Here is a 57,671-nt window from a genome sequence, read left to right as displayed (position 1 = left end):
GGGAAGTCCCTACCATAAATGAATCTTGACGCTCCTCCTATTTTCTGATAGAATAAGAAGACATCTGGTCTCATAGCTCAGCTGGATAGAGCATTCGCCTTCTAAGCGAACGGTCGCAGGTTCGAATCCTGCTGGGATCAAAATAAAAAACGTGATTTTTATACAAATCACGTTTTTTTATTACTTAGTTTTTTTAAAAACTAGAGTTTTTCTAAATAAATGGGATAAAAAAATTGCAAAAACTAGATTTTTTGTTCCAAATAGCTGTAAAAATGAACCAAATAGCGGAAATGTTAAAAAAGTCTTTGATTTTTTACTAAAATTTATGTATATTAAATTTAATAATTTAATGATCAAATAAATTATAAGGAGATTTTTTTTATGAAAAACAATCCATCAACAGTTTCTAAGGCATTTAAAGTTCTTACAGAAAAAGAATTGCAGCAAATCTGTGGAGGGGATAAACGCAAGAAGAACAACTTTTCTGAACTTATTGGGCTTATTTTTGGTAGGGGAGGAAACTGATGTTTCTAAATACCCTATTTTCAATTTTAACTATTTTTACAATTATTTTATCCTTTTTAAAAATTGATCAAAAACTTAATAAGTACAGTCATAGTTTCATTTTAGGATTAGGCATTGTTGTTGTATTTGTGATTACAATGTTTTTAGATTATTTTGATTTAAATATTGATTATCTAATGTTATGTCTATGGCCACTATTTCTGTATCTTTATTACTATTTTATTTGTAATATTCAACGTCAGATAGCTATTTTATATTCATTCGTCATTTATTTAGCAGTTGAAAGTACAGATACATTTTTATCTGTAATCACTTCTTCTGTTTTTGGTGATAGTATAATTCATCAATGCTCTGACTATTATTTTTTGACTATCCGAATTATCTCACTTGTTTTAATCATGAAGATATTAACCATTCTCGAAGTGAATCTTCTCTATTTTAAAGAGCGGGTTTTTAAGAAATTTGTCCAGGAATTGATTGTTAGTTATCTTATTTTAACCTTAGTATTGAATGCTTCTCATTGGATAAGTGATATTGGTCATTTCAATAGTTTTGGTAGTATGGTAGCAACGATTTGTTTCTTGATCTTTATCGGAACCATGGTTCAAATGAAGACGGTTCGAGATCGTTATGAAAAGAAAATGGAGTTGAAGCAAAAGAGGTTTGAACAGCGCCAAATGGAGCAGTATATGAATAAAATTCAAGGCCTATATTTAGAATTAAAAGGTTTTCGTCATGATTTTGGCAATATTATCACTTCCTTAAATTTAGCGATTGAGGAAGAAAATATTGAGGATATTAAACGAATCCAAAGAAATGTTCTTGAAGAATGCTACGGCCAACTCCAAAAAGAAGAATATACAGGATTTGACCTAGGAAATATTCGAGATTCTGCTTTGAGAAGCATCCTAAGTAGGGGATGGATCTATGCAGAGGAAATGGGTGTCAAACTAACTTTTGAAACAGAAGACGTTATTGAAAAGGTTCCCATGAGATTATTGGATCTTGTACGAACCGTCGGAATTTTAGTCAATAATGCTATTGAAGCAGCTAAGATGAGTCAAGAAAAAGAAGTTCAAATAGCGGTTTTTAATATGCCAAATGGAGTGCATCTGATCATAAAAAATTCTATTTCTGATGAACCGATTAATTGGAACAAGCTCTATGAAAAGGGATTTTCAACTAAAGGGGATCGTAGAGGAATGGGCCTTGCGATTGTAAAAGAGCTTATTGGAGAATATGCTGCTATTTTTCTAGAGACAGAATTGATCAATGGAAGATTTACGCAGAGCTTAGTTATTGGAGAGAAAGGAAGATAGATGAATATTGTATTACTAGAGGACGAAATTTCTCAACAAGTTCGAGTAGAGAAACATGTGAAAGCTATCGCTGAGGAGGAAGGACTACGATTAAATATTGTTTCCACCAGTAAAATAACTGAATTAAAGGAATACCTAACCAATGGTGATTTTCATCAGCTTTTCTTCCTTGATATTGATATCAAAGGGGATGAAAAAGCTGGCATCAAGGCAGCTCAAATGATTCGCGAGGTCAATCCTTTTGCAATCATTGCTTTTATTACGACGAAATCGGAATTTGCTACCATTACCTATCGTTACAAGGTATCAGCTCTCGAATTTATTGAAAAAACCTTGAATGAAAACTTGTTTAAAGAAAAAATTCGAGAATGTATTCTCTATTTGAAGAAGAATGTGATTGAAAATAAAAATATCATTGATTTCTTTGAATATAGTTTCAAAAATATGGAAATTCGAGTTCCATATCGAGATATATTGTACATTGAGACAACTGGAGTTTCTCATAAGCTACGACTTGTTGGAAAGAATTTTCAAAAGGAATTTTTAGGGACTATCAAGGATATACTTGAAAAAGATGTAGACAATCATTTCTTTAGTCCCAATCAATCCTATCTAGTGAATCAAAGAATGATTGTCAATTTTGATCGTCGCAAGAGACTCTTGATGTTAGAAGAGGAGACAACTTGCCCCGTCTCTCGTACACAGGTTAAAAGGGTCGAAGAATTATTAAATAAAATACAGAAAAAGGCTTGACAATTTTTGAATCGATGGTATAATGGGATATGTTCTGTTAATGACATGGTCCGTTGGTCAAGGGGTTAAGACACCGCCTTTTCACGGCGGTAACACGGGTTCGAATCCCGTACGGACTATATCTCATTCCGCCATAGCTCAGTTGGTAGTAGCGCATGACTGTTAATCATGATGTCGTAGGTTCGAGTCCTACTGGCGGAGCTAAACTAGCATCCTAAGGGATGCTTTTTTTTGTTTAAAATAAGAGCCCCTTTCAACTGAATGGGCTCTTTATGATGCAAATTTACTGATTTTTTGAGGACTGAGATTTATTTCGAATAGCATTGTAGCCAGCGAAGGACAGAATTCCGAGTAGGAAAGCGATGGTTCCTTCTTTTAACCCATGTGGAATGAACTGTAGAACAACCTGTCCTTTTCCTTTAGGGACATCAACAGCCATAAATCCTTTTTGAGCTCTTCGAATAGGGACAGGTTGTTCATCCATCGTCGCTGTCCACCCTTTATCATAAGGAAGTGTAAAAAAGAGACTTGTATGGTGGTCTGTTGTAAAATCTGCAGTGACGGTATTTCCTTTGGTTTGCACATGAACTTCTTGTTGGTGTAACGTTTCAAAGGCTTCCTGGTAGGCCTGAAGGTCCAAAGCAAAAAATTCTGGATTTTGGAAGGTGACTGACGAATTTTCAGGGAAGGCAATTCGAATCTTAACAGTTTCTCCTGCTGTAAAGTGACCAATGGTGAAGAATGGAAATACATTGTCTGTTGTATAGCGGTTGACTTGGCCATTCGTAATGATCTCAACATCGGTATAATCTTCATTCTCAAATTCTAAAGAAGGAAGATTCACATAAAGTTGACTATCGTTTTGAACGTAGAGCTCATATTCGATACTGGCATAAGTTAGAAAACTATCTGCTTCAACTTTAGCTTTCTGAGGACCTTGAGAAGGATCATCTGTACCAGTTTTCAGTGGATGTAATCGCTGATAGAAAGTCAAGGATTGGCCCGTTAGATGATTGAGAAAATTCTTTTGATTATCCAAGGTTAGATTAGAAAATGGGATATCCTTGTAGGGACTTGCTGTTAGAAATGCTAGTGAAAGAGCCTTTTCATTTTGATATAAGGTCTGATTTCCTTGCGTTTCCAATTTATGAAAAGCAAACTTTTGAGGATTCCTATCTGAAAAATTGTATTTGATTCCGAACAGACTGTCCATTAGTAATGTATTGTTTTGATAGCGCAGGTTCAAGTTGGTTCCATCTGATTTAAAACCGAGTTTGTCCAGGGTTGAACTGGTATCTGTATTTCTGACAGATGAAAATTGGGATATCCCTCTAAAATTGTATTTCATACTGTCATTACCAGTTTGAGGTTGGAGAATCTCTGTTCGGTAAAAATTATGATCATCCTGTAAACTTCTTGTCAACTTATTAATTGCTGGAATCTTCCCTTGATAAGAAGAACGAGCTGCAAATACCCATTCAGTTGCAATCCCATCCATCTGATAATAGCTATTTATACTGATTTCAAATAGACAGAAGAAAAGAATAACAGCAGAAAAAATTGGATAAGAAAGTTTACGAACTGTAAAGGCAAGTGTCACAGTGAAAAATACAAGAAGAAATTCTAGTGTCAATACATAATGACTGCTTGTCAAGAAAGGATAGTGTTTGCGATAGAGAAAAGTGAGAACAAACCCAATACTAAGCAAACTAACAGCTAGGCAGAGTCGTTGCCAATTGATTTCTTTTATCCGATTGAGAACTTCTGCTGCCATGAACAAAATTGTCAATGAAAAAAGCCAGGCATAACGGTGAAGAAACATATTGGGAGCATGCATCCCCTGCCAAAATAAATCTAAAGCCTGTAAATAGAAGCTTGCAATAAGAATGACTAATAAAGTCAAATAGGCTAGTTTCACGTGAAACTGGATCGATTTGACAAAGAAAAATAGAAAGGCAAGTAAAAATGGGAACAGGCCAACATAAATCATAGGGATGGCCCCATACTTTGTTGTGTCGAAGCTACCGATTAAGTTTTTTGCAAAAACGTCTAAGTACCAACTATTTTCTGTAAAGGTTCTTGTAATCTTGGTAAAGTTTTCCCCATGAGTTCGTAAATCTAAAATGGTAGGGTAAATCATGATCAAGCTAGTGACCCCTGCTAGAATTGACACGATTGTAAAGTCAAAGAAAGAAGATATTCTTTTTTTAAAGTCCCAGGAAAGCTGAGTACAATACCATAATGTCAAGAAGAGAGCCATCATAAATCCAAAATAATAATTCTGGATGAAAAGGATAGTCAAGCTTGTAAAGTAGAGAACCCGTTTCTTTTGAGTCATTAAACGGTGTAGACCTAAGAGAATGAGTGGAGCCAAAATGAAGACATCGAGCCAGGTTTTGATTTCAATCTGACTGATTGAGAAACTCATTAAAGCAAATGAAGTTGACAGTGAAAGAATCAAGAATTTTTGTAGTTGAGGATAGATTCCCTTAATGGAATGATAGGTTGACAACCCTATCAACCCTATCTTTATCAGTGTAAAAAGATAGACGGAATCAACCATAGATAAACTGTCAAAGAAGAAGACAAAGGGAGATAAAAAACTGCCCAAATAATAGCTAGAAAGGGCGTAAAAGTTTAAGCCTAGTCCACTTGTAAAGCTGTAAAAGAGACTGTCTGTTCCGTGTAAAATATTTCGTAAGGTAACGTCGAAAATAACGTATTGATGGAAACCATCGCCTAATAAAGGAGACGTTTCACTCCCCCAATAAATCCCTTGACTGAGGTAGACAAAAAATAAGATTGTAAAGGGAAGTAAAAAAGCTGTAAAGTAAAATATGATAGGGTGTGATAAAAATTTTTTAAATTTCATATAGTCTATTGAAAGACCCTGAAACAAAGGTTCCAGGGTTTTTGATCATTTAGAGTGATTTCTTAGTCTTTCCAAACTTCTTTGACTTTTGCTTGAACTTCTTGGTTTTCTAAGAATTCGTCATAGGTTTCATCGATCCGGTCAATGACACCATTTTTTGAAAGAACAATGATATGGTTGGCAAGAGTTTGAATAAACTCATGGTCGTGACTGGCAAAGATGATGGATTCTTTGAAGTTTTTCAATCCATCGTTCAAGCTTGAAATAGATTCTAAATCTAAGTGATTTGTAGGGTCGTCAAGTACAAGAACGTTTGACTTCAAAAGCATGAGTTTTGAAAGCATCACGCGCACCTTTTCTCCCCCTGACAAGACGTTTACAGGCTTGTTAACCTCGTCTCCAGAGAAGAGCATTCGTCCCAAGAAACCTCTCAGGAAAGTATTGTCGTCTTCTTCTTTACTTGCGAATTGACGGAGCCAGTCAAGAATAGATTCACCTCCGGCAAAGTCAGCTGAATTATCTTTTGGTAAGTAAGAGCGACTAGTTGTAACTCCCCACTTGACAGTTCCTTCATATTCGATTTCACCCATAATGGCGCGGATCAAGGCAGTTGTTTGGATGTCGTTTTGTCCGATAAGAGCTGTCTTGTCACCTGGACGCAAGATGAAGCTGATGTTGTCAAGAATAGTTTCACCATCAATCTTTACAGATAAGTTCTCTACTGTCAACAAATCATTCCCGATTTCTCGTTCCGCTTTAAAGCTGATAAATGGGTATTTTCGGCTAGATGGGACAATTTCTTCTAACTGAATCTTGTCAAGCATCTTTTTACGCGAAGTTGCCTGTTTAGATTTTGAAGCATTGGCAGAGAAACGAGCCACAAATTCTTGTAATTGTTTGATTTTTTCTTCTGCTTTGGCATTCCGATCTGCTAACAACTTGGCGGCCAGTTCAGATGATTCTTTCCAGAAATCGTAGTTACCGACATAGAGTTTGATTTTTCCAAAGTCCAGGTCGGCCATGTGAGTACAGACTTTATTCAAAAAGTGACGGTCGTGGGATACGACGATAACGGTATTCTCAAAATCAATCAAGAAATCTTCTAACCAGGTAATGGATTGAATATCAAGACCGTTTGTCGGCTCGTCCAAAAGAAGGACGTCTGGTTTACCAAAGAGAGCTTTGGCTAGGAGGACTTTCACTTTATCTCCATTTGCTAGTTCACTCATATTTTGGTAGTGGAGCTCTTCGGGAATATTCAGATTTTGGAGGAGTTGTGAAGCTTCACTTTCTGCTTCCCAACCACCTAGTTCAGCGAATTCTCCTTCAAGCTCTGCTGCTCGGACTCCGTCTTCATCTGAAAAATCTTCCTTCATATAGATAGCATCTTTTTCCTTCATGATGCTATAAAGTTTTTCATTTCCCATGATAACGACGTCAATGGCACGCTCATCTTCGTAGTCAAAGTGATTTTGACGAAGAACAGAAAGACGTTCGTCTGGTCCAAGAGAAATGTGACCAGTTGTCGGTTCAATATCCCCTGCTAAGATTTTTAAAAAGGTTGATTTTCCAGCACCATTGGCCCCAATCAAACCATAGGTATTTCCTTCTGTAAATTTGATGTTGACATCATCAAAAAGTTTACGATCACTAAAACGTAGTGAGACGTCTGTAACTGTTAACACGTATATTTCTCCTCTTTTTCTGTCTATATAAGCCTATTTTACTAGAAAACGCTTGATTTTTCAATGAATACCCTTAAGCATTTGAGGGAGATGATAATGGATGATAAAAGAGGGAAGAACTTGACTTTCCCTTGATGTCATTATATAATGAAAAGCAATCAGAAGAGTAATTTGTATTCGTTTTTTAGAGAGCTTATGGTTGCTGAAAATAAGCAACGAAACAGAATGAAATGGACTGATGTTCAAATAGAATCTTAACCAATAGAGATTCGGCTAGCAGGCCTTATGTGCAGCTCATTTGTGATGAGTCAGAGGGAACAGCACATGTTGTTCTAAGTGAGGTGGCACCGTGTCTCAGACGCCCTCGCATAGTTTTTGCTATGCGTGGGCTTTTATTTTGTACTTCAGGGAGGAAGAAAAATGACCAAGCCGATTATTTTAACTGGAGATCGCCCGACTGGGAAACTCCATATTGGACACTATGTCGGTTCATTGAAGAATCGAGTTCTTATGCAAAACGAAGACAAGTATCAAATGTTTGTCTTTTTAGCTGATCAACAAGCCCTAACGGATCATGCTAAAGACCCACAAACTATTGTGGAATCCATCGGAAACGTTGCTCTAGACTATTTAGCAGCTGGATTAGATCCAAATAAATCAACCATTTTTATTCAGAGTCAGATCCCTGAGCTAGCGGAATTGACCATGTATTACATGAATTTGGTCTCTGTTTCACGTTTGGAACGCAACCCAACGGTTAAGACAGAAATTGCCCAAAAAGGGTTCGGTGAGTCTATTCCATCTGGTTTCTTGGTGTATCCTGTTTCTCAAGCTGCAGATATTACTGCCTTTAAAGCCAATCTGGTACCTGTTGGGACAGACCAAAAGCCCATGATTGAGCAAACACGTGAAATCGTCCGTTCTTTTAATCATGCTTATCATTGTGATGTCTTGGTTGAACCAGAGGGAATTTTTCCAGAAAATGAGGCAGCGGGTCGTTTGCCTGGTCTGGATGGGAATGCCAAAATGTCCAAATCTCTTGGCAATGGTATCTATTTAGCGGATGATATGGACACCTTGAAGAAAAAGGTGATGAGTATGTATACAGATCCTGAGCATATTCGTGTCGAAGATCCAGGAAAAATTGAAGGAAATATGGTTTTCCATTATTTGGATGTTTTTGGAAAAGAAGAAGATCAGGCGATCATTCAAGACATGAAAGACCATTACCAACGGGGTGGTTTAGGAGATGTTAAAACCAAACGTTATCTTCTAGAGATTCTAGAGAGAGAGCTGGGACCTATTCGCGAACGCCGAATTGAATTTGCTAAAGATATGGGACAAGTCTATGATATGCTTCAAAAGGGTAGTGAAGTGGCCCGTTCGGTTGCAGCAGAAACGCTTGATCAAGTCAAGTCTGCTATGGGCTTAAACTATTTCAAATAAGCTCTTGATGGTAAGATAATCTAATAAAATAAATGATTCAAAAGAGGTTCCAACACCTCTTTTTGAAATATTCTACAAATGATTGACAAATTATCATAGAATGGTATGATATTATCAACTAAAAAAGACGAGCTTGGCTCAAAAAGAAAGAAAAGAGGAAAATGGGAATGTCAAATTGGGACACTAAATTTTTGAAAAAAGGTTATACCTTCGATGATGTATTGCTCATTCCAGCTGAAAGTCATGTATTACCAAACGATGCAGATCTTCGTACAAAATTGGCGGATAACCTTGTGTTGAATATCCCAATCATCACAGCTGCGATGGATACAGTCACTGAAAGCCAAATGGCTATTGCCATTGCCCGTGCTGGAGGACTTGGGGTTATTCACAAAAATATGTCCATTGCCCAACAAGCAGATGAAGTTCGTAAAGTAAAACGCTCTGAAAACGGCGTTATCATTGACCCATTTTTCCTAACACCTGAACATACCATTGCTGAGGCAGATGAACTTATGGGACGTTACCGTATCAGTGGTGTTCCTGTGGTTGAAACCATGGAAAATCGTAAACTAGTTGGAATTTTGACAAACCGTGACCTACGTTTTATTTCTGATTATGATCAACCAATTTCAAATCAGATGACTAGTGAAAATCTAGTAACTGCACCAGTCGGTACTGATTTAGAAACCGCTGAACGGATTCTCCAAGAACACCGCATTGAAAAATTGCCGTTGGTAGATGAGAATGGTCGTTTGTCAGGTTTGATTACCATTAAGGATATTGAAAAAGTTATTGAGTTTCCAAATGCAGCTAAAGATGAATTTGGTCGTCTTTTAGTAGCAGGTGCTGTTGGAGTTACATCTGATACTTTTGAGCGTGCAGAAGCATTGTTTGAAGCTGGTGCGGATGCCATTGTCATCGATACGGCCCATGGTCATTCTGCAGGGGTTCTTCGTAAGATTGCTGAAATTCGAGCTCATTTCCCAGATCGCACTTTGATTGCAGGTAATATTGCTACAGCTGAGGGAGCGCGTGCTCTCTATGATGCAGGTGTTGACGTGGTTAAGGTTGGGATTGGACCTGGTTCAATCTGTACAACTCGTGTAATTGCTGGTGTTGGGGTTCCTCAAGTTACAGCTATTTATGATGCAGCTGCTGTTGCGCGTGAATATGGAAAAACTATCATTGCTGACGGTGGAATCAAGTATTCTGGAGATATTGTAAAAGCCCTTGCTGCTGGTGGTCATGCAGTCATGCTTGGATCTATGTTTGCAGGAACAGATGAAGCACCAGGTGAAACTGAAATCTTCCAAGGACGTAAATTTAAGACCTATCGTGGTATGGGATCCATTGCAGCAATGAAGAAAGGTTCAAGCGACCGCTACTTCCAAGGTTCTGTTAATGAAGCCAACAAATTGGTTCCAGAAGGAATCGAAGGTCGAGTGGCTTATAAGGGTTCTGCAGCCGATATCGTCTTCCAAATGATTGGTGGTATTCGTTCTGGTATGGGATATGTTGGAGCTGCCAATCTTCAAGAATTGCACGAAAATGCACAATTTGTTGAAATGTCTGGGGCAGGTTTAAAAGAAAGCCACCCACACGATGTTCAAATTACCAATGAAGCACCAAACTACTCTGTTCAATAAAAAATAAAAGTGTGAAATCTTATGATTTCACACTTTTATTGTGTCAAAAAGTTGTCAATAAAAATTGACAACTTTGTTAATTATTCGTCAACTTGACCTGATTGAATATTGAAGATTTTTAAGTCTTCTGGCAAGTCTTTTAGGTGATCTAGGGTTGTAGTTGTAATAAATGTTTGGATGTCACGGGAGATAACTTCTAGTAAATGTAGTTGACGATTGTTGTCAAGTTCACTCATGACATCGTCTAAGAGTAAAATAGGCTTTTCCTTCGTCAAGGATTCAATCAGTGAAATCTCTGCTAGTTTTATTGAAAGAACAACACTGCGGTGCTGCCCCTGGCTACCAAAAGTAGCATTCATATCATTGATGTAAAAACTAATGTCATCTCGGTGAGGACCGACACTGGTTGTTTTTTTGATGAGATCCTTTGTCCGATTTTCTCGAAGTAATTTGATAAAGGTTGGACGAAGCGTTTGTTCATCTTGAAAAGGAATGGAGGAATCATACCGAATGGTGAGTTTTTCGGCTTGATTGGAAATTTCAAAATGTTTTTCCTGTCCAAAGTACTCTAATTTTTTAAGAAAATCTTTCCGATGGATGCAGACCCGGCTACCATAATCTGCTAATTGCTCATCTAGAACATCTAAAAAGGTTGGATCTACTGTGTTCGTTGTTTTTAAGTAACTATTTCGCTGCTTTAAAACATGATGATAGGCTGTTAAATCGGATAGATAAACGGGCTTCATCTGTCCTAAATCAATATCAATAAACTTGCGACGAAGAGCGGGTGAGCCTTTTACGAGTTGTAAATCCTCTGGTGCAAAGAGAACGACATTCATATTCCCTATATATGTTGATAATTTGCTTTGTTTCAGGTGGTTTACTTTTGTAACTCTACCTTTTGAGGATAAAGAAATTTCTAATGGGATAGAGCCAGTCTTTTTTTCTAAAATTCCAGAAACGGTAAATTGTTCCTCTTGAAAATGAATTAAATCTTTATCGGAACGAGTCCGATGGCTACGGGTCAAGGCTAAAAAGTAGATAGATTCAAGGAGATTGGTTTTGCCTTGAGCATTTTGGCCTAAGAAAATATTCAAACCAGAGTGGAATTGGAGATCTACGTCTTTATAATTTCGAAATTTTTGAATATGTATGGATTTAAGCCACATATTATGTTCCTGGGAAACGAACAGGCTTCCGCTTATTCTCTTCTTTTTTTTTGGTTTTAGAATGTTTTTTTTGTTCTTGGTTTAATTTCTTCACCAATTGAGTAACACGTTCTTTTTTTATCTTGTCAGCTTGGTAGTCTTCAATTTCTTCTGGACTAGGTTGTGTTATCGTTATGATTTCCTTCTCACCAATCACTTCGATTGTATCTCCGACTCGTAACTTACGTCCTCTTCTGGTTTCCACTTCTTCATTAACCTCTACTTGATTTTCAAGTAAAAAGGCCTTGATAGCTCCACCGCTTTGGATGATTCCTAGTTCTTTAAAAAGGGCTTGTAGTGTGATAAATTCATCAAAAAGTTTATAGTTCATAGTTCACCTCAATGATAGTTATTATACCACAAAAGGATGAAAAACCTAAAATAGGGCGAGTCGGTGTAAACGATTTTTAATCTGTCTGGGAAAGATTTTACAGGGATTTCATGATATAATGAAGAGTAATATTTGTTAGAACGAGGATGACGATGGAATTAGTTACTGGTGTTCGAATCCATTTTATGAAATCAGAAAAATTTAAGACCAATGAGATTAAAGTGCGATTCTCTGCCCCCCTTTCTGAAGAAACAATAGCAGGACGGGTTCTAGCCTCGCGCATGATCGAAACAGCTAATCAACTTTATCCAACTTCCCAGCAATTTAGAGGGCAGTTGGCGAACTTGTATGGAGCCAATTTTTCTACTTCTGTTTCAAAACGCGGCCAAATGCACTACATTGATATTAATTTATCCTATGTCCGTGATGCTTTTTTGAGTAAGAAAAATGTCCTGACAGATCAGATGTTGGATTTATTAAAGGTATCTCTGAATGCTCCTCTTGCAGAAAATGGATGCTTTCATTCAGAAACTTTTTCAGTAGAGAAAAAAAATCTCGTTACAGAACTAGAAGCAGAAATTGAAAATCATTTTTATTATGCTCACCAACAATTAAATCGTTTGTTTTATGATCAAGCTGATATGAAACTAAGTAAGTATGGAAGCGTCCAGCAGATTCAGAATGAGGATGAAGGGTCAGCTTATCAAGCATTTCAAGAAATGCTTCAAACAAACCTGATTGACTTTTTCTTTATGGGTGATTTCAATGAACTAGCAGTCATTGAAAAGATTAGTGAATTTAGTTTACAACCTCGTAAATCTCATGTCAATATTTTTTATGCACAATCCTTCTCAAATGTTGTCAGAGAAGGACTCGAGCAAAGAGATACTCATCAATCTATTTTAGAGTTAGGATATCACTTTCCTGTGCAGTATGGAGCGAAAGAGCATTTTGCTTTAATTGTTTTAAATGGTTTACTGGGTGCTTTCTCTCACTCAAAATTGTTTACAGTCATACGAGAAAAAGAAGGATTGGCTTATACTATCTCTAGCAATTTTGATATTTTTTCTCATTTTATGCGTATCTATGCAGGAATCGACAGAAAAAATAGAACCCGGACGATGACTCTGATGAGTCGTCAAGTGAGTGACTTGAAGAGAGGTAAGTTTACAAGTGAAGAGTTACGCTTGACAAAAGAAATGATTATAAATGCTGCAAAATTGTCGCAGGATCGACCTGGAACCTTGATTGAAAGAGCTTATCTACAATCCGCTTTAGGAAAACAGTTCTTGTCAATTGATGATTGGATTCAAGCCATTCAACTGGTGACAAAAGAAGAAATTATGGCTGTTGCTAAATCACTCAAATTACAAGCGGTCTATTTTATGGAAGGAAGAGAATGATAAAAAAAGATTTGGAGAAAATAGATTATCCAGCTGTTGGAGAATGTGTTTATCATACAACTCTCCATAATGGATTGAAGTTATATTTAATTCCAAAAGCGGATTTTAATGAAAGCTATGCAATTATTTCTACTAAATTCGGTTCTATTGACACAAGATTTACAGTCGATGGAGTAGAAGAAATAAAAGAATTTCCAGCAGGGATTGCTCATTTTCTTGAACATAAATTATTTGAAGATCAAGATGGTCAAGATTATTTACAACATTTTGTAAAGCTGGGAGCTGAAAGCAATGCTTTTACTAGCTTTACACAAACCAGTTATCTTTTTTCGACTACTTCGAATGTCAATGAAAATCTGAGATTGTTACTGGAGATGACACAATCTCTTCATCTCTCAAAGGATTCTCTAAAGAAGGAACAATTGATTATTCAGCAAGAAATTGAAATGTACCAAGATAGTCCTGACTACCAATTATTTTTTAGAGCGCTGGCAAATCTCTATCCTGATACACCTTTGGCCCAAGATATTGCAGGTACTGGATCTTCTCTCTCTCAAATTGATGAAGAAAGTTTACAGGATAATTTCGATTATTTCTACCAACCATCCAATATGCAGCTAGTGGTTGTCGGAAATTTTGATCTTGACAGTCTTGTTAACCTTGTTTCTGAATTCGAGATGAAGACCTCTTCAAATCCTCTTCCTCATATTTCACCCGTGGACTTGAATCCGGTTGTTCAAAATGAGACAAGTCGGATGGAAGTTGCTTCACCGAAATTAGCAATTGGAATTCGTGGAAGAAATCAGATTTCTCCTCTTTACCAGTATCGCTATAAGATTATCCTCAAATTATTGTTTGCAATGATGTTTGGGTGGACATCCAAGCGATTTCAGTCGCTTTATGAAGTTGGTAAACTTGACAACTCCTTGACACTAGAAATTGAAGTAGAGTCTTCCTTTCACTTTGTGATGTTAACGATGGACACTTCGGAACCTGTGAGTATATCCCATCAGTTCAGAACGGCCATTAAGAATTTTGAGAAAGATCCTGATGTGACCCAAGAGCATTTGGATACGATTAAAAGTGAAATGTTTGGAGATTTTTTACACGGTTTGAATTCCTTGGATTATATTGCTACTCAATTTAATCCAATTGAGACAGGTGAAAATCTATTTGATCTTCCAAAAATTTTACAGAGTATTTCTTTACAAGATGTTGTAAAGGTTGGGCGAGATTTTGTCAACGCTTGTGATATGACGGATTTTATCATTTTCCCTAAATAACGGGAAAAGAGTGGAATGATGCTTTTGTCGAATTAAATCGACGTCAATTTTGTCAATTAGATGTAAACTATCATGTAAACTAATAAGGAGACTAGAATGAAAAAAGAAAATATCCCAAATGCCTTAACACTGATTCGAATTGTGTTTATTCCTATTTTTATTTTGATGCTAATATTTGGTAAAGGTTATGGTTGGCATGTGGCAGCAGCAATCGTATTTGCAGTTGCAAGTATCACTGATTATTTAGACGGTTATCTGGCTCGTAAATGGAAAGTTGTTAGTAACTTTGGAAAATTTGCAGATCCTATGGCTGATAAGCTTCTTGTCATGTCTGCTTTTATCATGATGATTGAATTAAAGATGGTTCCGGCTTGGATAACTGCAATTATTATTTGCCGTGAATTAGCCGTTACTGGTCTCCGCTTGTTATTGGTTGAAACAGGAGGAGTTGTTTTACCTGCAGCTATGCCTGGTAAAATTAAAACCTTCTCACAGATGTTTGCCATTATTTTCCTTCTCTTCCATTGGGACTTATTGGGTCAAATTACGCTTTATGTCGCGCTAATCTTTACAGTCTACTCTGGATATGAATACTTTAAAGGTAGTGCCTACCTCTTTAAAGATACCTTTAGATAAATGAATAATATTATAGAAGTTCGAAATCTTACATTTAAATACCAAAAAACAGATGAGAACCATCAGTTAAATGATATTTCGTTTCACGTGAAACATGGTGAATGGTTATCCATTATTGGACATAACGGAAGTGGGAAATCAACAGTAGTCCGTTTGATTGATGGCTTGTTGGAACCCGAATCTGGTCAAATCTATATTTCTGGAGATTTGTTAACTCCTGAAAATGTTTGGGATAAACGTAGTGAAATTGGCATGGTTTTTCAGAATCCGGATAACCAGTTTGTTGGAGCTACAGTAGAAGATGATGTGGCGTTTGGATTGGAGAACCAAGGAATTCCAAGAGATGAAATGGTGCAACGAGTAGACGAAGCTTTGAAGATGGTCCGCATGGATGAGTTCAAAGATCGCGAACCCGCTAGGTTGTCCGGTGGACAAAAGCAACGGGTGGCCATTGCCGGAATTATTGCTTTACGACCTAAAATCATCATTTTAGATGAAGCGACCAGCATGTTGGATCCTGAAGGGCGTCTAGAACTAATTCGTACGGTTCGAGAAGTTAAAGAACGATATGGGTTAACGGTTATTTCTATTACCCATGATTTAGAGGAAGTTTCCCTAAGTGATCGGGTTATTCTCTTTGAAAAAGGGAAGGCGACCTTGGATCTGACTCCAAGAGAACTCTTTTCTCGAGATGATCTAGATGAAATTGGATTAGAAGAACCATTCGCCAATCGATTGCGTAGCATGTTACATCAAAAAGGTTTTCCAGTTGGAGAAACCTATCAGACTGAAGGAGAGCTAGAAAAACTATTATGGGAATTGCTTTAAAACAGCTTAGTTATACCTATCAAGAAGGTACTCCTTTTGAAGGAGCGGCTCTTTTTGATGTGAATATAGAAATCCCAAGCGGTTCTTATACAGCTCTAATTGGGCATACTGGAAGTGGAAAATCGACCATCCTCCAATTATTAAATGGTTTGCTTTTGCCCAGTCAAGGGGAAGTGCAAATGAATGATATGCGCATTAGTTCTGAGTCTTCTCAAAAAGAGCTAAAGGATCTTCGGAAAAAAGTGGGTCTTGTATTTCAATTTCCAGAAAGTCAACTCTTTGCTGAGACTGTAGTAAAAGATGTCGCATTTGGGCCTCAAAATTTTGGAGTAGACCAAGAGTCAGCTGAGAGCATTGCCAAGGAGAAATTACGCTTAGTCGGTCTTTCTGAAGAGTTGTTTGAACGGAGTCCCTTTGAATTGTCTGGAGGACAAATGAGACGGGTCGCTATTGCAGGCATTTTAGCGATGGAACCTGAAATTTTGGTTCTGGATGAGCCAACAGCTGGTTTGGATCCGTCAGGCAGAAGGGAATTAATGAAGCTATTTTGGTCACTTCATCAAGCTGGAATGACCATCGTTCTTGTAAGTCATTCTATGGAAGATGTGGCAGAATACGCAAATCTTGTTTATGTTTTGGAAAAAGGACGAATTGTTAGGTCTGGGCATCCAACGGAGGTATTTCAGGATGTAGAAGGATTAGAAAACATACAATTAGGCGTACCTAAAGTGACGAAATTTGCTTGGCGCTTGCGCCAAAAAGGACTGTCTTTGCCAACTTTACCAATCACTTTACAGGAGTTTAAGGAGTTAATTGGACATGAATAGTATGATTTTAGGACGATATGTACCGGGTAATTCCATTCTCCATCGTATGGATCCAAGAGCAAAGTTACTGGGACTTTTCTTATTAATTGTTATTTTGTTTTGGGCCAATAATGTGATGACGAATGCCCTGTTATTTTTATTGGCCTTTGCGTTGATTTTGAGTGCCAAGATACCCTTCCGTTTTTTTATTAATGGCCTGAAATCGATGGTCTTTATCATTGCTTTCACTACACTCTTTCAGTTGTTTGCGACGACTGGCGGTAAGACCTTATTTCAATTTTATTTTTTGACTGTAACGGATAAAGGTCTTGCGCAAGCTGGTGTGATCTTTTGTCGTTTTATTCTCATTGTTGTATTTTCAACGATTTTAACACTGACAACCACACCCTTAAGCTTAGCAGATGCAGTAGAAAAGTTGTTAACTCCATTTAAAATCATCAAAGTTCCTGCCCATGAAATTGGACTCATGTTGTCTATGAGCCTTCGTTTTGTCCCAACCTTGATGGATGATACGATTCGCATTATGAATGCTCAGAGAGCCCGAGGGGTTGATTTTGGAGAAGGGAATCTCCTTCAGAAGATTCGCTCTTTTATACCGATTTTAATTCCCTTGTTTGCATCAAGTTTTAAACGTGCAGATGCTCTTGCAATTGCCATGGAGGCAAGAGGTTATAAAAGTGGAGAGGGAAGAAGCCGATATCGGCAGTTAAAATGGCAAGCCTTAGATAGTGTGGCTATTCTATCTATAGTAGCAGTTGGTGCTATCATTTTTTGTTTGAAATATTAGAATACCACCACTACATATAGGGGATTTTTTCTAAAAAAATGGAGAAAAACGCTATTTATAGCGTTTTTAGCATGAAAAATACATGATTTTGTAACCTTTGTAACATAAAATATAACTAACTGTAACATTTAATGTGTAAGATAGTATTATGTTCGAAAGGAGAATGTATTGATGAACACAAAAAAAGTCCAATGGACATTAACTTCTATTATCTCAGCTCTTTCACTTTTTGTTACTGGTGTGGTAGTGAATGCTGAAACATACGAAGTGAAAAATGGTGATACTTTATCAGAAATTGCGATTAAGAATAACACTACTATCGAAAAGCTTGTTGAATTGAATCAAATCAGCAATCAAGATTTGATCCACGCTGGTCAAATTATTGAGTTGGGTGAACGTTCAAACTCATTGATCAACAAAGTGAATACTGTTACAGCCAGTCAGGAACCAGGAGTCGAAGCTTCGACAAATCGAGTGGCGACTGAAGCAACAACAACTCCTGCTAATGCTACTTATAATGCAGCACCAGTTGTTACAAATTCTGGAAATGGGATTGTACTTGCTAATGGGAATACTGCTGGAGAAACTGGATCATATGCAGCGGCTCGAATGGCTGAAATGACAGGTGTTCCTGCATCAACTTGGGAAGCCATTATTGCTCGCGAATCAAACGGTCAAGTGAACGCAGCAAATCCATCTGGAGCTAGTGGTCTTTTCCAAACAATGCCAGGTTGGGGTTCAACTGCTACAGTTGATGATCAAATCCAATCAGCTTATAATGCTTATTCAAACCAGGGACTTTCAGCTTGGGGATACTAAAAAAGAGGGGAACCCCTCTTTTTATTTTGTTTCTTACCTTGACAAGCATGGGAAAGACTTGTAAAGAAAAATAACTGTGTTCGTCAACTTTGCTGAAGCATGGCTACTCTTATCCATGCGTGATTTCATACGTAAAAAAGGTTTACAAATTTGTAACCTTTTTTATTAACTTAAATGACTGAGTAAATCTAGGGGAGAGTCTATGATGATGTCAGGAGTCTCCTCTTTTAATTGATCTAGAGGTGCAAACCCCCAACTGACTGCAATTGTGTGAATGCCAACGGATTTTCCTCCAATGATATCAAATTTAGTATCCCCAACGATGCAAGCTTCCTCTTTTGGGATTTGATGGTCCAATAGTACACGATGAATGATATCAGCTTTGTGCATAGATCCTGGGATAGAACCATAAATCCCCTCAAAGTAATCACTAATTCCTAATGAATGGGCTATTTCGAGACTCACTTCCTGATTCTTAGAGGTGGTAATGAATAAGTGATAACCCAATCCCTTCAATTGATGAAGGAGTTCTTTGATAGTTGGGTAGAGATAGGTTTGTTGTTGGCCAGTTTCTTTGTAATAAGTACGATAGATTTCTACAGCTTTTGTGACAAGTTCTTTTGGAACATGATTTGTAAATGTAACCTCGAGTGGAGGGCCCATAAAGGTTCGAATCGTTTTTTTATCAGGTGCAGGAACACCCAGTTCGTTAAAAGTATGTAAAAAAGTTGTCTCAATACCTTCGGAACTATCGACTAAGGTTCCATCTAAGTCGAAAAATATGTACTTCATAGCTTATTCTCCAAATATTTCTTGCTGTAGCCGTTTCCCAGTTGGAGTCGCTGCCAGACCACCTTCGGCCGTTTCTCTAAAGGCAGTTGGTAGGCTTGATCCTACCTGATACATGGCGTCAATGACTTCATCAACAGGGATTTTGGATTCAATTCCTGCCAAGGCCATATCTGCAGCGATATATGCATAACTCGCTCCCATTGCATTTCGCTTAACGCAAGGAACCTCCACCAGTCCTGCAACGGGATCACAAATTAAGCCTAGCATATTTTTAATGACGAAACAGATGGCTTGGCTAGCTTGATAAGGGCTTCCCCCAGCAGCTAACGTCAAGGCAGCCGCACTCATGGCTGCCGCGGAACCCACTTCGGCTTGACAGCCTCCCTCAGCTCCTGAAATCGATGCATTGTTGGCAATAACCAGTCCAAAAGCTCCTGCTGCTAATAAGAATTCCAATTGTTTGTGTTCATCTAAATGGAGTTTCTCGATGGCTGAAGTAAGAACAGCAGGTAAGCAACCAGCTGATCCAGCAGTGGGAGTAGCACAGACCAAGCCCATTTTTGCATTGTGTTCGTTGACAGCAATAGCATTTTTGGCAGCGGTTAGGACAGTATAGTCAGAGAGGGCTTTTCCAGATCGAATATAGCGATCTAGTTTTGCAGCATCTCCTCCAGTCAAGCCACTTCGAGAAAGTTGGTCATTGAGTCCAAGATGAACGGATTCTTTCATGACTTCGAGGTTTCGAGTCATAAGAGTCAGAACTTCTTCGCGCTCGCGACCAGTTAGTTCAAACTCAGTTGCAATCATTAATTCTGCGACATTTCCTTCATAGTGGAGGGTCGCTTGCTCAACTAGTTCGGTAATTGAATAAAACATGGGGTCTCCTTATTGAAAGAAATTCACATTGTGTAAATGGGGAATTTGACGGATTAACTCAATCGCTTCGTCACAATTTCGAGAATCTACTTCAATGATCATAATAGCCTTTTCTCCGGCTTTTTCGCGGGTAACGTTCATTTGGGCGATATTGATATCATAGCGGGAAAGCGCCTCTGTAACATGGGCGATCATCCCAGGAACGTCTTGGTGAACGATAATAATTGTTGGGGTATTCATGTTTAGAGAAATTGCAAAGCCATTTAACTCAGTAACTTGTATGTTTCCCCCACCAATGGAAATTCCTGTGACGGAGATGGTTTTGTGATCATTTTTCACCGTGATGGTCGTCGTATTTGGATGAGGAGCATTGCTCTCCTTTTGAATGGACCAGACGATTCGAATTCCTCTTTCATGTGCAATTTCAAGACTATTGGGGATTTTTGGATCATCTGTATCCATGCCTAAAATTCCAGCTACAAGGGCCAAGTCTGTCCCGTGACCACGATAGGTTTTGGCAAAGGAATTAAACAACTGAAATTCAACTTCTGTTGGATCCTCTCCAAAAATTGAAGAGACAATTTTCCCAATACGAACAGCTCCAGCAGTGTGGCTACTAGAAGGTCCAATCATAACCGGTCCAATAATATCAAATACGGATTGGAATTTAAGCGAATTCATCAGTCAGCTCCTTAGGGTTTCTTTTCTTTCATTATAACAAATCTAGGGCATGTTTTCTTCTATTTAAGAGGGAAATTTTGTTTTAAACTTAAAAGATACTTAAAACTAGTTTATTTGAGGTATTTTTATTCTTACTAACATATTGTTGAAACATTTGACGTGATTTCATAAAGTTTCTGAAACATTTCTTCTGTAAGATAAAGAACATACAGAAAAGGAGTGTAAAACCATGAATAAAAAAATGTTTGTAAAACGTGTTATCGGACTGAGCTTATTATCAGGAATGTTTATTCCCGTCCTCGCCAGTGCAGAATCTTATACTGTAAAGTCAGGTGATACCTTATCAGCTATTGCTAAAGAGAAGAATACAACGGTTGATGCGATTGCTAAGAAAAATAAGATTAGCAATGTAAATCTCATTACAGTTGGTCAGGTTTTAGAGATTGAAGATGAGAAGGCAACAACTAATACTACAGAGCAAGCTGCCACTAGTAAAGCTAACACTACACAAGTAACAACTACGGTATCTGCTTCAGATGGCTTGAGTGCCGAAGATGCAGCGGCTAAAGAATGGATTGCCCAGAAAGAATCAAGTGGCAGTTACACAGCGCAAAATGGCCAATATTATGGTCGTTACCAGTTATCCCTTTCTTATTTAAACGGTGATTTATCCGAAGCATATCAGGAAAAAGTAGCCAATCAATATGTTGTCAACCGCTATGGTTCGTGGTCGGCAGCTAAAAACTTCTGGCTGGCCAATGGTTGGTATTAAAGTAGATGAAAGAGTTCAGCAATTGGACTCTTTTTGATTTACAGACTTGTAAACGTCTAGATACAATAGTCAATAAGTAGAATAGCAAGATGCTTGTTTTCTACTATAAAGCGTGTTACAATTGATAATGCTCAAAACGACCTTCAATCGTTGAAGCAAACCACGACCTTCAATCGTGAGAAACGAAAAGATGGGAGAAACCTATGAGTGATAACTCGAAAACACGTGTTGTTGTTGGTATGAGTGGCGGTGTCGATTCATCTGTAACGGCTTTGTTGTTAAAACAACAGGGTTACGATGTTATTGGCATCTTCATGAAAAACTGGGATGACACAGACGAAAATGGCGTCTGTACAGCTACAGAAGATTACAAGGATGTAGCAGCAGTTGCAGACCAAATTGGCATCCCTTACTATTCTGTCAACTTTGAAAAAGAATACTGGGATCGTGTCTTTGAATACTTCCTTGCTGAATACCGTGCAGGCCGGACACCAAATCCGGATGTCATGTGTAATAAGGAAATCAAATTTAAGGCCTTCTTAGATTATGCCATGACACTTGGTGCCGATTATGTAGCAACAGGGCACTATGCGCGCGTGGCGCGTGATGAGGATGGTATTGTCCATATGCTACGTGGCGTTGACAATGGAAAGGATCAAACGTATTTCTTAAGCCAATTGTCACAAGAACAACTTCAAAAAACTATGTTCCCATTGGGACATTTGGAAAAACCTGAGGTTCGCCGTTTAGCAGAAGAGGCTGGATTAGCTACAGCTAAAAAGAAAGATTCCACCGGGATCTGCTTTATCGGAGAAAAGAATTTCAAAGAGTTTCTCAGTAACTACCTCCCTGCCCAGCCAGGCCGAATGATGACCGTAGATGGACGGGATATGGGTGAGCATGCCGGTTTGATGTATTACACAATTGGTCAACGGGGTGGTCTCGGAATTGGTGGTCAACAAGGTGGGGACAATGCCCCATGGTTTGTCGTTGGTAAAGATCTGAGTCAAAATATTCTGTATGTCGGTCAAGGCTTCTATCATGAAGCACTGATGTCAACAAGTTTACAAGCTAGTCAAGTTCACTTTACACGAGATATGCCAGAGGAGTTTACACTTGAATGTACAGCCAAGTTCCGTTATCGCCAGCCAGATTCCAAAGTGACGGTTCATGTCAAGGGAGACAAGGCTGAGGTCGTTTTTTCAGAACCTCAACGGGCCATTACACCAGGTCAGGCTGTTGTCTTTTACGATGGTGAAGAGTGTCTCGGTGGCGGCTTGATTGACAATGCTTATCGAGATGGAGAAGTTTGTCAGTATATTTAGGATTTTCTGGGAGGAACGAGGATGTTTCAGTTCTTTAAGAAAAGAACAGATAAAAAAGAGAGCGAAATGACTCCCTCTGACTATAAGAATCGGTACTTGAGGGAGAAAACGACAGAGTCTATTGAAGCCTTGTTCAAGGAATTGAAGCGATCTAAAGTTTGGGTTCCCTTTGATGCTTCTTTAATGGATGGGAGTGACGAACAAGAAGGTGTCCGTCTAACACCAGATATTCTACGAAAGGGAGACGACTACTTTTATCCTTGTTTCTTGACGGAACAGGATATTCCTAAAAATTATTACGATCGTTTTTCTTGGTTGCAAATACCTTTTACGGACTGTTTATTTACTGCAGAAAGTATAAGAAAGTTTCCAGTGAGAGGGATTGTTCTAGATGCATTCTCTGATCCAGTTGATATTGACAAAGGAGCTTTTGAAGCAATTCGCCAATCTTAGGAAATTTAAATTGACAAATGTTCTCAATTTGCTACAATAATAAAAGCAATAGAAATGATGGTCAAAGCTCATGGATGTTGCAGGCTTTTTTGTCCTGCACTTCTCAGAGTTTTGACTATTTTTGTGTCGTTTCGAAAGGAAGTAAAATGCAAAAACGGGATTTTCGGACCAAGTTGAATCAGACGGTTTTTGGTGTGAGAGCCACTGCTTTGATTGTAAAAGATAATCGTTTGTTAGTCGTAGAAGATGAGGATGGTTTTTATACGATTGGAGGTGCCATTCAAGTGGATGAAGCTACTGAAGATGCTGTGGTTCGAGAAGTAAAAGAAGAACTTGGCGTTGCATCTAGAGCAGGTCAGCTAGCTTTCATTGTTGAAAATCGCTTTGAACAAGATGGGATTCACTACCATAACATTGAATTTCATTATTTGGTGGACTTGCTGGAAGAAGCACCTTTGGTTATGCAGGAAGATACAAAGTCCTTACCTTGCCAGTGGCTTGCTTTAGAGGGCTTATCGACTGTTGACCTGAAACCGGCATTTTTAAAAACGGCCTTACCAGATTGGAACGGACAATTACAACATATTCAGCTGGAGGAATAAAAAAGATGACTTATAATTTTATAGAAGAATACGATATTATTGTAATCGGAGCGGGACATGCGGGTGTAGAAGCTTCGCTTGCTGCGAGCCGGATGGGTTGTAAAGTTTTACTTGCAACCATCAATATAGAAATGTTGGCGTTTTTGCCATGTAATCCTTCAATTGGTGGTTCGGCAAAAGGGATTGTGGTCCGTGAGGTAGATGCCCTCGGCGGCGAGATGGCCAAGAATATTGACAAGTCCTACATTCAAATGAAGATGTTGAATACAGGAAAGGGTCCAGCAGTCCGTGCACTTCGTGCCCAAGCGGATAAGGAACTTTATTCTAAGGAAATGCGCAAGACGGTTGAGAACCAAGAAAACTTGACTCTTCGCCAAACCATGATTGATGAAATTTTGGTAGAAGATGGGAAGGTTATTGGTGTTCGAACTGCGACTCACCAAGAATATGGGGCCAAGGCTGTTATTGTCACGACTGGAACAGCTTTACGTGGAGAAATCATCATTGGGGATCTCAAGTATTCATCTGGCCCTAACCATAGCCTTGCTTCTATTAATTTGGCTGACAATCTCAAAAATCTAGGACTAGAAATTGGTCGTTTCAAAACGGGTACGCCACCACGTGTAAAGGCATCGTCAATCAATTATGAAGAAACGGAAATTCAACCTGGTGATGAGAATCCAAATCACTTTTCTTACAATTCGCGTGACGAGGATTATTTAAAGGATCAAATCCCTTGTTGGCTAACCTATACCAATAGTCAAAGTCACGAGATCATCAACAGCAATTTACACCGGGCCCCTATGTTTACAGGTGTTGTAAAGGGTGTTGGCCCTCGTTATTGTCCATCTATTGAAGATAAGATTGTTCGCTTTGCTGATAAGGAACGTCATCAACTTTTCCTTGAACCAGAAGGACGCAATACAGAAGAAGTCTATGTCCAAGGCTTGTCAACCAGTTTACCAGAGGATGTGCAACGAGATCTTGTCCATTCTATTAAGGGATTGGAAAATGCTGAGATGATGCGAACGGGTTATGCGATTGAGTATGATATGGTTCTTCCACATCAATTGCGGGCAACTTTAGAAACCAAGAAAATTTCAGGTCTCTTTACAGCAGGCCAAACCAATGGAACATCTGGCTATGAGGAAGCAGCTGGCCAAGGAATTGTGGCAGGGATTAATGCTGCCCTAAAAATTCAAGGAAAACCAGAGCTCATCTTGAAACGTAGTGATGGTTATATTGGAGTCATGATTGATGACTTGGTAACCAAAGGGACAGTTGAGCCCTATCGTTTGTTAACAAGTCGTGCTGAATATCGTTTGATTCTTCGTCATGATAATGCAGATATGCGCTTGACAGAAATCGGTCGCGAGGTTGGTCTAGTTGACGACGAACGTTGGGCACGTTTTGAAACCAAGAAGTATCAGTTTGAAAATGAAATGAAGCGTCTTGACAGTATTAAGCTAAAACCTGTAAAGGAAACGAACGAGAAGGTGGCAGCGCTAGGCTTTAAACCATTGACAGATGCTGTCACAGCCAAAGAATTCTTGAGAAGACCAGAAGTATCTTATCAAGATGTTGTCAACTTTATCGGACCAGCTGCTGAGGAGCTAGATGACAAGATTATCGAGTTGATCGAAACTGAAATTAAGTACGAGGGTTATATCTCAAAAGCTTTAGATCAGGTTGAAAAAATGAAGCGAATGGAAGAAAAACGAATTCCTGCCAATATTGATTGGGATGATATTGACTCCATCGCAACAGAAGCTCGTCAAAAGTTCAAACTGATTAATCCAGAGACCATTGGTCAAGCTAGCCGGATCTCAGGTGTCAACCCAACTGACATTTCTATCTTGATGGTGTATCTTGAAGGCAAGAGTCGGAGCATTTCTAAGAATCAAGAAAAAGAATCCTAACTTGTAATGATGTAAATATGTGGAAGAAGTAGCCAAATAGCTACTTCTTTTCTCGCTCTACTGTGTATTTACAATAGTGTAAACATCCTTTACACCGTTTGACAAATGAGGGACCGGACCTTAATCCCTGTCAGCTTTTTCTTTGGTGGAAAGGCTTGACTGGCCTCGCTTTTTCTTATGTTTTATGGTATAATGGCCCAACAGAGGTTTATGATGAAAAAATTTCGTATGACGCCTATCCATTATTGTATGGTAGGTTTGTTAGCATTTATTATATTAGCCATCAGTTCCAGATTATTGGGTGGCACAATTGTAAATTTATTTGTGATTCTGTTGATTCTTTCCGGTGTCATCTATCTCTTTCTTCATCAATTAAAGCAAGTAGAGTTGGATGAGCTAGAACAAATTCAATATGTCAATCATCAGGCTGAAAATGGGTTGGCCTCGCTACTGGATAAAATGCCAGTTGGTGTGATCAAGGTGAACGACGTAACCAATGAAGTTGAGTGGTTCAATCCCTATGCGGAGTTGATTTTTTCCACTGAGGATGGACAATTTGATGTGGAATACCTTCAACAAGTGTTGGCGATTCCTTTTGAAGGGAAAGGCCATTATGCAACCGTTGGGGATAAGAAATATTCTGTTTATCTAGACTCCCAGGCCAGTGTCGTTTATTTTTTTGATGCTTCAAGCGAGTACGAAGCCAACGTTGGTCTTGTAACCACTAGGCCGGTCATCGGGATTATGTCTGTAGACAACTATGATGATTTAGAAGATGTTGTGTCTGATTCAGATATCAGTAGCATCAATGGGTTTATTGCAAACTTTGTTGAAGAATTCTCGGAAAAATACCATATATTTTACCGAAGAGTTGTGATGGATCGTTTTTATCTCTTTACCGACTATACGGTCCTTGAACAATTAATAGAATCTAAATTTTCTATTATTGACCAATTCCGTGAGGAAGCGAAAAATCGTGAATTACCCATTACGTTAAGTGTGGGATTCTCTTACGGAGATGGCAAACATGATGAAATCGGTAGAGTTGCTTTGTCAAATCTAAACTTAGCTGAGGTTCGAGGTGGTGACCAAGCAGTTGTGAAAGAAAGAGAAGAAGGCAAGGATCCTATTTTCTTTGGAGGAGGGACAGCTTCTGCTATCAAGCGCACCCGCACACGAACTCGTGCAATGATGACAGCCATTTCTGAAAAAATCAAATCAGTTGATCAGGTATTTGTTGTTGGCCATAAAAAATTAGATATGGATGCTTTGGGAGCATCGATTGGGATGCAATTATTTGCAAACAATATCAACGAACGCTCTTATGCAGTTTATGATGATACGTCTATGGCTCAGGATATCGAACGAGCAGTTGAAAAAATTCAATCAGATGGAGCGACTAAACTAGTAACAGTTTCAGATGCTTTACGGATGGTAACCGATCAATCCCTTTTGATTATGGTGGACCATTCGAAGACAGCTCTCACGCTTTCAAATGATTTGTATGAGAAATTTTCACAAGTCATTGTCATTGATCACCATAGACGGGACGAAGACTTCCCTGAAAATGCCATGATCACTTATATTGAAAGTGGCGCAAGTAGTGCAAGTGAGTTGGTTACGGAATTGCTTCAGTTCCAGAATTCTAAGAAGAACCGCTTGAATAAGATTCAAGCCAGTGTTCTGATGGCCGGTATTATGTTGGATACCAAGAATTTCTCAGTTCGCGTAACCAGTCGTACATTTGATGTAGCTAGTTATTTACGAAGCCGAGGCAGTGATAGTGTTCTCATCCAGGAAATTTCAGCTACTAACTTTGATGAGTACCGCGAAGTAAATGAATTAATCCTAAATGGTCAAATGGTCTTCCCACATATTATTGTGGCAACAGGAGCAGCAGATGTTCCTTATGGAACAGTCACCATTAGTAAAGCAGCGGATAGTATGTTGGCCATGTCCAAAATTGAAGCGACCTTTGTTATTGCATTGAATGAACAAGGAAGCATTTCCATTTCAGCTCGAAGCAGAAGCAAAGTCAACGTGCAAAAAATTATGGAGCAAATGGGAGGCGGAGGCCACTTTAATTCGGCGGCTTCTCAATTGGAAAATGTAACTATCGATCAGGTTCGTGCCCAGTTGATTGACTGTATTCAAGAAGAGGTCCAAAAGGATAAGGAGGAAGAAGAATGAAAGTTATCTTTTTAGCAGATGTAAAAGGAAAAGGAAAAAAAGGGGAAATTAAAGAAGTCCCAACAGGTTATGCGCAAAACTTTTTGATTAAAAAGAATTTAGCTAAGGAAGCCAATACCCAAGCTATTGGGGAGCTTCGTGGTAAGCAAAAATCTGAAGAAAAAGCCCATGCGGAACTAGTCGCAGAAGCGAAAGACATTCAAGCAAAATTAGCAGAAGAAACGACCGTTGTCCAATTTACAGAAAAAATTGGTCCTGATGGACGTACATTTGGTTCGATTACCAATAAAAAAATTGCAGAAGAACTACAAAAACAATTTGGAATTAAAATCGATAAGCGTCACATTCAAGTGGCTTCGCCAATTCGCTCTGTTGGATTGATTGATGTGCCTGTTAAAATTTATCAAGATATTACAGGTGTTATCCAAATTCGAGTAAATGAAGGTTAAGTACATCGTTAGAAAGGAATGACTATGGCTGAGATAGAAGAATTAAGAACCCAGCCTCAAGATATCCAAGCAGAGCAATCTGTCTTAGGAGCCATCTTTATTGATGAGGGAAAACTGGTTTTTGTTCGTGAGTTTATTGAGCCAGCAGATTTCTTTAAATATGCCCATCGGTTAATTTTTAAGGCGATGATTGACCTTGCAGACAGGGGAGATGCTATTGATGCGACGACAGTTCGCAATATTTTAGATAGTCAAGGGGATTTACAAAATATCGGTGGTCTCTCTTATCTAGCCGAAATCATCAACTCTGTTCCAACCTCAGCCAATGCGGAATATTACGCAAAGATTGTTTCTGAAAAAGCGGTTCTAAGACGCCTGATTGCTCGTTTAACGGAGAGCATCAATCAAGCATATGATGGAGCGAGTCCGTCGGATGAAATTATTGCAGGTGCAGAAAAAGCTCTGATTGATGTTAGTGAAAATGCCAACCGGAGTGGTTTCAAGAATATCAAGGATATCTTAAATATCAACTTTGGAAGTCTTGAAACTCGGTCTTTGCAGACAACAGATATTACTGGGATTGCAACGGGATATCGAGATCTTGATCATATGACAACAGGTCTTCATGAAGAGGAGTTGATTATTCTTGCAGCTCGTCCAGCGGTTGGTAAAACTGCCTTTGCTCTAAACATTGCCCAAAATATTGGAACTAAGTTGGATAAAACAGTTGCTATTTTCTCGCTGGAAATGGGTGCTGAAAGTTTGGTAGACCGGATGTTGGCAGCAGAAGGCTTGATTGAATCCCATTCTATTCGTACGGGTCAGCTGACAGACGATGAGTGGCGAAAATATGCCATTGCACAAGGAAATCTAGCCAATGCAAGCATTTATATAGATGATACTCCCGGTATTCGAATTACAGAAATTCGGTCTCGTTCTAGAAAATTAGCACAAGAGACAGGTAATCTCGGTCTAATCCTCATCGACTACTTGCAGTTGATTACCGGGACTGGACGCGAAAACCGTCAACAGGAAGTCTCAGAAATTTCTCGTCAATTAAAAATTTTGGCGAAGGAATTAAAGGTTCCTGTGATTGCCCTCAGTCAGCTATCTCGGGGAGTCGAACAACGACAAGATAAACGTCCAGTTCTATCAGATATCCGTGAATCAGGATCCATCGAGCAGGATGCAGATATTGTTGCCTTTCTATATCGTGATGACTATTATGAACGTGCAGGCGAGGAAGAAGAAGGCTTGCCAAATAATAAGGTTGAAGTCATCATTGAAAAAAACCGTTCGGGAGCGCGTGGGACAGTGGAGTTAATCTTCCAAAAGGAATATAATAAATTCTCTAGCATATCAAAGAGAGTAGAGGAATAATGGATGAGTGATGCATTTACTGATGTAGCAAAAATGAAAAAAATCAAAGAAGAAATCAAGGCTCATGAAGGCCAAATTGTGGAAATGACCTTGGAAAATGGTCGTAAACGTCAAAAAAATAAATTTGGTCGATTAATTGAAGTCTATCCTTCTTTGTTTATTATCGAATATACAAATGAAAATAGTTTACCTGGTGAGCCAGCGACGACCTATGTCGAATCGTATACTTATTCAGATATTTTAACTGAGAAAAATCTGATTCATTACTTAGACTAATTTGGTTAGGGTGATCTACCCATTCCAACCATCTCTTCTAGGAGATGGTTTTTTTGATGATATGAACCGTATAATAGATGTTAATTGTGTAAATTTTTTGACAAAGGTGTCAACTTTACAAGCAAATCTGTCAATAATAGATAGGGAATCTTTTGAAGAGCCATCTCATTTATGTTCTTAATCTTTCTACAATTTAGAGAGATTTGGAGACTGTTAAAACAATCATACTTGACTAGCTGTAAATAAGCTGTAAGGATTCATGTAAACAAAATAAATATTATAAGACAGGAAAGGAAATACATGATAATCGAAGTCAGAAATTAGAAATTTAGAAAGTCGCTAACCAAAAGCCCTCATTTTACTTTTCAGTTATAGAAAGAAATACAAAAAAACGAGAAAGCAACTTTACAAGGACTGGTATTGGTGGTATAATAGAATTTGTGCGAAATGACAGCAGGACAAAATGAAGCTCGTCAACAGGAAGCCAGCTAGAAAAGTAACCTTTGCTGTTTGGGCGAAGGCTTTCTGAACGAATCAGGTTTGTCTAAAACGTTATTTCCTACAAAAAATTATTTTTATAGGAGGACATTTCAAATGTCACGTTATACAGGACCATCTTGGAAACAATCTCGCCGTCTTGGCTTGTCACTTACAGGTACAGGTAAAGAATTGGCACGTCGTAACTACGTACCAGGTCAACACGGACCAAACAACCGTTCAAAATTATCAGAATACGGTTTGCAATTAGCTGAAAAACAAAAACTTCGTTTCTCTTACGGACTTGGTGAAAAACAATTCCGTAACTTGTTCGTACAAGCTACTAAGATCAAAGAAGGAACAGTCGGTTTCAACTTCATGCTTCTTTTAGAACGTCGTTTGGATAACGTTGTTTACCGTCTTGGACTTGCGACTACTCGTCGTCAAGCTCGTCAATTCGTTAACCACGGTCACATCCTTGTTGACGGAAAACGCGTTGATATCCCTTCATACCGTGTAACTCCAGGTCAAGTGATCTCAGTTCGTGAAAAATCAGCTAAAGTTCCAGCGATCCTTGAAGCTGTTGAAGCAACTCTTGGACGTCCAGCATTCGTATCATTCGATGCTGAAAAATTGGAAGGTTCATTGACTCGCTTGCCAGAACGCGATGAAATCAACCCAGAAATCAACGAAGCACTTGTCGTTGAATTCTACAACAAAATGCTTTAATTTTAAGATATACCTTACAGAAAGCCTACAACAGTGGGCTTTTTGTTTTGTCTTAAACCGTTGATTTCTGGGTTTGTTCAGTTAGTTGCTCCCTAAGTTGACTTCGTAGAAAGAAATGACCGTCGTAAAAATAGGCGGTTTTTCTTTATCAAAATAGATAACAACTCTCCTGATTTCGATATTTTTATGACCAAATACCTAAAATAATAAACCAAATAGCGATTTTTTCTTCTTAGATAGTCCTTTTTGTTAAGATGAAACAAACGATTGGAAAGGGTTCTTATGGGATTTAAGAAAAAACATTATCGCCAACAAGTTGACATGAGAGATTGCGGTGTTGCAGCTTTAGCCATGGTCTTTGGTTACTATGGATCATACTATTCTTTAGCTAGTCTGCGGGAGAAGGCAAAAACGACTGCAGATGGGACGACCGCCTTAGGTCTGGTCAAGGTGGCTGAGGAGTTGGGATTTGAGACACGCGCCTTCCGAGCAGACCGCACACTTTTTGACTTGGAAGGAGTGACCTATCCATTGATTGTCCACGTGATCAAGGATGGGCGTCTCCCCCACTATTACGTAGTCTATAAGAAAGATAAAAAGCATCTTTACATAGCAGATCCAGATCCAAAGGTAAAAATGACCAAATTGACGATCGAAGAGTTTGAAAAGGAATGGACAGGGATTGTCATTGCCTTGGCCCCGACTCCAGCCTATCAACCGAGTAAAGAAAAGAAAAATGGGCTCCTAGACTTTGTCCCTCTTTTGTTTAAACAGCGACAATTAGTCCTTCATATTGTTCTTGCAACGTTATTGGTAACCCTTATCAATATTGTTGGTTCTTACTACCTACAATCGATTATTGATACTTATGTGCCTGATCAGATGAAGCAGACCCTAAGTGTGATTTCACTAGGTTTGATCGTGGTTTACATCTTACAGCAGGTTCTGACCTATGCGCAAGATTACTTGCTTCTTGTTTTAGGTCAACGTTTATCTATTGATGTCATTCTGTCCTATATTAAGCATGTTTTTCAGTTGCCTATGAGTTTCTTTGCAACTCGACGGACAGGAGAAGTGGTGTCGCGGTTTACAGATGCCAACCGCATTATCGATGCTCTGGCTAGTACACTGCTTTCAATCTTTTTGGATCTGTCTATTGTTTTGATTTTATCAGTAGTCCTGTTTAGCCAAAATTCTCACCTCTTTTTCTTGACCATTCTCTTGCTACCGATTTATGCGGTCATTATTTTTGCCTTTATGAAGCCTTTTGAGCGCTTAAATAATGAAACCATGGAAGCCAATAGTGTCTTGTCTTCTTCTATTATCGAAGATATCAATGGGATTGAAACCATCAAGTCTCTTACCAGTGAGCGTAGTCGTTATCAAAAGATTGACTCAGAATTTGTGGACTATCTCAAGAAGTCCTTTGCCATGAGCAAGGCGGAGAGTCTGCAAAAGGGGCTCAAGCACTTGGCCCAGTTGATTTTGAATGTTTTGGTCTTGTGGATGGGAGCTCATTTGGTCATGAAGCAAGAATTGAGCTTGGGGCAGTTGATCACCTACAACACTCTCCTTGTTTATTTCACAGGACCTCTAGAGAATTTGATCAACCTCCAAACCAAACTGCAAGCAGCTCGAGTAGCCAATACCCGTCTGAATGAAGTCTATTTGATAGACTCTGAGTTCGCAGAGAAGAAGCCCCTTCAAGAGCGTGAGGCTATCGATGGTGATCTGGTTTTTGAGGGAGTAGACTACAAGTACGGTTTTGGAGCCAATGTTTTAACAGATATTAACTTAAAGATCAAAAAAGGGAGCAAGGTGAGTTTTGTCGGTATTTCCGGTTCTGGAAAAACCACGCTAGCGAAGATGATGGTGAATTTCTACCAACCCAATAAAGGGACGATTCGTCTGGGAGGAACGGATATCCAGCAAGTGGATAAGACCTTGCTCCGCCAGCAAATCAATTATTTACCCCAGCAGCCCTATGTCTTTAATGGTACGATTTTAGAGAACTTGTTACTGGGAGCGCGGGAAGGAACCAGTCAGGAAGATATTTTGCGCGCTGTTGAAATAGCAGGAATTCGAGAAGACATTGAGCGCATGCCCCTCAATTACCAAACGGAATTGACTACGGATGGCATGGGAATTTCTGGTGGACAACGGCAGCGGATTGCCTTGGCGCGTGCCTTATTAACGGATGCTCCGATTCTGATTCTGGATGAAGCGACCAGTAGCCTGGATATCTTGACGGAGAAGAAAATTGTGGACCGCTTGATGGCCTTAGATAAAACTATTATCTTTATTGCCCACCGGTTAACGATTGCAGAGCGTTCTGAAAAAGTCTTCCTCCTGGACCAGGGTTGTCTTAAGGAGGAAGGAAGTCATGAAGAACTACTGAAAAAGAATGGCTATTACAGCCATTTGGTTACTTGTTAAGAGAGGACTAGGAGAAAAAAAGAGAGTATGATGAACGAAAAATATTTTGAAAGTGCAGAATTCTATCAGAAACGTTTCCATAATTTTGCTAGTTTGTGGGTAGTCCCTTGTTTTCTTTTACTACTGTTTATTGTGGGATTCTCTGTCTTTGCCAAGAAGGAAGTGACCTTGTCTAGTCGTGGGACGATTGAAGCTACGCGCGTGGTGGACCAAATCCAGTCAACGAGTAATTCTCCCATTCAAGTCAACCATTTGAAGGAAAATAAAGAGATTAAGAAGGGCGAAATCTTGGTAGAATACCAGGAGGATCAGGAAAAACAACAAGGAATGAGCTTGACGCAACAGCTAGATCTCTTGAAGAAACAGGAGGAACAATTAAAACTGTTGAAAACGAGCATTGAGACCGGGGAGAGTCAGTTTACAGGAAATGAGCATTTTGGGTATGATCAGCTGTTTAAGGATTACCAGCAACAGATAGCGATTCTCCAAGCGCAAGCCCATCAACAAAATGCGACTATTGCTTCTCAAAATGCCAGTGCAAGTTCCAGTCAAGCAGAAATTGGCCAAGCTATCCAAGACCAGGAGAAGCGATTAGCTGATTACCGTAGTCTAAAATCAGCTCTCCTAGAGGAAAGAAGTCTGGATGCGACTCATCCACTTTACTCCCTCTACCAGAGTTACGCTCAGCAACCACATGGAGAAGAAAACGCTCAAGCACAAGCTTCTTTTATCAGTCAACTGGATAGTCAAATCCAGCAGCTAGAAGCGAGTATTTCTAATTATCGAATTCAATATGCGGGATCCGGAAGTCAACAAGCTTTTTCGACCAGTTTAGATAGTCAAATAGCTTCGCTGAAAGCTCAACAGCTAAGTAAGGTTGGACAAGATCTGTTGCTTCTTTCTCAGCAAATCGCAGATTTAGACAGTAAGTTAAAAACACAAGAAACTCTTCTTCAGAAGACTCAGATTCTAGCTAAGGATGAAGGGGTAATTCATTTGAATGATGAAACAAAAGGAGCGAGTATTGTAACGGAAGGCACTCCTTTGGCACAAGTTTATCCACTCATTCAGAAAGAAAAAGAAGTCAAGATTGTTACCTATATTCCTTCAAAAGATATAGCTACGATTCATGTGGGAGATCGGATTCGCTTTAGCACACAGGGAAGTAAACAAAAACCAATTACGCTAGAGGCCCGTATTAGCTCCATTGCTTCGAGTGCCACTCGGACAGAACAGGGGAATTTTTTCAAAATCGAGGGAGTTCTTCGTCTCAAGGATCATGAGGCAAAACTTCTACGGTACGGATTGGAAGGGAAGTGTGTCCTGATCACAGGAGAAAAATCTTACTTTAGTTTCTTTGTGGATCAATTTTTAGGAGCGGGGAACTAAAGAAACATAACATAAAAAGAGACCGAGGTCTCTTTTCAGATTTAAGATAAAGTCTTCTGAAAAACTTCCCTTAGGTGAGTACGGACGTCAGCGAACTTCTACGAAGTTCCATGACTTAGTTTTGAGCCTAAGGTCTCAAAACTCCCGAGTGTTAGAGACACTAGTGTTTCTAACACTTTTCTCACGGCGGGAAGTTTTTAATCTTTTTATTAAATGGCTAAAAAAATAAAAGTCATTTTTGAAAATCATCTGGCCGTTTTATGTAAAACAATAGTTTGTCTACATTCAAAAAAGAGACCGAGGTCTCTTTTTTATTCTAGCATTTTTAATAGGAAGTCCGCCATTTGTTGGGGGCTTTCTTTTTGACCACGCGCCACCCACATTTGACAGACTCCAAAGAAGGCATTGGTGAGGTAGACAGAACTGTAGTCTCTTTCGATTTCGGTCAAAGATCGATGGCCATAGCGCTCTTGCAAGCTATCCACTAGTAGAACTTGTAGCTTGTGCCGCAAGAAGGATTGAATTTCTTTTGTCCCATTCTCGGTTAGAAGGACAGCAAAGAGGGGCTCCTTGGTGAGAAATTCGAAAACTTCGGTAACAGCTTGGTGTTTATCATCTTGTTGTTTGTCGAAGATGTATTCAACTTTGTGGAAAAATTCCTGTTGGTAGCGCTCAATCATATCGTACTTATCGCGGTAGTGGGTATAGAAGCTACTCCGGCTGATACCGGCTTCTTTTGCCAACTGAACGGTTGAAATCTCATCAAAGGACTTTCTATGAAGGAGGTTAACCATAGCTTCCTGGATGATCCGTTTTGTTTTTATTCGCTTATTGCTTTCGGTAACCATTTTAGTCTCCCTCTTTTATAAACAAAATTATACACAGTGTCCAAAAATAAATTTTTTAACTTGCGGTTTTTAATAAGAACTGTATAATCAATTATATCAAAAAATTAGACAATGTGTATAAAAAGGAGACAAAAAATGTTTAAGGAATGGAAAGCGATTTTTAGGAAACCGACCTTCATCGTTGTGATGATCGGGGTTGCCTTGATACCAGCTCTCTACAATGTGATCTTTCTATCCTCTATGTGGGATCCTTATGGCAAGGTTTCTGACCTGCCAGTAGCAGTTGTCAATCAAGACCAGCCGGCTCGTTATCAGGAAGAAGAATTGACAATCGGAAAAGACATGGTGTCCAATTTTGAGAAAAGTGACGCTCTGGATTTTCATATTGTCGATGAAAGAGCAGCTAAAGAGGGGCTGGAAAAGGGTGATTACTATATGGTGGTGACCTTGCCCAAAGATCTATCTGCTAAAGCTGCTTCTATCTTAACCAATCACCCAGAACAGATGACCATTGCCTACCAAACATCTAGTGGGCATAGCTTTATTGCTGGTAAGATGAGTGATTCAGCCATGATAAAAATCCAGCAAACCGTTGCTAGCAATGTCACTCAAACCTATACCAGCGCTCTTTTCGAAAAGATGAGAAGTTTGAAGACAGGGATGGGAACAGCAGCGGAAGGAAGCCAGAAATTAGCGACCGGTGCTGGTCAGCTAAAAGAGGGTGGACAGACCCTGACAGACCATTTGACCACCTTGTCCAATTCGAGTCTGTCTTTTTCAAATGGGGCACAGACTCTTAGCACTGGTCTCTTGGCCTACACCAATGGAGTTAGCCAATTAGGAACTGGTCTTCATCAAATGCAGGAGAAAGTTCCCACCCTCGTATCGGGAGTTGGGCAACTTCATGATGGTTTTACTACCTTTAGTAGTGGTTTGACGACCTATACGTCGGGAGTTGGACAGCTGGGAGATGGTTTGAACCAAATGGCTAGTCAAACGCCTCAGTTAGCCTCTGGAATTGGCCAATTGCATACAGGGATGACGACTCTCTCAACGGGACTGGATACCTACACAAAGGGAGTTAGTCAGTTGAATCTTGGTGCTAGTAACTTGACGGCTGGCCTCACCAGCTATAGCTCTGGGCTTGCTACTCTCAGTGGTGGAGCTAGTCAATTAAGCGGCCAATCGGAAGCATTAAGAAATGGAGTGTCTCAGTTAGAGACAGGCATTCAAACCTTATCCACACAACTCACTCCGCAACCAAATCAACAAGAGCAACTTTCCCAATTAACAGCAGGCCTCACCCAATTAAATGAAGCTATTCAGAACACGAGCGGGGATACCAGTCAACTCAGCACAGCTTTGGCAACCATCGCCACCTCTGCTCAAGGGATTTCAGCAGCAGCACAGGCTGACCGCAATTCGGTGCTAGCAAATCTTCAAGCTACTGCTGCCTATCAATCGATGACAGCTGAGCAACAGGCAGAAATGACGGCTGCTGTCTCTGCTACTTCAAGTAGCACGGAGACTGCTGCTCAAGCGATTTTAACCACTGTTCAAGGCTTGCAAGAAAGCTTAACAACCGAGAGTCCCTTGGCCACAGTAAAAGAAAGTGCCAACCAGATCTTGCCAACAGCTTCGTCTACCTTGAATACTCTTTCAACTAGCTTGAGCTCCGTGCAGACAGCAGTGACAGAGCAACTTCTCCCAGCTAGCCAAACCCTTAGCCAGGGCGTTCAACTCTATACGACAGGGGTGGATCAGTTAGCCGGTGGAGCTAGTCAGCTTACGGATAATAGCAGTAGCTTGATTGCAGGAGCTACTCAATTAAGTGCGGGGACAAGTCAGCTGGAGCAGAAATCTGGTGACTTGGTAATGGGAAGTAATCAACTAGCAGCAGGATTGGGAGACCTAAATGGGAAAATGCCAACTCTGACTGCTGGAATGGCTCAATTAGCTTCAGGAGCCAATCAATTGACTAGTAAGTCTAGTGAATTAACAACAGGCGCTGGTTTGCTAGCTAGTGGGATCGGTCAACTAAATGGTCAAACACCAGTTTTGGCTAGCGGTGTTGATCAACTGATATCAGGAGTCGATCAGTTGTCGGATAAATCAGGTCAGTTACTATCAGGTTCTCATCAATTGGCGGATGGTGCAACTAAGATAGCTGATGGCTCTGGTCAATTAGCGACAGGAGGTCAGGTTCTTGTCGGAGGCTTAGGTGATCTCCAAACAGGTAGTCAGAATCTTAGTCAAGGCTTGAGTTCAGCTAAGGACCAACTAAATAGCGCTAGCACTGAAAAAGAAAATGCAAGCGTATTGTCAAATCCAATCACTCTTTCGAAGACAGACCATGACAATGTTTCGGTGAATGGAGTGGGCATGGCACCTTATATGATATCTGTTGCCCTTTTCGTCGCGGCTCTTTCTACCAATATGATTTTTGCCAAATTGCCATCTGGCTGTCATCCAGAAAGTCGTTGGGCTTGGCTTAAATCGAGATTGGAAGTGAACGGGATGATTGCGGTCTTAGCTGGTATCCTGGTCTACGGAGCTGTCCACCTGCTAGGAATGGTAGCAAACCATGAAAGCTTGACCCTCTTCCTCTGTGTGCTAGGAAGTGTGACCTTCATGTCCATGGTGACTGCCTTAACGACATGGAACAACAAGGTCGGAGCTTTTATCTCTTTGATTCTCTTGCTCCTTCAACTGGCTTCTAGTGCAGGGACTTATCCGCTTGCCCTCACCAATCGTTTCTTCCAAGCTATTCATCCGCTGTTGCCGATGAGTTATACCGTATCGGGACTAAGGGAAACCATTTCCTTATCTGGTCAGATAGGAGGACAAGTCACCTTCCTTACCCTAGTTTTGGGCTTGTGTATTGGCCTAGGAATGATAGCCTATCAACCTCAAAAAATGGAAGAAGACTAAGCTTCCTCTATCCATAGTTTCATGTGAAACAAAGCCCCCTTCTCAATAGAGAAGAGGGCTTTTTCTTAGTTAAAATAAAGCACTTCTGGATCTGGAGTAACATAGACAAGGTTGTCATCTTTAAAGACAAGTTGAACTTGTCCTTCTTTGTAGGTAAAGACTGTAAAAGTTTGCTCTAATTGAGACGTTTGAGCTAGATCGATTACACCAGTCCAAAAAGCATGGAGTTGCTCCTCTGTTAAAAGACCCTCTTGATAGAGATTAACAAGGTTTTCTTTTTCCTTTTCTGAAAAGGTCTCGAGCATATAATTTGAATCAACATGGGTTTTTTCAGGTTTTCCAAGAATTTTTTTGACTATTTTTGTTGTATAGCCTTCGAAATCAGGTGTATGCACTTTTAATCCACCGTCATATTTTTTATAGTAAACGACAGAATCGCCTGTTGCATAGATCTTGTCTGTTGGAGCTTCGCTAGCATTGGCAGGGAGCTCCTCCATTTTTTTGCTAGAGCTGGTTTCTGTCTCAGACTCTTTCTTCTCTTTTTTGGAAGAGCTAGCTTTAGATGATTTTTTTGATGATGGGGCTTCTTTTTCACTTTTCTCTTGTTTTTTAGAAGAGGTACGAGAGCTCGTTTCATCCGGTTTGAAATGTGATTCAAAATCAGACATACAGGCTGTCAAGAAGAAAAGACTCAAAAAGAGCGTTGTAAGGAGAGTGATTTTTTTAGACATCATGTAAATCCCTTTCTAATTATAGAGCGCTATTTCTTCTATTGTACACTATAAAAGCTTGGAAAGCACGAAAAAACAGGAGAGATCTTGTACGAAGTAGGTATTCATACAAGCTTTCTCTCCTGTAAGGGTCAGCTCCTTGTGATCTCATTTGAAGCGAGGAGGCTGGGACAAAAGTTCTAGCCTCTTAATTGTCTTTGGATTGTCGAGCAAGACGCAGTGGTTGAGTGGGCTCTACTACGCTGATTTCATCAGCTTTTACAGCCTTACTCAACTGTGCGGAGGTGGGACGACGAAATCGAATTCTAACGAATTACCGATTTCTGTCCCACTCTCTTGTGTGCTTCAGTTAGTGGCCTTGAAAGAAGGGCTTAGCGTCCACCAGGCCCGCCAGGTCCACCGCCTTGAGGTCCGCCACCTCCGGGAGCCCCACCGCCTCCAGGCATGGAGTTGACAATTTCTGTTTGTTTTTCACCGTTGATATAGATATCTCCGCCTGTGTAGGTAGCTGTTCCATCAAAGTCAAAGCCGGATTGCCCCGTCAAATTGATGGTTCCTCCGGTCACAGTGACGTTGCCGTTAGAGTCGATTGGATCGGTATCGCCTTGCCCAACTTCAACATTGAGGGTTCCACCATTCATGGTGAAGAAAATTTCATCTTGGTTGGCATTGGCATTAGCCGCATTGACCCCGTCATCGCTTGCGTAGATGGTGATATCTCCACCGTTGATGGTAATCGATTTTCCTTCGAGACCTTCGACAGACTCGGTTACTTTATAGGTTCCGCTATCGATGATCAGATCTCCAGAAGAATGGATGCCATCGTCTCCGGCTGATATGGTCATGGTATTGTCAGACAGATACATGGTTCCAACAGATGTATCTTCATCATTATCCACCTTGACTGCATCTTCATCTGCATCGATGGTCATGGTCGTACCAGTGATATTGAGTTCATCATTGACGTTGAAGGCATCTCCAACAGCCGTGATCTTATAGGTTCCACCTGTGATGTGGAGGGTATCATTGGCCTTGATCCCGTTGTTCTTCTTGGCATCAATGTTGAGCGTACCTGAACCATTGATGGTGAGATCTCCTTTAGAGAAGATGACCGCATCGGCATCTTCATCATTGTTTGAACTTGAATCAGATAGGGTATTGGTCGTGCCCTCTGCTAAAGTCAGGTAAACATGCCCCGCTTTCGTAGCAGAAATTGGCGCGTTGGTGTTGGTCATGGTAACCCCTTTTAAGATGATATGAACATCATCTGACTCACCTGCTTCGACCTTGATTTGAACCCCGTCGGATTCACCAGAGATGACATAGGTTCCGGCCTTCGAGATGGTCACGGTGGATCCAGAAACGGCTACGCCGTCCCCTGAAACAGTTGCAGAAGATCCAGACAGTTTTACAGTAGAGGCTGTACTTTCATCATAAGAAGTGTCCTTGTCCTTATCTGTAAAATAGTTGGAGCTATCTGTTTTACTATTTGAAGTAGAAGTTGCGGTTGTTTGGGCGGTATTGTTTGTTGTAGCTGATTGAGATGACGCTTGGGTACAAGCTGTCAGTAAGGTGAGGGTAGCGGCCCCCGTTAATAAGAATTTCCATTTGTTTGATTTCATGAGCTTTTCCTCTCGTTCCATTGATATGCTCCTAGTCTAAAGTTGCTAGCTGAAAGTTTCCTAAAGTTTTTCTGAAAGGAACCTTAACTTTGGTTTTCTTTAAGTTTGGCTTAATGAAAGCTTAAGAAAAGGCCACTAAACTAAGGAACAAGTAAAGCGACTCGTGGCTTTGCAACAAATAACGATAAAGAAAATGACAACTTATTTATAGAACAAAAGGAGAAAAACATGAAAAAAACGGTAGAGACAAGCTTCAAGCGGATTGAAACCAAATATGTGGTGAATAAAGAAGACTTGGATGATTTATTGAAAGATTTAAAGAAATATGTTGTTGAAGACGATTATCCCATTTCCACGATTTCAAATGTCTATTTTGATACCGAAGACTTTGATGTGATCCAAGATGCCCTTGCTAAACAGAACCGTCGTGAAAAGATCCGGATGCGGGCCTATGTAGAGCATCCAACAGTGAAGAGTCCGGCTTTTCTAGAAGTAAAATCAAAGGATGCAGAAGGAATTGGTCATAAGTTCCGCCTGGTCTCGAACCCTTCCTCCATTACCCGCCTCATGACGGATGGACTAGTGGATCAGACCATTCAGGATCTGGACTTGGTTCAAGAAATCCAAGCTCTGCGCCAGCGCTATGATAACCGACTACAGCCTCAGATGTACATCTATTACGATCGTTTGTCCTTAAAAGAAAAGAAGAGCATCCAAGGCTATCCTTACAATAAGATTCGGGTCACTCTGGATCAAAACTTGGTCTATCGTGATCAGCAGGTCAGTCTCCTCCGTGGGAAAGCTGGAGAGCCTTTATTAGAAGAAAATACCATCATTATGGAAATCAAGGCCCTAGGTGAAGAACCTCAGTGGCTGAAGGACATTCTGGATAAGTACGGACTGGTCAAACAGAAATTTTCGAAATACAGTTGTGCCTACCATAAGTCACAAGGCTTAGACTATGCACCAACGCCAATTCAAGAAAGGACAGGTGCTGCCTATGTCTAATCTATTTGATTCTATTTTTAATAATGCTACGGCAACCGTAGATCCGGTGCGCCTGATGTTGGCCTTACTGGTCAGCTTGGTGCTCGGGATGGCCCTGTCTTGGACCTACAAATACCGTACCCTCTATACGCGTGAATTTATCGTCAGTCTCACCTTGCTTCCCTGCATGATGACCCTGGTGATTTTCCTGGTGAACGGGAGTCTGGGGACCTCGATTGCAGTAGCAGGGACCTTTAGCTTGATTCGATTTCGGTCTGCTACCAGCGGCTCGAGAGAATTGATCGCGATTTTCCTAGCCATGATTATTGGTTTGGCAGCTGGCTCGGGTTACCTCTTATTAGCAGTTTTGTTTACGGCCTTTCTGTTAGCCATCTGGCTCTTGCTCGAAACCAAGCAAAGTAAGACCGACCACCAACGGCGCCGTCACCTGACGATTGAGCTAGAAAATCAGGCTAGGATTGCGGATAGGATCAGCCATTTATTGGAACGCAATTGTACAGAAGTCGACTTGATTTCGGTCAATACAAGCCAAAATGGGGGACAGCTTACCTTGGATTATGAAGTAGATCTGAGACCAGAAGTTGACGATTTTGCAATGACGACCCTCCTAACAGAAGAAATTTATCATTGCGATGTCACCTTGACCAAAAAGGCTAAGAAAAGAAAGAATTTATAGACGCTATCCTCTTTTAGGATAGCTTCAGATTGAAGATAAAGTCTTTGAAAAACTTTCCTTAGGTGAGTACGGACGTCAGCGAACTTCTTCAAAGTTCCATGACTAATTATTGAGCCTAAGGTCTCAATAATTCCGAGTGCCTGAAACACAAATGTTTCAGGCACTTTTCTCACAGCGGAAAGTTTTTTGATCTTCTTAAATAACTAAAAAATAAAAGTCATTTTTTGGTAATCATCTAACTGTTTTATGTAAAACAATAGTTTGTTTCCATTCTAACACTATCCTCCTTTAGGATAGCTTTTTAGGCTTTTAAGAACTTTTTAAGGAAAAGTGGTATACTGTTTCTAAAAAATTGAAGGGATCCTTTATGAAAAAGACTGCTATTTTTGAAGATGTCGTCTCTATTATGACTCAAGATTCATCTACCATCAAAGATAGAAAAGGATGCGATCCAGAGCCTTTTCGAGAAAAAATTACAGATGATATGACGGATGATGCCTTTCTTTATCAAGTCAGGTCCTACCTAGCTAGTTTTGGAGTGATCGGCCATGTTTCCTTTGGAAAGAAAAAGGCCCCCAACAAAGGTTTTTTATTGCGCTCGACAGACGACGGTCTCTTTGTAGAAGGGGCAAATGAAGATACGGGACTTCAAGTAGGAGATCAGATCTTAGCTTTGGATGGAAGTGACTTGGAGCAGGTGGCGTCTCTTCATAAGGACTATTTTATCAGTAAGACCCCTGAAAGACACTACCGAGAATGGGCGGATTTGGTCTCTCAGTCCACAAGGGTCACCCTGCTTCGAGAAGGGGCAGAAAAGACCATTGAAGTAGCACCCAGTCGAGAACCAATCCAAGATCAGATTTTTTGGAAACGATTAGACGATGAGATTCTTTATCTTCGTCTGGATAATTTTATGGATGAAGGAGCCATTAGTCGGGTATATCAAGAGTGTTTACCGATGATGACGGAGGTCAAGTTTCTTCTCATTGATGTCCGACAGAACGGCGGAGGGACAGATTCTTTATATCTTCCTCTGTTACATCTAGGCTTAGAGAAGGATCAGGGCTATGATTCGCTTGACTGGGACGATGATGGCATGGAAATTCTCTACACGGAACGCAATGTCGACTTACGCTTAAAGGATTTTGAGGACTGGATGCAACAGGAAGAAATTAGTCCTGAAACAGCTAAACTACTTGAAGCTATGAAAGAGGGGTTACTACGCCATCGGGGAAAAGGCTATGTGCCGTATCAGCAAGAAAGCGAGGAATTCTTCCCAGAGGTTAGAGGTGGCCAATATCCCGAACAGATCTTTATCTTATCAGATATTTATTGTCGATCATCTGGTGATAATTTTGTCCAGATGATGAAGCAGTTTAAGAAGGTAACGGTGGTAGGTAGACCAACTCTAGGAATTTTAGACTATTCCAATTGTTGTACTGTTGATTATGGCGATTATCGATTGATGTTTCCTACTTCTCGCTGTCTAAGCTTGGATCAAGGAAAAGGAATGACGGATCAAGGTGTGGAGCCGGATATAGAGGTTCCCTGGAGTCCCGACCATTTTGAAAGAGATGTAGATCTAGACAAGTGTTTGGAGTTGATTCGCCAGAGTTGCGAAACGGCAAGATAATGCTTAGATAGCGGTTGGCTTTAATCAGGAAAGTAATCGTCTCTTATGGTAACGTTTTCTAGTATTTTTTCCTTGTGTTTGGATTGCTATGACTGAACAAAAAATGGTAAAATAGTCAGTGAAAATCAAAATGAAGAGTGAAAAAGATGAAACATAAAACACTTTATAAATTTATAGGGCAAACAATTTTGTATTTCGCTATTTTCTTAGCCCTACTCTATTTCTTTAGTTACCTTGGTCAAGGTCAGGGTGGCTTTATCTACAATGAATTCTAAAGGAGATCCCTACCGTGTCAAACCAACCAATTACTGATATGATCGAGGCGATTGAGCGCTTCGCCCAACTGCAACCAGACTATCCTGTCTACAATGTCCTTGGAGAAGAGCATACCTATGGCCAATTGAAGGCAGACTCAGATAGTTTAGCAGCTCACATCGACCAAATGGGACTTCCTGAAAAGTCCCCTGTTGTGGTCTTTGGTGGCCAAGAATATGAAATGTTAGCAACCTTTGTGGCCTTGACCAAATCTGGCCATGCTTATATCCCAATTGATAGCCATTCGGCCTTGGAGCGTGTGTCTGCTATTGTTGAAGTAGCAGAGCCAAGCCTGATCATTGCCATCAATGAGTTCCCAATCGAAAACCCAGCTGCTCCGATCATGTCTTTGGAGCAAGTGCGTGAAGCTTATGCGGCTCAGAATGCTTATGATTTGCAACATCCGGTCAAAGGGGATGATAACTACTACATCATCTTTACCTCAGGGACAACTGGAAAACCAAAAGGGGTGCAAATTTCGCATGATAACTTGCTCAGCTTTACTAACTGGATGATCACAGACAAGGAATTTGCGACGCCAGAGCGTCCGCAAATGTTGGCGCAACCGCCCTATTCCTTTGACTTGTCTGTCATGTATTGGGCACCGACCTTGGCTCTTGGTGGAACGCTTTTTGCCCTTCCATCAGCCATCACTCAAGACTTCAAACAACTCTTTGCAACCATCTTTTCTCTTCCGATTGCGATCTGGACTTCAACACCATCTTTCGCAGATATGGCTATGCTGTCTGAGGATTTCAATGCTGAAAAGATGCCAGGCATCACCCATTTCTACTTTGATGGGGAGGAGTTGACCGTGAAAACCGCTCAGAAATTGCGCGAGCGTTTCCCAAATGCGCGCATCATCAATGCTTATGGGCCAACAGAAGCAACCGTTGCTTTGTCGGCAGTAGCAATCACAGATGAGATGTTAGCGACTCTTAAACGCTTGCCAATCGGTTATACCAAAGAAGATTCTCCAACCTTCATCATTGATGAGGCAGGCAATAAATTGCCAAATGGAGAGCAAGGGGAAATCATCGTATCTGGTCCAGCTGTTTCAAAAGGTTATATGAATAATCCAGAGAAAACAGCAGAAGCCTTCTTCGAATTTGAAGGTCTTCCAGCCTACCATACGGGAGATGTCGGAACCATGACGGATGAAGGCCTTCTTCTCTATGGTGGACGGATGGATTTCCAAATCAAGTTTAACGGCTACCGTATTGAGCTAGAAGATGTTTCTCAAAACTTGAACAAGTCTCAGTACATCGACTCGGCTGTCGCAGTACCGCGCTACAACAAAGATCACAAGGTGCAAAATCTCTTGGCCTATGTCATCTTAAAAGATGGGGTCAAAGAACAATTTGAGCGCGAAATTGATATCACGAAAGCCATTAAGGAAGATTTGGAACACATCATGATGTCTTATATGATGCCTTCAAAATTCCTCTACCGTGACAGCTTGCCGCTAACTCCAAATGGGAAAATCGACATCAAAGGGTTGATTAGCGAGGTTAACAACCGATGATCGAGTTTTTGAAACAGCTCCCTCATTTAGAACCCTATGTCACCCCGGTCTACTTTATTTATTTGATTGGGGCCTTATTGCCCATCTTTGTTGGCCTCTTCTTTAAAAAGCGTTTCCCAGTCTATGAAGCCTTGGTCAGTCTAGCCTTTATTGTTTTGATGCTGACAGGGACGGATTTGAAACAAATCTATGCGGTTCTGTTCTACCTCTTTTGGGAAATCCTTTGGGTCTACTCCTATAAATTCTATCGAAGCCAGCGTGATAGCAAGTGGATCTTTTACCTTCACTCTTTCTTGGTCGTTTTGCCCTTGGTTTTTGTGAAGGTGCAACCAGCCATTGATGGGACCCAGTCTTGGATGGGATTCCTTGGGATCTCCTATCTGACCTTCCGAGCGGTAGGGATGATTATCGAGATGCGAGATGGGACCCTCAAAGAATTTAGTCTCTGGGAATTCTTGCGTTTCTTGCTCTTTATGCCGACTTTTTCAAGTGGGCCAATCGACCGCTTCAAACGCTTCAATGAAGATTACCTAACGATTCCAGATCGGGATGAGCTCCTCGATATGCTGGAGCAGAGCGTCAAGTATATCATGCTTGGCTTCCTCTATAAGTTCATTCTAGCTCATATCTTTGGTCATCTCTTGCTAGGTCATGTCAAGACTTATGCCCTTCTTCAAGGGGGCGTCTTTAACCTAGGAACTTTAGGGGTGATGTATGTCTTTGGTTTGGACCTCTTCTTTGACTTTGCAGGCTATTCCATGTTTGCCCTTGCGGCATCCAACTTGATGGGGATTAAGAGCCCAATCAACTTTAACCTCCCCTTCAAATCGCGTGATTTAAAGGAATTTTGGAATCGTTGGCACATGAGCTTGTCCTTCTGGTTCCGTGACTTTGTCTTTATGCGTCTGGTCATGGTCTTGATGCGCAACAAGGTCTTTCAGAGTCGGATTACAACGTCAAACGTTGCCTATATCATCAACATGTTGGTCATGGGCTTCTGGCATGGAGTGACCTGGTATTATGTTGCTTATGGCCTCTTCCACGGTCTAGGTCTCGTGATTAATGATGCCTGGCTTCGGAAGAAGAAGACACTGAATAAAGAGCGCAAAGCAAAAGGACTTGAGCCCCTGCCAGATAATCGCTGGACTCAGGCTCTTGGAATCTTTATTACCTTCAACACTGTTATGCTGTCCTTCCTGATCTTCTCAGGTTTCTTGGATCAGCAATGGTTTCCAAAAATGAAATAAGAAAAGGAAAAATGAAAAATGGATGTAAAATCACAAGTAATTGAAATTATTGACGAATTGTTTATGGAAGATGTCTCAGACATGATGGATGAGGATCTCTTTGATGCGGGTGTTCTTGATAGCATGGGAACCGTTGAGTTGATTGTTGAATTGGAAAACCGCTTCGATATTCGGGTTCCAGTATCTGAATTTGGTCGTGATGACTGGAATACTGCCAACAAAATCGTAGAAGGTGTAACGGAGCTTCAGAATGCTTAAACGATTGTGGCTGATTCTGGGTCCAGTCTTTTGCGCCATGGCTCTTGTCGCTACTCTTCTCTTTTTCTATCCGATTAACCACAAACATAATCTGACAGAGGAGAAAAAGGCCGCAGTGAGCTTGACGGCAGAAGGCTTTAAAAGTCGTGCCCGTAAGGAAGAAGCGCTCGGGGATCCCAACTATCGTTTTGTACCCTTCTTTGGTTCCAGCGAATGGTTGCGATTTGACATCGTCCACCCAGCAGTACTAGCTGAGAAGTATGATCGCTCTTATCGTCCGTATTTTCTAGGTCAACGAGGGGCAGCGTCTTTGAACCAATATTTTGGGATGCAGCAAATTCTTCCTCAACTAGAAGGGAAAACGGCTGTTTATGTGGTATCGCCCCAGTGGTTTACGAAGGACGGTTATGATTCATCGGCCTTCCAGCAATACTTTAACAGTGATCAATTAACGAGCTTTTTGGCCAACCAAGAAGCTGGGCCAGCAAGCCAGTATGCGGCATCTCGTCTCTTGCAGCAGTATCCTAATGTTGCTATGCAGGGAGGAGTTCAGAAGCTAGCCAAAGGTCAAAATCTATCTAGTTTTGAAAAAGGTCTCAATCAGACCCTCATGCGCTTTGTTCGTCGGGAGGATGCCTTCTTTAGCACCTTCACGGCAATGAACAATAGCAACTATGAGAAGAAAGTTCTCTCTCGCTTAAACGACTTGCCAGATACATTTTCTTACGAAGCCTTGGAAGAGGTGGCGACGGCGGAAGCCAAAAAGAAAACCAATAATAATAAACTAGGCATTAGTAATAGTTTTTATACTCATCGTCTTGCGAGTAAGCTCAAGAAACTCAAAGGATTCCAAAAGAATGAATCCTATGAACAATCCCCAGAATACAATGATTTACAACTGGTCTTGGATCAGTTTGCTCAATCTAAAACCAATGTCATCTTTGTCATCCCTCCAGTGAACTCGAAATGGATGGCTTATACAGGTTTGAGTAAAGAAATGTATCAACGGACAGTTGAAAAAATCCGTTACCAACTAGAAAGTCAAGGCTTTACCCATATTGCTGATTTTTCTAAAGATGGTGATAATCCCTACTTTATGCAGGACACCATTCATATGGGCTGGAATGGATGGTTGGCATTTGACAAGGCAGTTGATCCTTTTGTCTCCAACCCTCAACCGGCTCCTGAATACAAGATTAACAATCGTTTCTTAAGTCAGGACTGGGCTAACTATAAAGGCCAGCCGGATCAATTTAAGTAAGATGCGAAGAGGTTGAGAATACCCAGTCTCAACCTTTTTCCTATAGTTTTAAAGAAACTTATCCCCATATTCACAGACTTATCCACAGACTTGTGGATAAGTCTATCTACTAGAAAGAGAGAAACTGGTAAACCATGAAAACAATGAAGAAAATAGCTGTTTATGCGATTCTTCAAGGAATCGTGATTTTTCTCATTACGGGCCTCATCACCCAATTCATCAGAGGAGACTTCTTTTTCCGTAACTTGGCTCCAATATTTGGAGTCTTGGCAGCTATCATGCGTTTTGGAACAGCTAGTCTGATGAAAATCTTGGCCCCAACCCTATACGATGAAGAGGCCAAACAAGAGAAAGCTCCTACCGGGAAAGAAGCTGAATAAAAGAACTGTTTTTTCTGGAAAAATCTCTGGAAAAGCACTTATCTGACAGGCTTTATGGTAAAATAGAAGGAAGAATATTAGTTTGGAGAGTAAAAATACAATGAAACGTTCCATGTATGCTGGACGTGTTCGCGAGGAACACATTGGACAAGAACTGACCCTCAAAGGATGGGTGAGTCGACGCCGTGATTTGGGTGGCTTGATCTTTATTGATTTGCGAGATCGTGAAGGGATTATGCAATTGGTCATCAATCCAGAGACGGTCAATTCGGAAGTAATGGCAACGGCTGAGAGTCTTCGTAGCGAGTATGTGATCGAAGTGACAGGTCAAGTTGCTGCCAGACAGCAAGCTAATGATAAAATTGCAACAGGTCAGGTTGAAATGCATGTTTCTTCCTTAACTGTCCTTAATACGGCAAAAACCACACCATTTGAGATCAAGGATGGCATTGAAGCTAACGACGATACCCGTCTACGCTATCGATATTTGGACTTGCGTCGTCCAGAAATGTTGGAAAACTTGAAATTACGTGCCAAGGTAACGCATTCTATCCGCAACTACTTGGATGAGTTGGAATTTATCGATGTGGAAACACCTTTCCTTTCTAAGTCAACTCCAGAAGGGGCGCGTGACTACCTCGTTCCATCTCGTGTTAACAAGGGGCACTTTTATGCCTTGCCTCAAAGCCCTCAAATCACCAAACAGTTATTGATGAATGCTGGCTTTGACCGCTATTATCAAATCGTCAAATGTTTCCGTGATGAAGATTTACGTGGAGACCGTCAACCTGAGTTTACACAGGTCGACTTAGAAACCTCCTTCCTGACAGAGCAAGAAATTCAAGATATTACAGAAGGTTTAATCGCACGTGTCATGAAAGAAACCAAGGGAATTGAAGTGACACTTCCTTTCCCACGGATGAAGTACGATGATGCGATGGCTCTTTACGGTTCTGACAAACCAGATACTCGTTTTGAGATGCTCTTGACAGACTTGACAGAAGTTGTAAAGGGCGTAGACTTCAAGGTCTTTTCAGAAGCTCCAGCAGTGAAAGCCATTGTCGTCAAAGGCGCTGCAGATAACTACTCACGTAAAGACATCGATAAGATGACCGAAGTAGCCAAACAATATGGGGCTAAAGGTCTAGCATGGGTCAAAGTAGCGGATGGTGCTTTGAACGGCCCAGTTGCTAAGTTCTTGACAGATGTGACAACAGAGTTGACAAGTGCTTTACAGTTGGAAGAAAAAGATTTGGTCCTCTTTGTAGCAGATACATTAGAAGTAGCCAACGCAACACTAGGTGCCCTTCGTTGTAGAATTGCCAAGGAATTGGACCTCATTGACAACGGTCAATTCAACTTCCTATGGGTGGTAGATTGGCCAATGTTTGAGTGGTCTGAAGAAGAAGGCCGTTACATGAGTGCCCACCATCCCTTTACACTTCCGCAAGCAGAGACAGCTCATGAATTAGAGGGCGATCTTGCCAAGGTACGTGCCATTGCCTATGACATTGTGCTCAATGGTTACGAACTTGGGGGAGGAAGTCTCCGGATTAACCAAAAAGAATTGCAAGAACGGATGTTTACAGCTCTCGGTTTCTCAAAAGAAGATGCAACAGAGCAATTTGGTTTCTTGCTAGAAGCTATGGATTATGGTTTCCCTCCACATGGTGGATTGGCTCTTGGTTTGGACCGTTTTGTTATGTTGTTAGCTGGTGAGGAGAATATCCGTGAAGTGATTGCCTTCCCTAAGAACAATAAGGCAACAGATCCGATGACCCAAGCCCCTTCTACAGTAGCCACTAAACAACTGGAGGAGTTGAGTCTACAAGTGGAAGTCAAAACTGAGGAGTAAGAATAAAAGCGGAAAATCAGCAGAAGTAGCTTCTGAGATTTTCCCTTTATTTATAAATTGAGAGATAGTCATGAAAAAAACTCGCTTAGGTAAAATCTTACGTTTTTATGTGAGAAGAATTGCTTATAATTTTAAATTATTACGGGTCTTGAAAAGTATTTCCCGCGAAAAGTATGATGAAAAGATTTCAGCCTCATTGGTCTATGGATTTTTATCTGCGATTGCTGTGAACTTCTTTTTCCAGCCGGGACGTGTCTATTCAAGTGGAGCGACAGGGTTAGCACAGATTGTTTCCGCTCTTAGTGATCGATTTTTGGGCTTTACGATTCCTGTTTCCTTGTCATTTTATGCCATCAATCTACCCTTAATGATTATTGCCTGGTATCAAATTGGCCATAAATTTACCATTTTCACCTTTATCACGGTGTCCATGAGTTCCTTCTTTATCCAATTTGTCCCCGAAGTTACTCTCACCAATGACCCTATCATGAACGCCTTGTTTGGGGGTGTTGTTATGGGGACAGGGATTGGTTTTGCTCTTCGGAATAATATCTCAAGTGGGGGAACCGATATTGTCAGTTTGACTATTCGAAAGCGAACGGGCAAGAATGTCGGTAAAATTTCTCTCATCGTCAATGGGACCATCATGTTGATAGCAGGGATGACCTTTGGTTGGAAGTATGCCCTCTATTCGATGATTACGATTTTTGTTTCTAGTCGAGTGACAGATGCCGTCTTTACCAAGCAGAAGCGGATGCAAGCTATGATTGTCACTAGCCAACCGGATAAGATTATTGAGAAAATCCATAAGCGCTTGCATCGTGGGGCAACCATTATTCACAATGCCGAAGGTACCTATAACCATCAGGAAAAAGCGGTCTTGCTCACTGTTATTACCCGAGCAGAGTTTAATGAGTTTAAATTTTTAATGGAAAAAGCGGATCCTCAAGCTTTTATAACAATTTCAGACAATGTTCATATTATTGGACGCTTTGTCGAAGTAGAAGATTAAAAAATTCCTGCAAGAAGTTCTTGCAGGAATTTTTTATGCTTTTTCTACCAAGATCCAGCCATGGCCTGGAACGGTAAATTCTTCTTGAGAAAGATTTTGATCTCCTCCATAAATATGAGGGTAGGAAATTGCTAATCTAGCAGGCTGTTTGAGTCGGTAGGACCATTCTTGATCCCCCAGGTTGACCAAGATAAGCAACTTACGACCGTCTTTCTCGATGCTGTATGAGAAGGTCTTCTCCGAAGTCCAAGTAACTTGACAATAATCTCGAATGTCTTGGGCATTTACAAGGCGGAGGAGCTCTTCCTCTTTCCGATAGGCAATCAATTCGCGCAGGAACTGAATATCTGTTTCATAAGCTGTAGAAGAAAGCCAGTCTAGTTGATTTAGAGCATCTGGAAGATTGTAAGTATTCTCTTCTAAGCCCTTGCTGCGATAGAACTCTTGACCAGCATGTAGGAAGGGAACTCCTTGAGCCAAGAGGACGAGGTGCAAGCCGAGTCTAGCTTTAGCCTGACGCTGCTCCTCTGAAATATTTGGATCTTCAACCTTGAGATAGTCAAAGAAGGTTGCGTTATCGTGGCATTCCACATAGTTGATTGCCTGTTGCGGGCGCACAAAGTGGGGTGCTCCTTTGAGACCGACGTTACCAGTCAAAATATTAGCCAGATCATTGGCCTGATAGCGACTGTCGATACGTCCTTCGTTCAGGATGCTTCGTTTAATGGTATCACGGAAATTGTCACTGAAGAAGCCATACGGACGGAGTTGACTGGCATTGTATTGATGGGCCAGGAGTTCAGGATATAGTCCGGTATCCATCTTCCACCCTTCTCCATAAAGGTAAATGTTGGGGTAAATGGCTACTAATTCTTCTTGAATTTCCATCATGGTTTGGCGGTCAAGAATGCCCATCAGGTCAAAGCGGAAACCATCAAAGCCGTAGAGTTGAACCCATTGCTTGACTGACTGCTTGATGTAGTTGCGAACCATGGCTCTCTCGCTGGCTACATCGTTGCCACAGAAGGTTCCGTTGGTTCGTTGACGGTCTTGGTCATAGCGATAGAAATAGCCTGGGACAATCCGCTCAAAAGCAAATTCATCAGAGAGGTAAACATGGTTATAGACAACGTCCATGATGAGGCTGAGATCTGCCTTATGGTAGGCATCAATCACTTGCTGTAGCTCGAGAATCCGTTGGTAAGGATCATTTGCCTGGGTACTAAAACTTCCTTCAGGAACATTGTATTGCACAGGGTCATAGCCCCAATTGTAGCCAGAAGTAGGCTTGGTTTCATCCACGCTTCCGAAATCATAGAGGGGCAAGAGCTGAATATGAGTAATGCCCAAAGATTTCAAATAGTCAAAGCCAAAGGTCTGTTCTCCATGCTTAGGAGATTCTAAGAGGGCTGGAAAGGTTCCAGGATGATGGAAACCAGCTTCTTTTTGCATGGAGAAATCACGAACACTCAATTCATAAATAATGGCCTGAGTCGGATCTAGTTGGGTTGCGGCTCTCTGGATAGGGCGCTCAATCTTGTGCCGGTCGATGACATAGCTAGCTCCGGAATTGGCTTCAGAAGAAAGAGCATAAGGATCATGAACGATATGGGTTACACCGTTGACTTGATGTTGGTAGTAGTAAGAGGCTTTTTCCCAATCTCCCTCGAGTTCTAGACGCCATACACCTTTTTCTGTCCGCTCCATCGGGTAGACAGTTTGGTTGATCAAGACCTGAACCTCTTGAGAAATGGGAGCCCAGAAGGCAAAGGTCGTTTTTTCTTTTGAGTAATGAGCTCCTAAATCCTCTCCATCATAGGCATATAGCTGATCAAAGATGGGTTGGCGGACAATATCCCGGTAGTGTAGGAGGCAGGTTTCTCCTTTAGCATTGGAGAGGGTATAGCTTTGACTCATGTCGATGGGAAGGGGGCTTCGAAGAGTTTTTTCTTCCTCTGTCGGCAAGAGTTCAATCGTTTTCGAACCAGACGTCAAGGTAAAAGGAAGAAAGGCTGTTACGCTCTCTCCTCCTTCCATGCGAATCAAGTCTTGGTCATCTAAATAAGCTGCAAAGTGTGTGGTCATAGGTTCTCCTAAAGTTCAATAATCGAGTGTTCAATGAGTTGTCTGTAGCAAACAGTTTTGTTTTCCTTGTTGTCTTTAATAATTTGGAGTAAGGTTCTGACAGATTCGCGTCCCAATTCAACCGTATTGATATCAATATAGGCATCAATAGGGATCCGCGGTTGAATGGAGTCGAAGGAAATAATCGGAAGGTCGACTTGTTTGTCGCTTAGGTATCTCCGAACCCCTTCGGCAACTAGAATATCCGTTGTCATGAGTGCTTCAAGTTCTTCAAAAGGCAGGCTATCCATGATTTGGTAAGAATTTTCTTCCAGCAAGAAACCAAAGGAGAACTTGACCAATTCCTTACGAAGAGGGATCTGGTGACTGGCAAGCGCTTCTTGGTAACCCTTGTAGCGGTCTTGAGAAACGGCCAATTCCTTATTTCCTCCAATAAAGGCGATGTGTTGGTATCCCTTGTTGATAAAATATTCGGTCGCGTCAAAGGCTGCCTTAACATTGTCGTTATCGACTAAGGATACAAAAGGTGAAGTTGCTTTCCCTAAAATCAAGAAAGGAAATTTATCTTGAATACAGAAGTCAACCAGAGGATCATTCAATTTGGAATAGAGGAAGATGAGCCCATCTACCCGCTTACCATAAATCATTTGTTTGAGTTGATCGAGGCGGTGGGTTTCATTCGCCCCTGTACAAATCTGAATGGCATAGCCATAATCAGAAGCAACCTGACTAATCCCACGGAGGACCGTAGGGAAGAAGGGGTTTTGGAAGAACACATCACTCTCATCAGGCAAGACAAGGGCAATCACCTGACTGGACTGGCTCACTAAGCTACGAGCATTGAGGTTTGGATGGTAATCTAGTTCTTTCATGGCAGAACGAACCCGTTCTTTAGTAGCTTCACTGATGGTAGATTTATTTTGAATCACTCGTGTAACGGTAGATGGTGCAACGCCAGCAAGTTTGGCTACATCTTTGATGGTGACACGCATAAAGGACCTCCCTAAGGTTTGTAATCTGGATCCCGGAAATGAGTCTTATAGAAAGCAAGTGCGAGGAACAAGACAAATAGGATATTTTGGATCAAGATGGTTGTCGTAAAGACTTGGTGGAATACTAAACTGATCAGGACGCTCGCAAGAATAGGCAATCCAAGACAGTTGAGAGTGAAGTTGAAGCATTCTTTGAAGGTCTTGAGAGAGAAGAGACGGGACTTCCGTGTCAAGAAGAGGAAGAAGGAAGCTCCAAATACTAAAATTGCAAAATTCACAGCAGATAAGAAACCTGAGAAGAGGACGAGGAAGAGACTAACTGCCAATCGATTGGCTTGGAACCAATCTTTGGAAATGGCTTGGCTTAAAGCATCTTTGTTTTCAAGACTCTTTTGATTGATTGCCTGATAAGGAATGCTTGCAAGTTCTTTATTTTCTCTGCTGATCACTAGTTGGGTCTTATCGAAATAGAGGGTTAATTTTTCACCTAATGGAGTCCCTTCGTGATGACCAATGATAACATGGCCAGCTTTGTTCTTATGAACTCCAAAATGACTGTTATAGACTAGTTCATGCTGTTCAATACGGACATTTTCTTTCAAGTCCTTCATAACATCCTCTGTTAAGGGATCAAAGACATCGCTAACAAAGGTGGTTAAGGGGTAGGTCTGTAATTCCGCATTTTGAACGGCAACAGGAATCAGGGTTAAGGAAAGAAGAAAGAGTGAGGTAAAGATCATTTGGAACCAGTTGAGTTGTTTGCGGTTCGCAAATGCTTTTCTTACCTGAAAAAGGCTGGAAAAATAATTAAATGGATAGGGCATGAAGAGACCTTTCTAATCTCCGGGATGGATTTCCCTTGTATGGAGAGCATAACAAGATTTTATCCTTAACCAAAGATGGGAGAGAGACCGGTAGCAAATCAATCAACTTGCTATCCTTGTCCCACTCCCATCCTTTCCTTAAAGATAAAATTTATGTGACTGGGAGAAAAGCACGAGAGGAGATCTCGTCCTTTTCATTATTGCTGGAAGGTTATAGAAAAGTTTATTTTATCCTTTATCCCCACCAGCTGTCAAACCTGAAACAAAGTTCTTTTGAAGGAAGAAGAACAGCACACAGATTGGGACTGCAATCAGAATCGCACCTGCCGCAAAGAAGGCAATCTTTTGATTTTTTTGGTCGCTGATAAAGGTCTGAAGACCAACAGCTACCGTGTAATTGATTTCATCGCGAAGCAAGAATTTAGATAAGATGTAGTCTCCAAAAGGTCCCATGAAGGCCCAAAGAGCTTGGACCGCAATCATTGGGCGAACCAACGGAAGGACGATTTGCCAGAAGCGACGGAAGTGTCCAGCACCATCCAATTTTGCAGATTCATCAAGTGAAATTGGGACTGTATCGAAGTAACCCTTCATCAACCATGCGTTCATTGGGATTCCCCCACCGACATAGAGGAAGATCAGGAACCAACTGTGGTTCAAGGCATTCAACATAAGAGCCATAACGAAGAAGGCAGTCAAAGCAGCCATGGTAGGGACCATTTGGATAATCAAGAAGAAGACCAAACTTTGCTTACGAGCCAAGAAGTTGTAGCGGCTGTAAGCATACCCTGCCAAGGTAATGATGGATGTTTGAGCAACCATGGTAATAATGGCGATAATCAAGGTGTTGAGATACCAAGTACCATATAGGGTATCCGTAAAGAGTTTTTGGAAGTTATCAAAGCTGAGACTGCCACTGAAATCAAGCGTAAAGGCACTGACGTTACCAGTTTTGAAGGCTGAAAGAACCGTGATCAACAAGGGATAGATGATGATGATGGAAAGGACAACCAAGTAGAGGTAAGTCAAGAAATGATTCAGGCGGCGTTTAAATTGAACTGAATTTTTCATTTTACACATCCTCCATATCAAATGCGTGCAGTTTCTTGAAGGCAATCATCGAGATCGAGATCACAATCAGAGAGATAATCAACGTAACCGCAGCAGCCATTGAGTATTGAGGTGATGAGTTCGTTGTCAATTTATAGATCCAAGAAATCAAGATATCTGTCGAACCAGCATTTCCTCCAACAGATCCAGGTCCACCATCGTTAAAGAGGTAGATAATGGAGAAGTTGTTAAAGTTGAAGGTGTATTGGCTGATGAGCGTTGGTGCCGCAACCGCCAAAAT

General features: G+C 40.6%; 52 protein-coding genes, 3 tRNA genes and 1 other annotated feature (2 of these 56 cut by a window edge). Of the genes, 40 read left to right on the top strand and 15 right to left on the bottom strand.

All coding sequences use genetic code 11. From position 1 onward, the window contains the following. The 7 genes from rlmH to ABT997_RS06790 form a co-directional block, all read left to right on the top strand. Positions 1-22, top strand: partial view of a 23S rRNA (pseudouridine(1915)-N(3))-methyltransferase RlmH gene (gene rlmH, locus ABT997_RS06820; RefSeq protein ID WP_126405017.1) — the 3' end only. Its footprint begins 458 nt before the window's first position; the window shows 22 of its 480 coding nt (coding positions 459-480); its start codon lies beyond the left edge, outside the window; the stop codon is at positions 20-22. Between the two features lie 44 nt (positions 23-66). Further along, positions 67-140 (top strand) — tRNA-Arg (locus ABT997_RS06815). 241 nt (positions 141-381) lie between these two features. After that, positions 382-525 (top strand): bacteriocin, encoded by a 144-nt coding sequence (locus tag ABT997_RS06810; RefSeq protein ID WP_117744856.1) that lies wholly within the window; start codon positions 382-384, stop codon positions 523-525. Further along, a complete protein-coding gene (locus ABT997_RS06805) occupies positions 525-1,844 on the top strand; it encodes a sensor histidine kinase (RefSeq protein ID WP_350019032.1) in 1,320 nt (439 codons plus the stop codon). Before ABT997_RS06810 ends, ABT997_RS06805 begins: the two co-directional genes overlap by 1 nt. Then, entirely contained in the window at positions 1,845-2,597 is a 753-nt protein-coding gene (locus ABT997_RS06800; RefSeq protein ID WP_006595334.1) for a response regulator transcription factor, read from the top strand. Positions 2,598-2,644: 47 nt separating this feature from the next. Then, positions 2,645-2,716, top strand: a tRNA-Glu gene (locus ABT997_RS06795). Positions 2,717-2,724: 8 nt separating this feature from the next. After that, positions 2,725-2,798 (top strand) — tRNA-Asn (locus tag ABT997_RS06790). A gap of 82 nt (positions 2,799-2,880) precedes the next feature. Here ABT997_RS06790 and ABT997_RS06785 read toward each other — a convergent pair. Further along, the gene (locus ABT997_RS06785) at positions 2,881-5,469 is read right to left on the bottom strand and encodes a YfhO family protein (RefSeq protein ID WP_433916231.1); all 2,589 of its coding nucleotides are present in this window, start codon (positions 5,467-5,469) and stop codon (positions 2,881-2,883) included. A gap of 62 nt (positions 5,470-5,531) precedes the next feature. Continuing rightward, the gene (locus ABT997_RS06780) at positions 5,532-7,154 is read right to left on the bottom strand and encodes an ATP-binding cassette domain-containing protein (protein ID WP_350019031.1); all 1,623 of its coding nucleotides are present in this window, start codon (positions 7,152-7,154) and stop codon (positions 5,532-5,534) included. Between the two features lie 143 nt (positions 7,155-7,297). Next, positions 7,298-7,523: a binding site (T-box leader), on the top strand. A 51-nt stretch (positions 7,524-7,574) separates the two neighbouring features. Between ABT997_RS06780 and trpS the strand changes: the two genes are divergently transcribed. Then, positions 7,575-8,600 carry a tryptophan--tRNA ligase gene (gene trpS / locus ABT997_RS06775; RefSeq protein WP_350019030.1) on the top strand — a complete coding sequence of 342 codons (1,026 nt, stop codon included), beginning with the start codon at positions 7,575-7,577 and terminating at the stop codon, positions 8,598-8,600. Between the two features lie 167 nt (positions 8,601-8,767). Next, the gene (gene guaB, locus ABT997_RS06770; RefSeq protein WP_195348410.1) at positions 8,768-10,249 is read left to right on the top strand and encodes an IMP dehydrogenase; all 1,482 of its coding nucleotides are present in this window, start codon (positions 8,768-8,770) and stop codon (positions 10,247-10,249) included. A gap of 80 nt (positions 10,250-10,329) precedes the next feature. On the opposite strand, the gene recF is transcribed toward guaB, so the two are convergent. Together recF and yaaA are read right to left on the bottom strand one after the other, a co-directional pair. After that, entirely contained in the window at positions 10,330-11,418 is a 1,089-nt protein-coding gene (gene recF, locus ABT997_RS06765) for a DNA replication/repair protein RecF (protein WP_350019029.1), read from the bottom strand. Between the two features lies 1 nt (position 11,419). Then, entirely contained in the window at positions 11,420-11,788 is a 369-nt protein-coding gene (yaaA, locus tag ABT997_RS06760; RefSeq protein WP_350019028.1) for a S4 domain-containing protein YaaA, read from the bottom strand. 152 nt (positions 11,789-11,940) lie between these two features. On the opposite strand from yaaA, the gene yfmF reads away from it, so the two are divergent. The 7 genes from yfmF (at position 11,941) to ABT997_RS06725 (ending at position 18,371) form a co-directional block, all read left to right on the top strand. After that, the gene (yfmF, locus tag ABT997_RS06755) at positions 11,941-13,191 is read left to right on the top strand and encodes an EF-P 5-aminopentanol modification-associated protein YfmF (protein WP_350019027.1); all 1,251 of its coding nucleotides are present in this window, start codon (positions 11,941-11,943) and stop codon (positions 13,189-13,191) included. After that, the gene (yfmH, locus tag ABT997_RS06750; protein ID WP_350019026.1) at positions 13,188-14,474 is read left to right on the top strand and encodes an EF-P 5-aminopentanol modification-associated protein YfmH; all 1,287 of its coding nucleotides are present in this window, start codon (positions 13,188-13,190) and stop codon (positions 14,472-14,474) included. The genes yfmF and yfmH overlap by 4 nt, the downstream gene beginning before the upstream one ends. A 96-nt stretch (positions 14,475-14,570) precedes the next feature. Further along, the gene (gene pgsA / locus ABT997_RS06745) at positions 14,571-15,110 is read left to right on the top strand and encodes a CDP-diacylglycerol--glycerol-3-phosphate 3-phosphatidyltransferase (protein ID WP_350019025.1); all 540 of its coding nucleotides are present in this window, start codon (positions 14,571-14,573) and stop codon (positions 15,108-15,110) included. Next, positions 15,111-15,938 (top strand): energy-coupling factor ABC transporter ATP-binding protein, encoded by an 828-nt coding sequence (locus ABT997_RS06740; RefSeq protein ID WP_006595344.1) that lies wholly within the window; start codon positions 15,111-15,113, stop codon positions 15,936-15,938. Next, positions 15,923-16,765: an energy-coupling factor ABC transporter ATP-binding protein gene (locus ABT997_RS06735; RefSeq protein WP_350019024.1), complete on the top strand. Its 843-nt coding sequence runs from the start codon at positions 15,923-15,925 to the stop codon at positions 16,763-16,765. The genes ABT997_RS06740 and ABT997_RS06735 overlap by 16 nt, the downstream gene beginning before the upstream one ends. Then, complete coding sequence (locus ABT997_RS06730; RefSeq protein WP_350019023.1) at positions 16,758-17,552, top strand: energy-coupling factor transporter transmembrane component T family protein; 795 nt, start codon at positions 16,758-16,760, stop codon at positions 17,550-17,552. The genes ABT997_RS06735 and ABT997_RS06730 overlap by 8 nt, the downstream gene beginning before the upstream one ends. A 171-nt stretch (positions 17,553-17,723) precedes the next feature. Then, positions 17,724-18,371: a LysM peptidoglycan-binding domain-containing protein gene (locus ABT997_RS06725; RefSeq protein WP_350019022.1), complete on the top strand. Its 648-nt coding sequence runs from the start codon at positions 17,724-17,726 to the stop codon at positions 18,369-18,371. A 165-nt stretch (positions 18,372-18,536) separates the two neighbouring features. Here the strand turns inward: ABT997_RS06725 and ABT997_RS06720 are convergent, their stop codons facing one another. Genes ABT997_RS06720 through sdaAB form a run of 3 tightly spaced genes read right to left on the bottom strand, consistent with a single transcriptional unit; the run spans position 18,537 to position 20,720 of the window. After that, on the bottom strand, positions 18,537-19,163 hold the full coding sequence (locus ABT997_RS06720; RefSeq protein WP_350019021.1) for an HAD hydrolase-like protein: 627 nt from the start codon (positions 19,161-19,163) through the stop codon (positions 18,537-18,539). A 3-nt stretch (positions 19,164-19,166) separates the two neighbouring features. After that, positions 19,167-20,039, bottom strand: coding sequence for an L-serine ammonia-lyase, iron-sulfur-dependent, subunit alpha (sdaAA, locus tag ABT997_RS06715; RefSeq protein ID WP_126405006.1), 873 nt, complete (start codon positions 20,037-20,039; stop codon positions 19,167-19,169). Between the two features lie 9 nt (positions 20,040-20,048). Continuing rightward, complete coding sequence (gene sdaAB / locus ABT997_RS06710) at positions 20,049-20,720, bottom strand: L-serine ammonia-lyase, iron-sulfur-dependent subunit beta (protein WP_350019020.1); 672 nt, start codon at positions 20,718-20,720, stop codon at positions 20,049-20,051. Positions 20,721-20,949: 229 nt separating this feature from the next. Between sdaAB and apf the strand changes: the two genes are divergently transcribed. The 12 genes from apf (at position 20,950) to ABT997_RS06650 (ending at position 35,117) form a co-directional block, all read left to right on the top strand. Further along, on the top strand, positions 20,950-21,492 hold the full coding sequence (gene apf / locus ABT997_RS06705; protein ID WP_350019019.1) for an aggregation-promoting factor: 543 nt from the start codon (positions 20,950-20,952) through the stop codon (positions 21,490-21,492). Between the two features lie 203 nt (positions 21,493-21,695). After that, a complete protein-coding gene (gene mnmA / locus ABT997_RS06700; RefSeq protein WP_350019018.1) occupies positions 21,696-22,817 on the top strand; it encodes a tRNA 2-thiouridine(34) synthase MnmA in 1,122 nt (373 codons plus the stop codon). A 21-nt stretch (positions 22,818-22,838) separates the two neighbouring features. Then, positions 22,839-23,270, top strand: coding sequence for an SseB family protein (locus tag ABT997_RS06695; RefSeq protein WP_343094007.1), 432 nt, complete (start codon positions 22,839-22,841; stop codon positions 23,268-23,270). 146 nt (positions 23,271-23,416) lie between these two features. Next, a complete protein-coding gene (locus ABT997_RS06690) occupies positions 23,417-23,872 on the top strand; it encodes an NUDIX hydrolase (RefSeq protein WP_343094006.1) in 456 nt (151 codons plus the stop codon). A 5-nt stretch (positions 23,873-23,877) separates the two neighbouring features. Further along, positions 23,878-25,791 (top strand): tRNA uridine-5-carboxymethylaminomethyl(34) synthesis enzyme MnmG, encoded by a 1,914-nt coding sequence (mnmG, locus tag ABT997_RS06685; protein ID WP_350019017.1) that lies wholly within the window; start codon positions 23,878-23,880, stop codon positions 25,789-25,791. Between the two features lie 213 nt (positions 25,792-26,004). After that, positions 26,005-27,981, top strand: a complete 1,977-nt coding sequence (locus ABT997_RS06680) for a GGDEF domain-containing protein (RefSeq protein WP_491009175.1) — start codon at positions 26,005-26,007, stop codon at positions 27,979-27,981. Further along, entirely contained in the window at positions 27,978-28,430 is a 453-nt protein-coding gene (gene rplI, locus ABT997_RS06675; RefSeq protein WP_350019015.1) for a 50S ribosomal protein L9, read from the top strand. Before ABT997_RS06680 ends, rplI begins: the two co-directional genes overlap by 4 nt. A 24-nt stretch (positions 28,431-28,454) precedes the next feature. Beyond that, a complete protein-coding gene (gene dnaB, locus ABT997_RS06670) occupies positions 28,455-29,810 on the top strand; it encodes a replicative DNA helicase (protein WP_006596978.1) in 1,356 nt (451 codons plus the stop codon). Between the two features lie 3 nt (positions 29,811-29,813). Further along, positions 29,814-30,086: a Veg family protein gene (locus ABT997_RS06665; protein ID WP_006595358.1), complete on the top strand. Its 273-nt coding sequence runs from the start codon at positions 29,814-29,816 to the stop codon at positions 30,084-30,086. A gap of 594 nt (positions 30,087-30,680) precedes the next feature. Continuing rightward, a complete protein-coding gene (rpsD, locus tag ABT997_RS06660; protein WP_003009175.1) occupies positions 30,681-31,292 on the top strand; it encodes a 30S ribosomal protein S4 in 612 nt (203 codons plus the stop codon). Between the two features lie 282 nt (positions 31,293-31,574). After that, complete coding sequence (gene comA / locus ABT997_RS06655; RefSeq protein WP_350019014.1) at positions 31,575-33,728, top strand: peptide cleavage/export ABC transporter ComA; 2,154 nt, start codon at positions 31,575-31,577, stop codon at positions 33,726-33,728. A gap of 30 nt (positions 33,729-33,758) precedes the next feature. Then, entirely contained in the window at positions 33,759-35,117 is a 1,359-nt protein-coding gene (locus tag ABT997_RS06650) for a bacteriocin secretion accessory protein (protein WP_350019013.1), read from the top strand. Positions 35,118-35,428: 311 nt separating this feature from the next. Here ABT997_RS06650 and ABT997_RS06645 read toward each other — a convergent pair whose 3' ends face one another. Beyond that, positions 35,429-35,965: a TetR/AcrR family transcriptional regulator gene (locus ABT997_RS06645; protein ID WP_350019012.1), complete on the bottom strand. Its 537-nt coding sequence runs from the start codon at positions 35,963-35,965 to the stop codon at positions 35,429-35,431. Positions 35,966-36,100: 135 nt separating this feature from the next. On the opposite strand from ABT997_RS06645, the gene ABT997_RS06640 reads away from it, so the two are divergent. Beyond that, positions 36,101-38,896, top strand: a complete 2,796-nt coding sequence (locus ABT997_RS06640; RefSeq protein ID WP_350019011.1) for a YhgE/Pip family protein — start codon at positions 36,101-36,103, stop codon at positions 38,894-38,896. Between the two features lie 65 nt (positions 38,897-38,961). On the opposite strand, the gene ABT997_RS06635 is transcribed toward ABT997_RS06640, so the two are convergent. Together ABT997_RS06635 and ABT997_RS06630 are read right to left on the bottom strand one after the other, a co-directional pair. Continuing rightward, on the bottom strand, positions 38,962-39,627 hold the full coding sequence (locus ABT997_RS06635) for a DUF4947 domain-containing protein (RefSeq protein WP_350019010.1): 666 nt from the start codon (positions 39,625-39,627) through the stop codon (positions 38,962-38,964). Between the two features lie 371 nt (positions 39,628-39,998). Beyond that, positions 39,999-41,249 carry a carbohydrate-binding domain-containing protein gene (locus ABT997_RS06630; RefSeq protein ID WP_350019037.1) on the bottom strand — a complete coding sequence of 417 codons (1,251 nt, stop codon included), beginning with the start codon at positions 41,247-41,249 and terminating at the stop codon, positions 39,999-40,001. 228 nt (positions 41,250-41,477) lie between these two features. Here ABT997_RS06630 and ABT997_RS06625 point away from each other — a divergent pair, with 228 nt between their 5' ends. From ABT997_RS06625 to ABT997_RS06575, 11 genes are all read left to right on the top strand, one after another. After that, positions 41,478-42,257 carry a polyphosphate polymerase domain-containing protein gene (locus ABT997_RS06625; protein WP_350019009.1) on the top strand — a complete coding sequence of 260 codons (780 nt, stop codon included), beginning with the start codon at positions 41,478-41,480 and terminating at the stop codon, positions 42,255-42,257. After that, positions 42,250-42,933, top strand: a complete 684-nt coding sequence (locus ABT997_RS06620; protein ID WP_343093997.1) for a DUF4956 domain-containing protein — start codon at positions 42,250-42,252, stop codon at positions 42,931-42,933. The genes ABT997_RS06625 and ABT997_RS06620 overlap by 8 nt, the downstream gene beginning before the upstream one ends. 367 nt (positions 42,934-43,300) lie before the next feature. Beyond that, on the top strand, positions 43,301-44,566 hold the full coding sequence (locus tag ABT997_RS06615; protein ID WP_195324265.1) for a S41 family peptidase: 1,266 nt from the start codon (positions 43,301-43,303) through the stop codon (positions 44,564-44,566). Positions 44,567-44,712: 146 nt separating this feature from the next. Then, complete coding sequence (locus tag ABT997_RS06610) at positions 44,713-44,841, top strand: teichoic acid D-Ala incorporation-associated protein DltX (RefSeq protein ID WP_006595368.1); 129 nt, start codon at positions 44,713-44,715, stop codon at positions 44,839-44,841. A gap of 14 nt (positions 44,842-44,855) precedes the next feature. Next, the gene (gene dltA / locus ABT997_RS06605; RefSeq protein WP_195324264.1) at positions 44,856-46,406 is read left to right on the top strand and encodes a D-alanine--poly(phosphoribitol) ligase subunit DltA; all 1,551 of its coding nucleotides are present in this window, start codon (positions 44,856-44,858) and stop codon (positions 46,404-46,406) included. After that, positions 46,403-47,653, top strand: coding sequence for a D-alanyl-lipoteichoic acid biosynthesis protein DltB (dltB, locus tag ABT997_RS06600; RefSeq protein WP_350019008.1), 1,251 nt, complete (start codon positions 46,403-46,405; stop codon positions 47,651-47,653). Before dltA ends, dltB begins: the two co-directional genes overlap by 4 nt. Positions 47,654-47,671: 18 nt before the next feature. Further along, positions 47,672-47,911: a D-alanine--poly(phosphoribitol) ligase subunit DltC gene (gene dltC, locus ABT997_RS06595; RefSeq protein ID WP_061564509.1), complete on the top strand. Its 240-nt coding sequence runs from the start codon at positions 47,672-47,674 to the stop codon at positions 47,909-47,911. Continuing rightward, complete coding sequence (dltD, locus tag ABT997_RS06590; protein ID WP_195611992.1) at positions 47,904-49,172, top strand: D-alanyl-lipoteichoic acid biosynthesis protein DltD; 1,269 nt, start codon at positions 47,904-47,906, stop codon at positions 49,170-49,172. The genes dltC and dltD overlap by 8 nt, the downstream gene beginning before the upstream one ends. Before the next feature lie 143 nt (positions 49,173-49,315). Continuing rightward, positions 49,316-49,552 (top strand): hypothetical protein, encoded by a 237-nt coding sequence (locus tag ABT997_RS06585; RefSeq protein ID WP_195612000.1) that lies wholly within the window; start codon positions 49,316-49,318, stop codon positions 49,550-49,552. Positions 49,553-49,652: 100 nt separating this feature from the next. Next, positions 49,653-51,407, top strand: a complete 1,755-nt coding sequence (aspS, locus tag ABT997_RS06580; protein WP_350019007.1) for an aspartate--tRNA ligase — start codon at positions 49,653-49,655, stop codon at positions 51,405-51,407. 70 nt (positions 51,408-51,477) lie between these two features. Continuing rightward, positions 51,478-52,419 (top strand): YitT family protein, encoded by a 942-nt coding sequence (locus tag ABT997_RS06575; protein ID WP_126404986.1) that lies wholly within the window; start codon positions 51,478-51,480, stop codon positions 52,417-52,419. 33 nt (positions 52,420-52,452) lie between these two features. Here ABT997_RS06575 and pulA read toward each other — a convergent pair whose 3' ends face one another. The 5 genes from pulA to ABT997_RS06550 form a co-directional block, all read right to left on the bottom strand. After that, positions 52,453-54,504 carry a type I pullulanase gene (pulA, locus tag ABT997_RS06570; protein WP_350019006.1) on the bottom strand — a complete coding sequence of 684 codons (2,052 nt, stop codon included), beginning with the start codon at positions 54,502-54,504 and terminating at the stop codon, positions 52,453-52,455. Between the two features lie 8 nt (positions 54,505-54,512). Then, positions 54,513-55,496, bottom strand: coding sequence for a LacI family DNA-binding transcriptional regulator (locus ABT997_RS06565; RefSeq protein WP_350019005.1), 984 nt, complete (start codon positions 55,494-55,496; stop codon positions 54,513-54,515). 11 nt (positions 55,497-55,507) lie between these two features. Further along, positions 55,508-56,320, bottom strand: a complete 813-nt coding sequence (locus ABT997_RS06560; protein ID WP_342991687.1) for a DUF1189 domain-containing protein — start codon at positions 56,318-56,320, stop codon at positions 55,508-55,510. Positions 56,321-56,548: 228 nt separating this feature from the next. Further along, on the bottom strand, positions 56,549-57,391 hold the full coding sequence (locus ABT997_RS06555; RefSeq protein WP_006596980.1) for a sugar ABC transporter permease: 843 nt from the start codon (positions 57,389-57,391) through the stop codon (positions 56,549-56,551). A 1-nt stretch (position 57,392) separates the two neighbouring features. Beyond that, positions 57,393-57,671, bottom strand: the 3' portion of a protein-coding gene (locus ABT997_RS06550) for a sugar ABC transporter permease (protein WP_009731885.1). 1,017 nt of this gene lie beyond the right edge of the window; only the last 279 of its 1,296 coding nucleotides appear in the window; its start codon lies off the right edge, out of view — the gene reads right to left on this strand; the stop codon is at positions 57,393-57,395.

Source organism: Streptococcus australis (genome assembly GCF_040226615.1).
In the GTDB taxonomy this organism is placed as follows: Bacteria; Bacillota; Bacilli; order Lactobacillales; family Streptococcaceae; genus Streptococcus; species Streptococcus australis_E.
Note: the sequence above shows the minus strand (reverse complement) of the source record. Positions and strands in the feature narration are given on the sequence as shown.

Coding starts and splice junctions, on each gene's coding strand:
- ABT997_RS06810 (WP_117744856.1), top strand. CDS start 382: ATGAAAAACAATCCATCAACAGTTTCTAAGGCATTTAAAGTTCTTACA.
- ABT997_RS06805 (WP_350019032.1), top strand. CDS start 525: ATGTTTCTAAATACCCTATTTTCAATTTTAACTATTTTTACAATTATT.
- ABT997_RS06800 (WP_006595334.1), top strand. CDS start 1,845: ATGAATATTGTATTACTAGAGGACGAAATTTCTCAACAAGTTCGAGTA.
- ABT997_RS06785 (WP_433916231.1), bottom strand. CDS start 5,469: ATGAAATTTAAAAAATTTTTATCACACCCTATCATATTTTACTTTACA.
- trpS (WP_350019030.1), top strand. CDS start 7,575: ATGACCAAGCCGATTATTTTAACTGGAGATCGCCCGACTGGGAAACTC.
- guaB (WP_195348410.1), top strand. CDS start 8,768: ATGTCAAATTGGGACACTAAATTTTTGAAAAAAGGTTATACCTTCGAT.
- recF (WP_350019029.1), bottom strand. CDS start 11,418: ATGTGGCTTAAATCCATACATATTCAAAAATTTCGAAATTATAAAGAC.
- yaaA (WP_350019028.1), bottom strand. CDS start 11,788: ATGAACTATAAACTTTTTGATGAATTTATCACACTACAAGCCCTTTTT.
- yfmF (WP_350019027.1), top strand. CDS start 11,941: ATGGAATTAGTTACTGGTGTTCGAATCCATTTTATGAAATCAGAAAAA.
- yfmH (WP_350019026.1), top strand. CDS start 13,188: ATGATAAAAAAAGATTTGGAGAAAATAGATTATCCAGCTGTTGGAGAA.
- pgsA (WP_350019025.1), top strand. CDS start 14,571: ATGAAAAAAGAAAATATCCCAAATGCCTTAACACTGATTCGAATTGTG.
- ABT997_RS06740 (WP_006595344.1), top strand. CDS start 15,111: ATGAATAATATTATAGAAGTTCGAAATCTTACATTTAAATACCAAAAA.
- ABT997_RS06735 (WP_350019024.1), top strand. CDS start 15,923: ATGGGAATTGCTTTAAAACAGCTTAGTTATACCTATCAAGAAGGTACT.
- ABT997_RS06730 (WP_350019023.1), top strand. CDS start 16,758: ATGAATAGTATGATTTTAGGACGATATGTACCGGGTAATTCCATTCTC.
- ABT997_RS06725 (WP_350019022.1), top strand. CDS start 17,724: ATGAACACAAAAAAAGTCCAATGGACATTAACTTCTATTATCTCAGCT.
- ABT997_RS06720 (WP_350019021.1), bottom strand. CDS start 19,163: ATGAAGTACATATTTTTCGACTTAGATGGAACCTTAGTCGATAGTTCC.
- sdaAA (WP_126405006.1), bottom strand. CDS start 20,039: ATGTTTTATTCAATTACCGAACTAGTTGAGCAAGCGACCCTCCACTAT.
- sdaAB (WP_350019020.1), bottom strand. CDS start 20,720: ATGAATTCGCTTAAATTCCAATCCGTATTTGATATTATTGGACCGGTT.
- apf (WP_350019019.1), top strand. CDS start 20,950: ATGAATAAAAAAATGTTTGTAAAACGTGTTATCGGACTGAGCTTATTA.
- mnmA (WP_350019018.1), top strand. CDS start 21,696: ATGAGTGATAACTCGAAAACACGTGTTGTTGTTGGTATGAGTGGCGGT.
- ABT997_RS06695 (WP_343094007.1), top strand. CDS start 22,839: ATGTTTCAGTTCTTTAAGAAAAGAACAGATAAAAAAGAGAGCGAAATG.
- ABT997_RS06690 (WP_343094006.1), top strand. CDS start 23,417: ATGCAAAAACGGGATTTTCGGACCAAGTTGAATCAGACGGTTTTTGGT.
- mnmG (WP_350019017.1), top strand. CDS start 23,878: ATGACTTATAATTTTATAGAAGAATACGATATTATTGTAATCGGAGCG.
- ABT997_RS06680 (WP_491009175.1), top strand. CDS start 26,005: ATGAAAAAATTTCGTATGACGCCTATCCATTATTGTATGGTAGGTTTG.
- rplI (WP_350019015.1), top strand. CDS start 27,978: ATGAAAGTTATCTTTTTAGCAGATGTAAAAGGAAAAGGAAAAAAAGGG.
- dnaB (WP_006596978.1), top strand. CDS start 28,455: ATGGCTGAGATAGAAGAATTAAGAACCCAGCCTCAAGATATCCAAGCA.
- ABT997_RS06665 (WP_006595358.1), top strand. CDS start 29,814: ATGAGTGATGCATTTACTGATGTAGCAAAAATGAAAAAAATCAAAGAA.
- rpsD (WP_003009175.1), top strand. CDS start 30,681: ATGTCACGTTATACAGGACCATCTTGGAAACAATCTCGCCGTCTTGGC.
- comA (WP_350019014.1), top strand. CDS start 31,575: ATGGGATTTAAGAAAAAACATTATCGCCAACAAGTTGACATGAGAGAT.
- ABT997_RS06650 (WP_350019013.1), top strand. CDS start 33,759: ATGAACGAAAAATATTTTGAAAGTGCAGAATTCTATCAGAAACGTTTC.
- ABT997_RS06645 (WP_350019012.1), bottom strand. CDS start 35,965: ATGGTTACCGAAAGCAATAAGCGAATAAAAACAAAACGGATCATCCAG.
- ABT997_RS06640 (WP_350019011.1), top strand. CDS start 36,101: ATGTTTAAGGAATGGAAAGCGATTTTTAGGAAACCGACCTTCATCGTT.
- ABT997_RS06635 (WP_350019010.1), bottom strand. CDS start 39,627: ATGTCTAAAAAAATCACTCTCCTTACAACGCTCTTTTTGAGTCTTTTC.
- ABT997_RS06630 (WP_350019037.1), bottom strand. CDS start 41,249: ATGAAATCAAACAAATGGAAATTCTTATTAACGGGGGCCGCTACCCTC.
- ABT997_RS06625 (WP_350019009.1), top strand. CDS start 41,478: ATGAAAAAAACGGTAGAGACAAGCTTCAAGCGGATTGAAACCAAATAT.
- ABT997_RS06620 (WP_343093997.1), top strand. CDS start 42,250: ATGTCTAATCTATTTGATTCTATTTTTAATAATGCTACGGCAACCGTA.
- ABT997_RS06615 (WP_195324265.1), top strand. CDS start 43,301: ATGAAAAAGACTGCTATTTTTGAAGATGTCGTCTCTATTATGACTCAA.
- ABT997_RS06610 (WP_006595368.1), top strand. CDS start 44,713: ATGAAACATAAAACACTTTATAAATTTATAGGGCAAACAATTTTGTAT.
- dltB (WP_350019008.1), top strand. CDS start 46,403: ATGATCGAGTTTTTGAAACAGCTCCCTCATTTAGAACCCTATGTCACC.
- dltC (WP_061564509.1), top strand. CDS start 47,672: ATGGATGTAAAATCACAAGTAATTGAAATTATTGACGAATTGTTTATG.
- dltD (WP_195611992.1), top strand. CDS start 47,904: ATGCTTAAACGATTGTGGCTGATTCTGGGTCCAGTCTTTTGCGCCATG.
- ABT997_RS06585 (WP_195612000.1), top strand. CDS start 49,316: ATGAAGAAAATAGCTGTTTATGCGATTCTTCAAGGAATCGTGATTTTT.
- aspS (WP_350019007.1), top strand. CDS start 49,653: ATGAAACGTTCCATGTATGCTGGACGTGTTCGCGAGGAACACATTGGA.
- ABT997_RS06575 (WP_126404986.1), top strand. CDS start 51,478: ATGAAAAAAACTCGCTTAGGTAAAATCTTACGTTTTTATGTGAGAAGA.
- pulA (WP_350019006.1), bottom strand. CDS start 54,504: ATGACCACACACTTTGCAGCTTATTTAGATGACCAAGACTTGATTCGC.
- ABT997_RS06565 (WP_350019005.1), bottom strand. CDS start 55,496: ATGCGTGTCACCATCAAAGATGTAGCCAAACTTGCTGGCGTTGCACCA.
- ABT997_RS06560 (WP_342991687.1), bottom strand. CDS start 56,320: ATGCCCTATCCATTTAATTATTTTTCCAGCCTTTTTCAGGTAAGAAAA.
- ABT997_RS06555 (WP_006596980.1), bottom strand. CDS start 57,391: ATGAAAAATTCAGTTCAATTTAAACGCCGCCTGAATCATTTCTTGACT.